43 protein-coding genes, 1 pseudogene, 1 riboswitch and 1 other annotated feature (1 of these 46 running past the window's edge) are annotated in these 57,671 nt (G+C 55.6%); of the genes and pseudogenes, 3 read left to right on the forward strand and 41 right to left on the reverse strand.

The window, feature by feature from the left end; genetic code table 11:
• The 6 genes from ACFO1S_RS18000 to ACFO1S_RS18025 form a co-directional block, all read right to left on the reverse strand.
• Window positions 1-2,543 (reverse strand): RHS repeat-associated core domain-containing protein (locus tag ACFO1S_RS18000; RefSeq protein ID WP_378127277.1); only part of this gene is annotated, 2,543 nt, incomplete at its 3' end.
• Between the two features lie 2,947 nt (window positions 2,544-5,490).
• Window positions 5,491-5,970: a hypothetical protein gene (locus ACFO1S_RS18005; protein WP_204604238.1), complete on the reverse strand. Its 480-nt coding sequence runs from the start codon at window positions 5,968-5,970 to the stop codon at window positions 5,491-5,493.
• A gap of 88 nt (window positions 5,971-6,058) precedes the next feature.
• Entirely contained in the window at window positions 6,059-9,094 is a 3,036-nt protein-coding gene (locus ACFO1S_RS18010; RefSeq protein ID WP_204604239.1) for a carbohydrate binding domain-containing protein, read from the reverse strand.
• Window positions 9,095-9,310: 216 nt separating this feature from the next.
• Window positions 9,311-10,303, reverse strand: a complete 993-nt coding sequence (locus tag ACFO1S_RS18015; protein WP_204604240.1) for an aldose 1-epimerase — start codon at window positions 10,301-10,303, stop codon at window positions 9,311-9,313.
• Window positions 10,304-10,368: 65 nt separating this feature from the next.
• Window positions 10,369-11,139, reverse strand: coding sequence for an alpha/beta hydrolase family protein (locus tag ACFO1S_RS18020; RefSeq protein ID WP_204604241.1), 771 nt, complete (start codon window positions 11,137-11,139; stop codon window positions 10,369-10,371).
• Window positions 11,105-12,379, reverse strand: coding sequence for a M48 family metallopeptidase (locus ACFO1S_RS18025; RefSeq protein WP_204604242.1), 1,275 nt, complete (start codon window positions 12,377-12,379; stop codon window positions 11,105-11,107). The genes ACFO1S_RS18020 and ACFO1S_RS18025 overlap by 35 nt, the downstream gene beginning before the upstream one ends.
• Before the next feature lie 62 nt (window positions 12,380-12,441).
• Here ACFO1S_RS18025 and ACFO1S_RS18030 point away from each other — a divergent pair, with 62 nt between their 5' ends.
• Window positions 12,442-12,780 carry a L,D-transpeptidase gene (locus tag ACFO1S_RS18030; protein ID WP_204604243.1) on the forward strand — a complete coding sequence of 113 codons (339 nt, stop codon included), beginning with the start codon at window positions 12,442-12,444 and terminating at the stop codon, window positions 12,778-12,780.
• Window positions 12,781-12,841: 61 nt separating this feature from the next.
• On the opposite strand, the gene ACFO1S_RS18035 is transcribed toward ACFO1S_RS18030, so the two are convergent.
• The 15 genes from ACFO1S_RS18035 to ACFO1S_RS18105 all read right to left on the reverse strand — a co-directional run bounded on the left by ACFO1S_RS18035 (window position 12,842) and on the right by ACFO1S_RS18105 (window position 28,289).
• Window positions 12,842-14,002 (reverse strand): glycerate kinase, encoded by a 1,161-nt coding sequence (locus ACFO1S_RS18035; protein ID WP_204604244.1) that lies wholly within the window; start codon window positions 14,000-14,002, stop codon window positions 12,842-12,844.
• Between the two features lie 104 nt (window positions 14,003-14,106).
• The gene (cobO, locus tag ACFO1S_RS18040) at window positions 14,107-14,673 is read right to left on the reverse strand and encodes a cob(I)yrinic acid a,c-diamide adenosyltransferase (RefSeq protein ID WP_204604245.1); all 567 of its coding nucleotides are present in this window, start codon (window positions 14,671-14,673) and stop codon (window positions 14,107-14,109) included.
• 32 nt (window positions 14,674-14,705) lie between these two features.
• On the reverse strand, window positions 14,706-15,266 hold the full coding sequence (locus ACFO1S_RS18045) for a nitroreductase family protein (protein WP_204604246.1): 561 nt from the start codon (window positions 15,264-15,266) through the stop codon (window positions 14,706-14,708).
• A gap of 2 nt (window positions 15,267-15,268) precedes the next feature.
• Window positions 15,269-16,669, reverse strand: a complete 1,401-nt coding sequence (locus tag ACFO1S_RS18050; RefSeq protein ID WP_204604247.1) for a cobyrinate a,c-diamide synthase — start codon at window positions 16,667-16,669, stop codon at window positions 15,269-15,271.
• A gap of 3 nt (window positions 16,670-16,672) precedes the next feature.
• Entirely contained in the window at window positions 16,673-17,824 is a 1,152-nt protein-coding gene (locus tag ACFO1S_RS18055) for a cobalt-precorrin 5A hydrolase (RefSeq protein WP_378127282.1), read from the reverse strand.
• Window positions 17,821-18,600, reverse strand: a complete 780-nt coding sequence (gene cobM, locus ACFO1S_RS18060) for a precorrin-4 C(11)-methyltransferase (protein WP_204604248.1) — start codon at window positions 18,598-18,600, stop codon at window positions 17,821-17,823. The genes ACFO1S_RS18055 and cobM overlap by 4 nt, the downstream gene beginning before the upstream one ends.
• The gene (gene cobI / locus ACFO1S_RS18065) at window positions 18,597-19,307 is read right to left on the reverse strand and encodes a precorrin-2 C(20)-methyltransferase (protein ID WP_204604249.1); all 711 of its coding nucleotides are present in this window, start codon (window positions 19,305-19,307) and stop codon (window positions 18,597-18,599) included. The genes cobM and cobI overlap by 4 nt, the downstream gene beginning before the upstream one ends.
• On the reverse strand, window positions 19,300-20,583 hold the full coding sequence (gene cbiE / locus ACFO1S_RS18070) for a precorrin-6y C5,15-methyltransferase (decarboxylating) subunit CbiE (RefSeq protein WP_204604250.1): 1,284 nt from the start codon (window positions 20,581-20,583) through the stop codon (window positions 19,300-19,302). Before cbiE ends, cobI begins: the two co-directional genes overlap by 8 nt.
• A gap of 46 nt (window positions 20,584-20,629) precedes the next feature.
• Entirely contained in the window at window positions 20,630-21,730 is a 1,101-nt protein-coding gene (locus ACFO1S_RS18075; protein ID WP_204604251.1) for a cobalt-precorrin-5B (C(1))-methyltransferase, read from the reverse strand.
• Between the two features lie 5 nt (window positions 21,731-21,735).
• Window positions 21,736-22,386, reverse strand: a complete 651-nt coding sequence (locus tag ACFO1S_RS18080) for a precorrin-8X methylmutase (RefSeq protein WP_204604252.1) — start codon at window positions 22,384-22,386, stop codon at window positions 21,736-21,738.
• A 3-nt stretch (window positions 22,387-22,389) separates the two neighbouring features.
• Window positions 22,390-23,163 carry a precorrin-6A reductase gene (gene cobK / locus ACFO1S_RS18085; RefSeq protein WP_204604253.1) on the reverse strand — a complete coding sequence of 258 codons (774 nt, stop codon included), beginning with the start codon at window positions 23,161-23,163 and terminating at the stop codon, window positions 22,390-22,392.
• A 19-nt stretch (window positions 23,164-23,182) separates the two neighbouring features.
• Window positions 23,183-24,229, reverse strand: coding sequence for a sirohydrochlorin chelatase (locus ACFO1S_RS18090; RefSeq protein WP_204604254.1), 1,047 nt, complete (start codon window positions 24,227-24,229; stop codon window positions 23,183-23,185).
• Window positions 24,230-24,303: 74 nt separating this feature from the next.
• Window positions 24,304-26,097, reverse strand: a complete 1,794-nt coding sequence (cobJ, locus tag ACFO1S_RS18095) for a precorrin-3B C(17)-methyltransferase (protein ID WP_204604255.1) — start codon at window positions 26,095-26,097, stop codon at window positions 24,304-24,306.
• A gap of 242 nt (window positions 26,098-26,339) precedes the next feature.
• Window positions 26,340-26,557, reverse strand: a riboswitch (cobalamin riboswitch).
• 99 nt (window positions 26,558-26,656) lie between these two features.
• Window positions 26,657-27,013 carry a (2Fe-2S) ferredoxin domain-containing protein gene (locus ACFO1S_RS18100; RefSeq protein ID WP_204604256.1) on the reverse strand — a complete coding sequence of 119 codons (357 nt, stop codon included), beginning with the start codon at window positions 27,011-27,013 and terminating at the stop codon, window positions 26,657-26,659.
• Window positions 27,014-27,050: 37 nt separating this feature from the next.
• Entirely contained in the window at window positions 27,051-28,289 is a 1,239-nt protein-coding gene (locus ACFO1S_RS18105; RefSeq protein ID WP_378127286.1) for an MFS transporter, read from the reverse strand.
• A 414-nt stretch (window positions 28,290-28,703) separates the two neighbouring features.
• Between ACFO1S_RS18105 and ACFO1S_RS18110 the strand changes: the two are divergent.
• A pseudogene (locus ACFO1S_RS18110) lies at window positions 28,704-28,986 on the forward strand (transposase); the annotation flags it as partial.
• 12 nt (window positions 28,987-28,998) lie between these two features.
• Here the strand turns inward: ACFO1S_RS18110 and rarD are convergent.
• From rarD to ACFO1S_RS18200, 18 genes are all read right to left on the reverse strand, one after another.
• Window positions 28,999-29,886 carry an EamA family transporter RarD gene (gene rarD / locus ACFO1S_RS18115; RefSeq protein WP_204604258.1) on the reverse strand — a complete coding sequence of 296 codons (888 nt, stop codon included), beginning with the start codon at window positions 29,884-29,886 and terminating at the stop codon, window positions 28,999-29,001.
• 97 nt (window positions 29,887-29,983) lie between these two features.
• Complete coding sequence (locus ACFO1S_RS18120) at window positions 29,984-31,966, reverse strand: CotH kinase family protein (protein ID WP_378127290.1); 1,983 nt, start codon at window positions 31,964-31,966, stop codon at window positions 29,984-29,986.
• A gap of 158 nt (window positions 31,967-32,124) precedes the next feature.
• Entirely contained in the window at window positions 32,125-32,736 is a 612-nt protein-coding gene (locus tag ACFO1S_RS18125) for a DedA family protein (protein ID WP_204604259.1), read from the reverse strand.
• A gap of 154 nt (window positions 32,737-32,890) precedes the next feature.
• Window positions 32,891-34,990, reverse strand: coding sequence for a beta-galactosidase (locus ACFO1S_RS18130; RefSeq protein WP_204604260.1), 2,100 nt, complete (start codon window positions 34,988-34,990; stop codon window positions 32,891-32,893).
• A 30-nt stretch (window positions 34,991-35,020) separates the two neighbouring features.
• Window positions 35,021-35,839: a carbohydrate ABC transporter permease gene (locus ACFO1S_RS18135; protein ID WP_204604261.1), complete on the reverse strand. Its 819-nt coding sequence runs from the start codon at window positions 35,837-35,839 to the stop codon at window positions 35,021-35,023.
• Window positions 35,836-36,765, reverse strand: coding sequence for a carbohydrate ABC transporter permease (locus tag ACFO1S_RS18140; protein WP_378127318.1), 930 nt, complete (start codon window positions 36,763-36,765; stop codon window positions 35,836-35,838). The genes ACFO1S_RS18135 and ACFO1S_RS18140 overlap by 4 nt, the downstream gene beginning before the upstream one ends.
• A 67-nt stretch (window positions 36,766-36,832) precedes the next feature.
• Window positions 36,833-38,173 carry an ABC transporter substrate-binding protein gene (locus tag ACFO1S_RS18145; RefSeq protein ID WP_204604263.1) on the reverse strand — a complete coding sequence of 447 codons (1,341 nt, stop codon included), beginning with the start codon at window positions 38,171-38,173 and terminating at the stop codon, window positions 36,833-36,835.
• Window positions 38,174-38,314: 141 nt separating this feature from the next.
• Window positions 38,315-40,087 carry a cache domain-containing sensor histidine kinase gene (locus ACFO1S_RS18150; protein ID WP_204604264.1) on the reverse strand — a complete coding sequence of 591 codons (1,773 nt, stop codon included), beginning with the start codon at window positions 40,085-40,087 and terminating at the stop codon, window positions 38,315-38,317.
• Complete coding sequence (locus ACFO1S_RS18155; protein WP_204604265.1) at window positions 40,084-41,550, reverse strand: response regulator transcription factor; 1,467 nt, start codon at window positions 41,548-41,550, stop codon at window positions 40,084-40,086. The genes ACFO1S_RS18150 and ACFO1S_RS18155 overlap by 4 nt, the downstream gene beginning before the upstream one ends.
• Before the next feature lie 146 nt (window positions 41,551-41,696).
• Entirely contained in the window at window positions 41,697-43,991 is a 2,295-nt protein-coding gene (locus ACFO1S_RS18160; protein ID WP_204604266.1) for an FAD-dependent oxidoreductase, read from the reverse strand.
• Window positions 43,992-43,999: 8 nt separating this feature from the next.
• On the reverse strand, window positions 44,000-44,788 hold the full coding sequence (locus tag ACFO1S_RS18165; protein WP_378127320.1) for a carbohydrate ABC transporter permease: 789 nt from the start codon (window positions 44,786-44,788) through the stop codon (window positions 44,000-44,002).
• A gap of 78 nt (window positions 44,789-44,866) precedes the next feature.
• The gene (locus ACFO1S_RS18170; RefSeq protein WP_204604267.1) at window positions 44,867-45,748 is read right to left on the reverse strand and encodes a carbohydrate ABC transporter permease; all 882 of its coding nucleotides are present in this window, start codon (window positions 45,746-45,748) and stop codon (window positions 44,867-44,869) included.
• 150 nt (window positions 45,749-45,898) lie between these two features.
• On the reverse strand, window positions 45,899-46,030 hold the full coding sequence (locus tag ACFO1S_RS18175; protein ID WP_378127294.1) for a hypothetical protein: 132 nt from the start codon (window positions 46,028-46,030) through the stop codon (window positions 45,899-45,901).
• A 15-nt stretch (window positions 46,031-46,045) separates the two neighbouring features.
• Window positions 46,046-47,386, reverse strand: a complete 1,341-nt coding sequence (locus ACFO1S_RS18180; protein ID WP_204604268.1) for an ABC transporter substrate-binding protein — start codon at window positions 47,384-47,386, stop codon at window positions 46,046-46,048.
• Window positions 47,387-47,538: 152 nt separating this feature from the next.
• Window positions 47,539-48,324: a response regulator gene (locus ACFO1S_RS18185; RefSeq protein WP_204604269.1), complete on the reverse strand. Its 786-nt coding sequence runs from the start codon at window positions 48,322-48,324 to the stop codon at window positions 47,539-47,541.
• A gap of 22 nt (window positions 48,325-48,346) precedes the next feature.
• The gene (locus ACFO1S_RS18190) at window positions 48,347-50,137 is read right to left on the reverse strand and encodes a sensor histidine kinase (RefSeq protein WP_204604270.1); all 1,791 of its coding nucleotides are present in this window, start codon (window positions 50,135-50,137) and stop codon (window positions 48,347-48,349) included.
• A 202-nt stretch (window positions 50,138-50,339) separates the two neighbouring features.
• Entirely contained in the window at window positions 50,340-51,869 is a 1,530-nt protein-coding gene (locus tag ACFO1S_RS18195) for a 2-isopropylmalate synthase (protein WP_204604271.1), read from the reverse strand.
• 101 nt (window positions 51,870-51,970) lie between these two features.
• Window positions 51,971-52,206 (reverse strand) — a binding site (T-box leader).
• 42 nt (window positions 52,207-52,248) lie between these two features.
• Window positions 52,249-53,283 (reverse strand): AraC family transcriptional regulator, encoded by a 1,035-nt coding sequence (locus ACFO1S_RS18200; protein ID WP_378127297.1) that lies wholly within the window; start codon window positions 53,281-53,283, stop codon window positions 52,249-52,251.
• Window positions 53,284-53,469: 186 nt separating this feature from the next.
• Here ACFO1S_RS18200 and ACFO1S_RS18205 point away from each other — a divergent pair, with 186 nt between their 5' ends.
• Entirely contained in the window at window positions 53,470-54,051 is a 582-nt protein-coding gene (locus tag ACFO1S_RS18205) for an NAD(P)H-dependent oxidoreductase (protein ID WP_204604272.1), read from the forward strand.
• Between the two features lie 420 nt (window positions 54,052-54,471).
• Here ACFO1S_RS18205 and ACFO1S_RS18210 read toward each other — a convergent pair whose 3' ends face one another.
• A complete protein-coding gene (locus tag ACFO1S_RS18210) occupies window positions 54,472-56,163 on the reverse strand; it encodes a type 2 periplasmic-binding domain-containing protein (RefSeq protein WP_204604273.1) in 1,692 nt (563 codons plus the stop codon).
• Window positions 56,164-56,263: 100 nt separating this feature from the next.
• Window positions 56,264-57,671 carry the 3' portion of a response regulator transcription factor gene (locus ACFO1S_RS18215; RefSeq protein WP_204604274.1) on the reverse strand. The gene runs 206 nt beyond the window's last position, so 1,408 of the gene's 1,614 nt are visible here — the last part of the coding sequence; its start codon lies beyond the right edge, outside the window — the gene reads right to left on this strand; it ends in the stop codon at window positions 56,264-56,266.

Consider the following 57,671-nt stretch of genomic DNA (forward strand, 5'->3'; position numbering starts at 1 on the left):
TTATGACCAGTTGGGTCGGTATAAATTAACGGATTGTTTTGAGCGTACGTATACAAATTCAACGTCAGCGGGTTATTCAGTTGGCCCTCATAGCTATCCTCATTAATAAACCTACCCACACTCGGATCGTACCATCTGGCGCGGAGATACTGCAAGCCGGTGGTGTCGTCCCAATACTCGCCACTATACCGGAACAAATTCGGGACCGTTTCGCTCTCCGTTAACGAGTTCCCCCATATATCATACGTGTAGGTGTTGAGTACATTGCCTGCCCCATCCGTTAGCCCGGTAACATCGCCGTGGCCGTTATGCGAGTAATAGGCTTTGTTTCCATTCGCATCGACTCTGGCGACTAACGCATTTCCGCGAATGTAACTCGCTTTGTGGGTTACCGTCCCATTCGAGACGGTGCCTTCCGCGATGATATTCGCTCCGTCATAGTAGTAACGGGTGGTCACCCCAGCCTCCGTTCGTTCTGTGAGCAGACCGTCTCCATTGTAGCGATAAACGACGGAGCCGTTCCCTTCCGTCATGACTTGCGTCAAGCGATCGCGATCGTCATAGCTATAGTTCATGGTCGCTAAATTCGGCAGCGCGTCACTTTCCAGCGTCTGACGGTTGCCGCGCAGGTCGTACGTGTACTTCTCGTTGAACTGCGTCGAAGTGGCAATCCGGTTTAACGGATCATAGCCGAAGGTATACACGCTGGCGTTTTCGGTTTTGCCGGTCTGGTTGCGGTTTTGGTCATACTGGTAAGCAAATGCCCCTATGGCACTTCCCGCTTTCGTTTGCGTCAGCGACGTCAGATTCCGTTCATCGTACCCATAGGTCGAGAGAATCCCATTACGTAGCTGGGTGGACGAACTGAGACCGTTTTTCTTATACGTGTAGGTCGCATCCCAATTGTTGACCGCAGGACCAACTGCATCCAATTGATTTCTCGCATCATATCGATACGCCGTCACCACGCCAAACGGGTCGGTCATCTTTGTCCGTATGCCCCGGCTATCGTATTCGTATTGCGTTTGCCGCGTATCTGGATACGTGACGGACTTCAGCCAGCCCGAACCCGGCTCATAACTGTATTGCGTTTTCCCCGTGCCGTCCTGCATCCATACTCTACGACCCGCTGAATCATAGCCTAGCACGATCGTTTCTTGGCTCGTGGCGCTAGAGGTTTGCATATCCCGGTTGTTGTACCCGTACGTGCGCACTTGCCCTTTGCGATCGATAACCTTACTCAGGTTGCTATTGGCATCGTAAAAATACGATTCCACGCCGCCGGAAGGATCGGTTTTGCGAATGACTCTGCCCATCTGGTCGTATTGCTTCGTTACCTTATTCTGGTCCGGATACTGCGTTTCTTTCAGATTGCCCGCCATCGTGTACGCATACTGCGTCGCACTGGCTTCCGGATCGGTGACGGTTACGAGCCGACCCAGCACATCGTACGCATACGACGTCTTGAATCCCTTCGCATCGGTTTGGGTTAACGGGTTTCCTACGTAGTCGTACGTATAGATCGCCTTGCTCATGAGCGCGCCCGCAGCGTTCAACGCTTCTTGTTGGATCGGACGCCCGAGAAGATCGACCGTTTCTTTGACGATGTTGCCTTCGGGATCGGTCGTCTGAACGGTGCGCTGAATATCGTCGTATTGAACGGTAGCATAGGCGTTATCCGTCCCCGGGAGCTGCGTGCGAACGACCCGATCCCACGCATCATACGTATAGGTCGAACGGTTCCCTGCCCCATCCTCGCTATAACTCAATCGTCCATCGCCGTCATAGCCGTATGCTGTCGTGGCTTTTCCGACAATTCCCTCCGCGACCTTCAAGCCCAAGGGGTTCCATTTGACTACGCTCATCACGCCGGTTTCGTCCACCGCCGTCACTTGATTCTGACTGTCGTCAAAGACGGCCGAAGCGGCGCTTTGATCGGGATGAATCACTTTCGTTACCCGGCCGAGCTTGTCGAACTCGTATTGCGTAACTTGCCCTTTCCCATCCGTGTAGGATGTCATTTCGCCTGTCGCCAGCTTGTACTGGAACTGCTGCGAAACCAGCGTATTTTGATTATCAGATCCAGTCACCTGAATGGATTGTCGGGTCGGGTAGCCGGCCTTATAGAGCGTAAAATCGTATTCATTGGACACCACAATGTCTCGCGCATCATCTTTAAGGGTCACCGTTATCGGATTTCCATAGCTGTCATAGCTATAGCTCGTCTGCCCCTTCAGCGCGCCGCTTGCGTTGTTTTCCTTCAGACGTACGGTTTTGATACTGTTGGTGGTCGGGTACCGCTCGAGCTCGGTGTACAAGCTTAATCCGGCTTTCACCGGAGCGGTGGAAGTGCTTAACAGATGCGTCGCGGCGTCGTACGTATAGAGAGTGGTATTGTTGTACGGATCGGTTTCCGTGAGCACATTGCCGTAGTCGTCAAACGTTCGGGATACGGTGCTTGCGGTCGATTGTGACGCCCCTTGTTTCGTCTTGGAGGTCACTTGAATCGGCACCGGCCAGCGCTTAGCCCGGTTGTATTCCATCGTGTCGATTTTCTGTTTTACCCCATCGCTTACGACAACTTGTGTGTTGTAGTAAACTTCAGGCGTGCTGTCGTCTATATATACGCGATCATAATTATACGTGGATTGTGTTCTACCATTGTTAACCGTTGTAGCAAAGGCGCTGCTAGACTGTTGTACAATCGCTCCGTCACCAATATAACTGTAATCTACGCGATTAGAATTAGAAGCTGTGCCATCCGTATAGGTCACCACATCTTCTCTTGTTGCTACGCGATAGACTAACTCCTTCGCACTATACCCAAGTGTGCGATCAAATGCGCTATAGCTATAATCTGTACGCGCTTTAGTCGGGTGATACACCTGCTTCAGCAAAGCTGTATAATTATCTTTCATCCGCCCACTACCAACAAGATCAAATGGTGTCGATGCAACTTCATATACATACTGCGTTTTTCTTCCCACAGCATCCGTAACCTGAGATAGCAGCTCTTTGTTACCCATCGCGTCTTTAATCTTGTCGTATTTTACCGTTCGATCACCTGATGTAACGATTACCTCTGTTACAGAATAGCTAATATTGATTTCATTTCCGATAGCATCCTTTACTTTGGTAAGAACAGTTCCATAAGGGGATATATCTTGATATTCAAATTGAATGGTGTTGTCGTACGCGTCCGTAATTTTCTTAAGATAACCTTCAGCTGTAAAATACAACTTTCTCCCATCCAATGATTTTAATATATAACCCCAACCCACGTTAACTGGGACGTCATAGTCAACCACCAACTCAAGATCTTTCCATGGATACCCTTTAAGCTTTAAACCGTCTAACTCATAAGTACTCCCCCCTGAAAGATGAATATACTGTTTAGAGTCTTTATTCTCAATATAAGGAATATCCCAACTCCAACCTTTACCAATGGGGAACCTGTTTTCCGATCGTTTCGGTTTCGTTCTGTTACCATATGCATACCCACGATTATGAGGCATAACACTTGGATCTACTAGTACCTTACCGGTTGTGTAGTATCTAGCGATCAAAGGTACACCCTGGAGAACAATATGTTTATCGAACAGCATATAACTTTGTGGATCATCCGGGTTCGAGTACTTAAATGTAGTTTTAGATAAACCCTCTCGAAGTTCATCATTGAACTCTTGAGCAATACCATAGGATGTCGGATAGTATACAATGGCTGACTGACCAAAATAATTGACATGTGATTGGTAATAAAACATGTCATAAAAATTGGTGATATTTGAGTGCGGAGGGGTTACGAAATGTTGATCTCTGAAATGTACCCTACCAACCAATTCTGGATAATATCTTGCATCGTATACTGATCCAAAAACCATTTCTTTATCATAATATTGTGCATCTGAAGTATCGTACGTACGCGTTAGAGAGAATGACAAACCATTTCTTCCGGGCAACACCATATCCGTAGCTTGCATAGAAAGTGATCCGCTCACTGTAGATATGTTTTCTTTAGCTGAACCGATGGAATATGGGGCAATATCACTTTTAATATTCATTCGTTTGAAAGCAAGTTGGTCATAACTCGTTGGGTATATGGATGAGGCCATCATCATTCTACCTTGCTGATCCAAATAGGTTGCTGATGTGACAGATGGATGTAATAAGCTTGCATCTCCGTACACGTTAGCATTGACACTAGTAACTGGATATACAGTTGATGCAACACTACCTCCATTATTTTCTGAAAATCGTTCTGATGAATAATCTAATTGGTTTAACTTGCTTAGCACGCTTGGGTGAAGTTGATGTAGCAGGGTCTCGATGGATTGATCTGAAGATCGTTTAGATTGCAGAGCCACATGTATATCTGACAAAGAATAGCCTTTATTGAGTTGTTCTAGCACGCTAACTTCTGGAAGGTTAAAGTTTTGGCTTAACCATTCTATGGTCAGCACATTTGATTTGGATGTGCTAGACAAGGCGGAATTAATTAAATTCAATTGATCTAACGGATTAGTTTTGCTACCAGCAGCACTTACATGTTGAGGCACAACTGTAGTAATGATTAGTATAAATAATAATAAATAAATTATTGTTTTCTTCACAACATCACTCTTTCCCTCTTTGTTATTTTCTTACTATCTTCTATTAAAATCTTACTTAACATTGGTAGATAACGCATTTATTGTGATTCTATCCTCACCATAACATGGAGTCATTTTTTTACACTATTATGGGTTTTTAGTTCTAAATTTCCTTTATTGTCATATTGATAATTGTCCTTATAATTTACTCTTCCTTGGGAGTAGCGTACAGTCGATACCTTATTGCTATCATACTCATATGCTTAATTCGTGTTAGCAAAGGCATTTGAATCATTAAGTACAAATAAGGGTAGCATCACAGTAAATAAAAATATTGTTAACAGCATAAATATAGAATTAAAAGCTATTTGACGTTTAAATAAAGCTTCGATTTGTACCCAATGAATACTCCTCCGTTATTCAACTTCTATTAATTTTTTAGCACAACTATTCCGTTCATAAAGTTTCTATTTTAAACATAAATTAACTTAAATGATCAGGTATAGAACATATCACCTACATAGAATAAACCGCTACCTCCATCATTTAATGAATTAATCCCAATGTGGATTCTTTATCTTTTTGCATTCGCTGGTGTAGTATCGCTAATATTAAGTTCGTGATAAGAATTCAATAAATTGGGATAGTAAACGACTTGATCATTAATAAATCTATCATTTTCATCAAAATATTGAATAAATAAGTATATTTTCGTTTGATTCAAACTTTCTACTCGAACTTGTCCGCCTGCTGTATACGATGCATTACCGTCGACGATTACATCTTGTAGGATGTAAATTTGGCGGTTATTCTCCATGTTTGAGATTTTTATTTTTTGCGATTTACTCCCTGAATATACTGGGTTTCTTACAACACCAAACGTATAGACACCAACAGTATGTCACGTTCGTGCTGGCCGCCGCTGCTTGGGAAGCTGCTCCATAACTTCTGCAATTTCTTCCGGATCTGTAATGACCGGAACGCCTAAAGCTTCGTAATCCAGCGGCGTTTGCCCTTGCAGGGTTTCTTGCAATTGCTCGGCGAGTTCGTCTTGTTTCTCCTTGATGGCAGGATTGTTCTTCTGCAAAATGTCAGTCAACGCCAGTCCGGTCGCTTCAGCCTCGCTCAGGGCGTCATGGAGCTCGGGAAGGGTATAGCCTTGATTGAGCTGTTGCGTCAGTACGTCGATCGGAACTTCAAATTGCTGGCTAAGCCATTCAATTGTGAGAGCAGGCGTTTGCGCGCTAGTATCTGACGTTTCGACTTGGGCGGCCTGAGCCGCTTGCATCGCCGGTGCCGGCCCAATCGTCGCCATAACGCCGCCAAGCATCGCACTCGCCAGCAATAGGGATGCCCACTTCTTGATCCGTGTAAAAGTCATGCTAATGATCCACCTCAGTTAGAAGATTTGAGCTTGTCTTGATAGAAGGTCAGGGGGGCACGTTACGCCCTGCCCTGACCGCTTTATTCTAGTTGCTTGGTAGGGAAATCGTATCGCTCCATAGGTCATCTCCGGAATGGAGCACAACACGTACGCGTACTTCGTATAGCACATTAGCAAACAAATCCTGAATAGACATTGAGTTTTCAGCCGCAGTATCATAAAACGCGCCGTTCACCCACACTTCATAAGCCTCGATTTCATCCGAGTCGATAGTCGTTGTCCATGTGAGCTGCGCCTCTGCCTCTGATGTACGGGATGCGGTAACCGTAATCGGCTGCAGCATCGCCTCATGAACATATACAAGTGCCTCGCTCTCATCCGATCGCTCGCCCGATTGATTAACTGAAACCACCGTGAACTGGTAGGTCAAGCCGTCCTCAACGCTCACCATCAGCTGCGGCTCATAGACAGAAGCGATAACCGATTGATGATTAAGCACTTGATAATAAGCAACGCTTTGCGGTTGTCCGTCCACGTCCCACGATAGCCCAACTTCATCATCGAATGTAGAGAAAATCTGAATATTTTGCGGGACGAGCAATTCGTTCTCTTCAAGCAGGTCATTCGCTGCATAAGTGAAGTTCAAGTTGTCCGCGTATACCGTACCTGCGCCATTAGCCTGATTCGCCACCACATGCACCGCCACTTCGGCCAGCACTGTCCCTGCGGGAATCACGCCTTGCGTCTCCAACGCGACATAACCGCTGGTCGTCTGGTTCAGCTCCACCTTAAACTCGCCCAGATTCGTCCAGTTCTCATCATAAAACCATACGACCAATTGTCCGTATGCGCCGTTCAATTGCTCGGCGTGCAGCTGCCCGCTTAACGTAAACGGCTCTCCGCCCTTCACGTTCACGCGCTGACGCACGTAGCCTTTCTGCCATGCGGCCAGACCGGCGACATCCAGCTTCATCGCCTTCGTTCCGCTCGCTGTCGGGGTATTCACCCACCCGATTGTGCCCGTGCCCGAGTTGCCGCTCTGCCAGCCTGCCGTGCCCGTTCCCGCCGCATGCTCGAAATCCGCATTCGTCAGCAGGTTCGCATCCGTCGTCTCTCTCAGATCGATATTGTCCGCATACATCAAGCCGCCGCCATTGCCCGCGCCGTTCGCTGTTAGCCATACATACATCTGCGCGCGCACCGCGCCTTCCGGCGCCGTTGTCCGTTTCTCCAGATGCACGTAACCCGGCGATGGCGCTTCATGCCGCACGTATTCCTGGCCAAGGTTGACATTGCTCGCGCTAAAGTAACGAATTTGCAGCTCTGCATAGGCATTCTGCAGCGTTACCGCGTTCAGGTCGCCCGACAGCACATAGGTCTTGCCGGCCTCCACCGCTGCCGATTGCGACACTTGGTTTCTCGTCCAGGCGGCCAGACCTGACGCTTCGATCTTAAGCGCCTTGCTCCCCTTAGTGACAGGTTCCGTTACCGTCGTCACCTCTCCCGTACCTGGACCAGCCAACGCGGGAACCCACGCCGCGATGTCCAACCCGCTGAATTTCTCGAAGCTGCCGTTGCCCAGCAGATTCCCGTCGTTTTCTCCCCCGTTGTCGTCGTCATTTCCATATGCAAAGCTTAGCGCGTCCGCATACACCGTACCTGCGCCGTTAGCCTGATTCGCCACCACATGCACCGCCACTTCGGCCAGCACTGTCCCTGCGGGAATCACGCCTTGCGTCTTCAACGCGACATAACCGCTGGTCGTCTGGTTCAGCTCCACCTTAAACTCGCCCAGATTCGTCCAGTTCTCGTCATAGAACCATACGACCAATTGTCCGTATGCGCCGTTCAACTGCTCGGCGTGCAGCTGCCCGCTTAACGTAAACGGCTCTCCGCCCTTCACGTTCACGCGCTGACGCACGTAGCCTTTCTGCCATGCGGCCAGACCGGCGACATCCAGCTTCATCGCCTTCGTTCCGCTCGCTGTCGGGGTGTTCACCCACCCGATTGTACCCGTGCCCGAGTTGCCGCTCTGCCAGCCTGCCGTGCCCGTTCCCGCCGCATGCTCGAAATCCGCATTCGTCAGCAGGTTCGCATCCGTCGTCTCTCTCAGATCGATATTGTCCGCATACATCAAGCCGCCGCCGTTGCCCGCGCCGTTCGCTGTCAGCCATACGTACACCTGCGCGCGCACCGCGCCTTCCGGCGCCGTTGTCCGTTTCTCCAGATGCACGTAACCCGGCGATGGCGCTTCATGCCGCACGTATTCCTGGCCAAGGTTGACATTGCTCGCGCTAAAGTAACGAATTTGCAGCTCTGCATAGGCATTCTGCAGCGTTACCGCGTTCAGGTCGCCCGACAGCACATAGGTCTTGCCGGCCTCCACTGCTGCCGATTGCGTCACTTGATTTCTCGTCCATGCGGCCAGACCTGACGCTTCGATCTTAAGCGCCTTACCTCCCTTGGTGACAGGCGTATTTACTGTCGTAATTTGACCTGTTCCCGAAGCATCGACCGCATTCGACCAAGTGTAATTTTCGTCCGTTACAGCCTTCTCAAAGCTTCCGTTCTTGATCAGATTGTTCTGATCTTCCGGCTCGCTTAAGATGAACCATCTGTAATCAGACCAGGACGACCAGATCTGCGCAGCGGATACTCGTACGCGCAACTTATACTTCGTATCGAGAGGCAGTCCCGATGACCAGTCGAACGCTCCGTCAGATAACGCTGTATTTTGAACCTGCGTGCCGGAATCCCACACCAGCATGTCGCTCTCGTCCCGCACTTCAATCTGATAGCGGTCAAAGACCCCATTGACCGAATCGGAAGTCTGCTGCCATGCAATAGGAATATTCGTACTTTCCATTGCACTTGGATTCGCTTGATCTCCATCTGGATAGGCAAGATTGACAAGCGGTTTTCCTTCTATTGAAGTCGATAATAGATTTCCATTCGAATCATAGTTGAACTTTTGAACATACGCTCCATTCTTCTTGATTCCAGTGAGTCTATTATTCTTGTCGTACTCATACTGATATTGGCCGCTGGCCATCACCAGCATCCCCGTACAAACCTGTAGTAGGACAAGAGCCATAAATGCGCTTACAAGCCTGAAAAACATCCCAATACCCCCTGTATTTCCCTGTAAAAGGTCATTCCCAGTATTTTACCTTCATTCAACTCAAATGTCATCACTATTTTAAATAGAATAGAATCACAAAAAACCCCCTCCAGTTCCAAAGAACCGGAAGGGGCTTCCCTCTCTCTACCTATAGCAAAATAACCTCATCCTTGCTCACGTCTCGTTCCGCCTTCAACCCTCAATCTTGCGTCAAGCTTACTCGGCGTACATCCGGCTAACGGCCGTCCAGCGCTGGCCCGGCTCCAGACGGATCAATCCCGTCTGCGACGCGGGGAGATCGACGTTCGGTGCGTTGACCATTCCGGTCTGAGGCTCCGGGCAGAAGAACTCGCCGTTCGCGGCAGCGTTGTACACCATCCAATGCTTGTACGCTTCTCCCGCTTCATAGACGAACTTCGCATCCGCCTTACGGTCGTAGATCGTCATGGCGTTCACGCCCGCAACCGGCTCGGCCTGATAGTGGTTGTCCAGAGACTCGAAATAAGGATTGCCTTCGCCGCTTTTCAGCAGGCCTTCTCCTTCGCTTAACGGAAGAAGCTTGCCGGTAGGCAGCATCCGCTCGTTCAGCTCCCATCTTTGGCCGATGGAAAGGCCGCACTGCAGATCGGACACAGAACTGGCCGGAGCGAACGGAGCGTTCACGCTGGTATGGAAGCCAAGCATGAGCGGAATCGCCTCCGAGCTTTCGTTCACCGCATCGAACTGGTAAGCCAGCCCGTCGTTCGTGAGCGTAACCGTCTGCGAGAGCAGCACCCGATGAGGGAAATAGGCGAAGTCGGGATGCTTCTCGTCAAAAAGCAGCTTAACCGTGACATAGCTTTTTTCCTCGGTGCTTCCATACTCGGCTACTTCCCACTCCGAATTGTATACGAAGCCGTGGATATGGTTACCGGTATGCTCTTCATTTACCGGGAACCGATAAGTCCGGCCGTCGAATTCGAACGTCCCCGCATCGTAACGGTTGGGCGGGAACAGCACGGGAACGCCGTGCAGCATTGGCTTCTCCAGGAAAGATTCCCATTCGGCGCCCGCCGGCTCCCTCAGAAAGGCATATCCCCTGTCGTCATCCCGGAACGAGATCAGATTGCCTCCGACTCTCGGAAGAACAATCGCGGAATACCTTCCATACTTTAAGAAAATTGCCGGTTCGTTCTCGTATGTACCTTGTTTCGCTTCGTGCAGAGCCATAAAGTGTGACCTCACATTCTTCCTTTTTTTCGAGTATATAAGTCCCCTGGCGATAACGTCAACTATCATCCTTCAAGCCAGGAAAATATCGCTTCCATAATATGATCGAGATTGGATTTCCCCTCCGAATTCCGGTAAGGCTCCCGTTCGCGAAAATAATCCGCATGCTTGCCGATGATCGGCACGTGAAGCCGATACTCGGGCGCATGCTTGTCCCTCTGCCAGGACGGAAGCCGTCCCCTCTTCCTCCAGCCGCCGTGGGAGCCCATGCGCGACACCGCATCCGGCGACTTCCCCGGAAGCACGCCCTTTCCCTTTCTTTTTCCTGGCCCCTGGGCTGCAATGGACAGAACGAAGGGCTTGAGCCGATCCGGAACCCGGCAGCGCGGAGAGCCGATCATGACCACCCGGCATTCGCCCGATCTGCGCGCCGTCAGCAGCTCTGCGGCATGAAGAGCGGCGACGCCTCCCCCGCTGTGGCCGATCAGCAGCGTCATTCCGGCCGACGAGCCGTGCCGCGACTCGTCCTCCTCGACCTCCGCGGCCGTCCGCCGTCCCCCGGTCGATCGCTCGATCCGGCGGAGTCCAAGCCGGACATCCGCCCCAATCTCCCAGAGCTGCTTCATTACGTTTCTGCTCCAATCCCCGTAAGGAAACAGCAGCCGCGAATGCACGGACGCTCCGGGTGGCAACGTCCAGCCTCCCAACCCTTGCTCCCTGATTCGGGCTTCTATTGCGATTCGCAGATTTTCCATAAAATGCGGTGCCGTCGCCAGTCCTCCAAGGCAATAGACGGCCACGCTATTTTCCTCCGGCCCGTTCGAATGCTTGCGCATAGAGAATCCTTTCCATATCCGATGGATGCGTGTCCCTGAACCACTTCACCAATAGCGGCGGATGTATGTCGCTCAGCGACGCGACGGCCATCTTCTGGTTCATCGTGACCGAGCCCTCCGCACTGCCGATCAGCTCCAGCGCGTAACGGTCGGCGGCTGTCTCCGCTTGGCGCGACACGTAATTGGATGCGGGCAGCGAAATGAATGAAAGCACCGACAGGATAAGCAGAATGAGCGGCAGCGCGGTCATGTCCGACAGCGACCGAATCCCCCATCGATACCCGCGATTTCGCACGGCGACCTTGAATATCCACCCGCCGACCGCCAGCAGAAGGAGGGAGGAGCCGACAGCCCCGACGGCGCTCCATTCCAGATGATGCATCACGTAATGACCCATCTCATGCGCCATGATCAGCAGAATCTCCGGCTCGTCCAAGCGTTGCAGCGTCGTGTCCCAGAGCACAATGCGCAGCGATGACCCGATTCCGTTCACATAGGCGTTAAGCGAATTCGTCTTCCCCGACATCTCCACCTCGTACACGCGGTGCGCCGGAATATCCGCCTTGTCGGCCAGCTCCAGGATGCGCTGCTCCAGCTTGGCGTCCTTCAAGGGCGAGAACTTGTTGTAGAGCGGATCGATCACGACCGGCTGCACATACATCATGAACAGCGTGAACGGAATGGACAGCAGCCACAGCTTCAGCCACCAGCGTCCGCCTTTGGATATGACCCACAGCGCTACGGCCGATACCGCAAGCATCGTCGCGTACCCGATCCCGAAGGCGATCAGCTTGTCTCTGAGCCACCCGGCGATCGATTGCGTCGAGATGCCGTAAGCCTTGGACAGATTGTAGCCCATAACCCGCAGCGGAAAATAAAACAGATAGGCCGTACCGTTCACCAGGAAGACGTAGACGGGAAAACGAACGTAGAGAGGATAACCCCCACGCTCCAGCCGTTCTCTCCATCTTTTGGCCAATCCGCTTGACAGCATCACGAGGTAAATCAGCCATTCCCAGGGACCGCTCATGAAGAAAATCCAGTTGCGCGAAGCGTTCAACGCCTCGCTGCTCTGAAGCTGCTGCAGGGTATAGAAGGTCGCCGGATCGGCAGCCGTGCCGCGATAGATCTCCGGCACCTGATTCGGCGACGTATACGACACATAGACGGCTATCCCAATAGCATAGCAAGTGAAGATGACGAAATAACGAAGGAAAGCGGCGTGTCTGCTTGGCGGCATGGCGCATTTCTCCTTTCGCTCGGATAAGATAGTCGTATCATCGGGAAATGAGGGATGAAGGTATGCCGCAGTACCGAATTATCGTGGACCTGTCGGACCGGGCGCTGTATTTGCTGGATATGGATCGCGTCGTCCGGCAGTATCCCGTCGGCATCGGCAGAATGCTGACCCAAACGCCGGCAGGTGAATATACGATCGTCAATAAGCAGCCCAATCCGGGGGGACCCTTCGGAGCCTTCTGGATGGGCTTGTCCAGGCCCCATTACGGCATCCACGGCACGAATGATCCCGCTTCCATCGGCCATGAGGTCAGCCATGGCTGCATCCGCATGTACAACGAGGATGTGCTGCAACTGGCCGCGCTCGTACCGCTGGGAACAAGAGTCACCATAAGGCTTTGAAGGGCGAGGCACTTGTGCCCCTTAACGAGCTTTAACGAGCCTTAACGAGTCTTGACAAGCTTTAACGCGCTTGGGCAGACAGCAGCCTCGCCACATTGCGGGCGCAGGAGCGCAAGTGGTCTTCCGCTTGCTCCAGGCATTCCGCCAGCGCCATCGGCCTCGGCACGCAAGGGAAGCAAGCCGCGAATTCCGACTCCAGCTCTCGCGCATTGTCGCCAAGACTCCCGGACAGCAGAATCGTGCGAACGCCCGCAGACTTGGCTAGCCGAGCGACATAGACCGGCAGCTTGCCGAACAGCGTCTGGGCATCGCTCTTCCCTTCCCCTGTAACGACCCAGTCCGCATCGGCCAGCTTCTCCCGAAGCCGCGCCTCGGACGCTACGACCTCCGCCCCCGGCGCCATGCGGGCGCCGAGCAGCAGCAAGGCATATCCCGCGCCCCCCGCAGCTCCCGCGCCGGGAATCTCCATCGCTGCCCGTCCGGCCTCCTCCGCCCATAGCGAAGCGTACCGCCGAAGCGCCTCGTCCAGTGCAGCGATCTGCTCCGGCGTCGCTCCCTTCTGCGGTCCGTATACCGCCGAAGCGCCCTGCTCGCCGCACAGCTGATTCCGCACATCGGAGGCGACCAGAATGTCGCAATCCGCAAGACGCGAATCCAGCCCGGAGCCGTCGATGCGCCTGACCTCCGGCAGATCCCGTCCGAAGCCCGGCAACAGCCGTTCGTCCGCGTCATAGAACCGCGCGCCCAGCGCGGCCAGCAGCCCCATCCCGCCGTCATTGGTTGCGCTGCCGCCCAGACCGATCACGAAGGATCGGATGCCCTCGTCCAGCAATTGAAGCAGCAGTTCTCCCATGCCTCTGGTCGTCGTCACATACGGATCTCTCCGACTTGCCGGAGTTTGCTGCAGGCCGAACAGCGAGGCCGCTTCGATCACGGCTGTCCTCGTCGCCGTCTCCGAGTCTCCGACGTCGCTGCGGCGAGCGATTAAGCCGTAGGTCGTCTCTATCGGAAGACCAAGGGGTCCGCATACTATCGCATGGTGCAGCGTTCCTTTCGCCGCCGCAGTCAACGCTTCGACCGTTCCTTCCCCACCGTCGGCCATCGGCGCGATTTCGACCTGTGCGGACGGAATCGACTCGCGTATTCCTTGCGCGATCGCCGTCGCCGCCTGCAGCGAGGTCAGACTCTCCTTGAACGAATCGGGCGCTACGACGATTTTCATCGGCTCACCTCATTGTCGCCATTTTTGTACCCATTTCTTCCATTGTATCAGAAAAAAGAAAAAGACCGGAACCCGGCCTTCTCCTGCGCCTTGGCGCTTGCCCTCTACATCTCGATTCCCAGGACAGCCGATACGCCTTCCTCGTAGTAATGCTTAACCGGCTGCATCTCCGTTACGAGGTCTGCGGCGGCAATGATTTCGGGATGCGCACTGCGTCCGGTAATGACCACATTCATTCCCTTCGGCCGCTTGCGAATCGTCTCCAGCACATCCTCTAACGGGAGTACGTCGGAGACTGGGAAGGTTTTGATCGCCAGCGCATTATTCAGCTCATCCAGCACGATCAAGAACTCTTCGCCGTCTGCAACTCTCGACTTCGCGAACGCCCACGCCTCGCGCAGCGCCTCGCGATGCTCCTCCGGCGTTTTCGTCCAGGTGAAGCCTATGCCCTTCTGATGGATCTCCACGCCCAGCTTCTGCAAGGCGAGCTGCTCGCCGTAGGTCCTCTGCGGAGACTTAATGAACTGGATGATAAGCACGCGCTTGCCCCGTCCGGTCGCCCGGACCGCAAGCCCCATCGCCGCCGTCGTTTTTCCCTTGCCGTCCCCGGTGTAGACGAGCACAAGCCCTCGCTCCTTGCTCGGCTGCTCCTTGCCCGCTTGCTCTGTCATAGCCGCTCTCCCCTTCTTCCCGCGTTATCCCGTCAAGTCAGGAAAGTCGTTTTATCCGATGCGGGAGTCCGCTTCGTCGCCGGGGCCTCGTCGGCCGGATAGCCGATGAACAGCGTTCCGACAACGCGCCTGTCGGTCGGCGATCCGACAAAACGATGCATCCGCTCGTCATGCACAAGGCCGACGCCCCGCGTACGCCAGACGAGACCGAGACCAAGCTCGCCGGCCGCCAGCCACATCGAATGAATGGCGCAAGCTGTCGCGTATTCGTTATCCTTGCTCGATGCCTCGTCATTCTCCACGATGTCCGAGGTGACGACGATGACGAGCGGAGTCGCGGTTACGACCTTCAGAGATTCCTCGACGAGGTGGGGCTTGGTGGGAAACCGCTCCGCCAGGTATTCCCGCGCCATCGTCTCGTACCTTCCTTTGGCCTCCCCCTGAATCACGTAGAAGTGCCACGGCTCGCGCAGCCGATCGTTCGGCGCCAGAACGGCCGCCTCCAGCAGTGCCTTAATTTTCTCTTCCTCCACGCGATCCGGCTTCAGATTGCGAATCGCTCTTCGTTGCTGCAACAGCGTCATTGCGGACATGCCTATTCATCTCCCTTCTGCGGGTACGCTCTGCAGCGCTCAACCCATCTCCAAGCCATATCCGGCGCGGACCCAAAATGAAAATGCGTATAGCCCGCGCACAAATTTCCTTGCTCGTTCAGATAACCCTCCTGCTTTCGCCCCATCCTTCCGCTCGTTTCGTAGGCTGGGGAGATCGCCGCCCCCTCATTGGGCGCGAATGTCGAATAATGAAATTCGTGGCCCTTGGCCGTATCCTCCGGACCCAACAGGGGATTGCCTTCCGCGCCGCGAATGTCCCGATAGCCGAGAGCCGCCAGCTTCTTCTGCATCCGCACGCGGCCCGGAATCAAGCCGAGCATCGGGTAGCTCCGCCCGGAGGTATCCTCGATCGCTTCCGTCAAGTACATGTATCCGCCGCACTCGGCCAGCGTTGGCAAGCCTGAACGGATCGCTTCCCGAATCGACGCCTTGACGGCTTCGTCCGCCGCCAGCGTCTCCGCGAACTCCTCCGGGAAGCCTCCTCCGATGTACAAGCCTTGCGCGCGCTCCGGCAGCTTGTCCCCCGCCAGCGGCGAGAAATAAACAAGCTCGGCCCCGCATGCTTTAAGCAGCTCCAGGTTTTCCTCATAATAGAAGTTAAAGGCGGCATCTCTTGCCACCGCGATTGTGACAGGAAGACCCACCGCTGCGGCGCGCGGCGCGAACAAGGACTGTGCGGGCGGTTCGACCTTCGGCGATTCCGCCAGCTCCCAGATGCGCTCCACGTCAACCGTCGCCGAGATCAAATCCGCCAGCTTCCCGAAGAAGGGCTGGAGCTGGCCTCGCTCGATAGAGGGCACGAGGCCGAGATGCCTCTCGGGAATCGCGATCTCGTCCTCCCGCTTCAGGTAACCCACGACGGGTACGCCGCACTCCAGCTCGATCGCTTCCCGCACGATGCGGTAGTGCCCTTCGCTGCCCACCTTGTTCGCGATTACGCCCGCGATCCGCACGCGAGGATCGAGGCATTGAAAGCCCTTCACGATGGCCGCCGCGCTGCGCGCCATGCTCTGGCAGTTAACGATGAGCAGCACCGGAGCCTGAAGCAGCAGGCTGATCTCGGCGGTGCTGCCTTCGTTGGTTGCGGGATTTTTCCCGTCATAGAAGCCCATTACGCCCTCGATGACGGAGATATCCGCATCGGCGCTGGCCCGCGCATAGACCTCCCGCACCGTATCATGCGACAGCATGTAGCTGTCGAGATTGCGGGAGACGCGCCCGGTTACCGCAGAGTGATAGGCCGGATCGATATAATCCGGTCCGCACTTGAAGCCCTGCACCTGGCGGCCCGCTTGCCGCAGCGCGGCCATCAGGCCGATGGTCAGCGTCGTCTTGCCGACGCCGCTGCCGGTGCCCGCGATTACGATTTTCCGTTCGGTCATCGGTTACGCCTTCCTTTCGCTGTCCGCGCGCCAGCCTTGGCGCTTGACGCCGACCGAAATCGTCACGTTACCGGACTTTTTCTTCGTCAGCGCCAGCTTGTCCACGTCCGCGTACAGCTTGGCGGCAGGCTCGCTCACCCCGTAAGCGCCCGTAAATTTGTAGACGGTATCCGACGGCGCTTCAATCTCCGCGCGGTTCAGCTGCTCCGGCGTGTAGATCGCGAATTCCCACCCATGCTTGGCGACCACGGCCAGCAGGCCCTCCTCGTCCTTCTTCAGATCGATCGTGCAGATCGCCTGCACGCTGCGAATCGAGAGGCCGAGCTCTCCCAGCGTCTCCCGGATGACCGCTTCGATCTCCTCCGCGGTCGTGCCCCGATTGCAGCCGATCCCCAGCGCGATCACCTTAGGCCGATACAGCACTCCGTTCGCCAGAATGGCTTCTTCATCCGGGGTCAGCATGCGAGGCGTGACGACAAGCGCAGCCTGCGGCTTCGCCTCCAGCGCTTCCGCAACCGATTCGTAGGCTTGAATGTTCGGCGGCAGCGGCGTATCGTACAGCCACCAGCCCGGCTCGCCCGCCTCCTGTACGACGGCCACCCGCTCCTCGTTCACGACCGATGCGCTCACCGGAGTGAGCTTCTCGTCGGACTCCCATTCCCAGCCGAAGCGCCGTCCGAACAGGTCGACCGCAATCGTGCCCTGCACGTCCGAGGCCGTCGTAATGACGGGCTTGGCCCCCAGAGCGGCAGCCACCTCGCGCGTCAGCTCGTTCGCTCCGCCCAGATGACCGGACAGCACGCTGATGACGTGCTCCCCTTTGTCGTCGATGACGACGATGCCCGGGTCCTTCTTCTTATCCTGCAGCAGCGGAGCGATCATGCGAATGACAGCTCCGAGCGATATGATGATAATCAAGCCTTTGTAAGCGGGAAATAAAGCCGGGAACAGAAGCCGTACGCTGCCCTCGAAGAGCTGAATGCGGCGCTCCGACTCGTCGCCGCGCCGGAACTTGGACATATAATACAGATCGGAATGCCCGAACGAGCCGTGCAGCTTGCGCGCCAGCTCGACGCCGTGCTTCGTTATCGCGACGATCGCGTAGTCCCCGTGACGCTGAATGTCGGGAAGCTCATTTTCGACCAGCGTGATCACGTCGGCTTCACCCCTCTGCGATAGCGATGAGTGAATTCCTTGTCATACAGCTTCGAACGGTACTGCTCCTGATCGTGAATGTCGGGATCGAGCGCCCAGCCCGCCAGAATCATCGCATGCGAGCGAATCCCGTTCTGCTGCATGTCGCGATCCAGGTTCGCCAGCGTCGTTCTCACGATCAGCTGATCCGGCCAGGTCGCCCGCTGCACGACCGCGACCGGCGTCTCTTCGCTCCAGCCGGCCTCGACCAGCTCCTTCACGACCTTTTTCGTCAGCGTTGCGCTTAGGAAAAGAGCAATCGTGCAATGGTGCGACGCCAGATCCCGCAGCTTCTCGAACTCGGGCACCGGCGTGCGGCCCTCCGCTCTTGTCAGAATCAGCGTCTGGGTCAGCTCCGGAATCGTTAATTCCGCGCCAATGGCCGCCGCCGAAGCGAACACGCTGCTCACCCCCGGCACGACCTCGTAGCCGATACCTGCTTTTTTGAGCAAGGCAATCTGCTCCATGATCGCTCCGAATACGGCCGGGTCGCCGGTGTGCACGCGAACGACACGCTTGCCCTGCTTGACCCGATCGACCATCACGGCCACCATCTGATCCAGATCCATGCCCGCGCTCTTCAGAATTTCCGCCTCCGGCTTCGCCTTGGCGATCAGCTCCTCGTTGACGAGAGAATCGGTATATAGAACGACATCCGCTTCCTGCAGCAAGCGAAGTCCCTTGACCGTAATCAAATCGGGATCGCCCGGCCCGGCTCCGATAATATGGATTTTCATTTTCTCACCACCATTAGCGTTAAGTATTCCAGCTCGCGCCCTTCCAGGGTCCGAATGTCCCGCCAGATCATTTCCTCGGAGGACGTGACCTTCGTCAGCACGGACGCCTTGTCCAGCAATCCAAGGTCGCCCAGCACGCGCAGCATCAGATCGATGACCTTCGCCACTTTAATCAGCACGATGCAATCGTGGGAGACGATCGCCTCGCGCATCTTGTCATAGTCGTCTCTCGCCGGCACGATCGCGATCATCTCATCCCCGTCCGCCAGCGGGATGCCCAGCCGGGAAGCCGAGGCATTCACGGAGGAAATTCCCGGAATGGAGCGAATCTCCGCCTGCGGATGTCTTTCCTGCATCAGCCTCATCAGATGAATAAACGTGCTGTAGATCATCGGATCGCCCTCAGTGACGAACGCTACGTCCCGTCCTTCGCTCAGATGGCCCCAGACGGTCTCCACCGTTTTGCTCCACTGCAGCTCCAGCGCTTCCCGATCCTTCGTCATCGGGAACGTCAGTCCGACCATTTCCTTCTCTTCCGTATTCACATACAGCTCGACGATGGCGAGCGCGTAGCTCTTGGCGCCCTTCTTCTTGCGCGGATATGCGATAACGGGGCACTCCCGCAGCAGCCGGAACGCTTTAACCGTAATCAGCTCCGGATCGCCGGGACCGACGCCCAGGCCGTACAATACGCCTAACTTAGTCACTTGCGCTCGACTCCTTTTCGCTTGCCTCTCCCGGCTGCTTCCGCACGGCAGTGATGATGTATACCGGGTTCAGACCTTCGAATCTCGTCATATCGAGAATCGGCTTGCTGCGCGACGGCTGCACCATGGCAATGCTGACGTCCAGCCCTTCCTCCGCGAGAATCCGGTTCGCCTCGTAGAGATTCTCGATGGTCACCGCGTTCAGCACGATGCGCCCGCCCGGCCTTAATCTGGCTGAGCATAGGCGCAGCAGCTCCTGCATCTCCCCGCCCGTACCCCCAAGGAATACCGCATCCGGATCGGGGAACGCGTCCAGTCCCGCAGGCGCGCGTCCTTCGACCGCCGTGATGTCCGCCCGGAAACGCTTCATGTTGGTACGGCAATTGTCCAGATCCGCCGCATTCTTCTCAATCGCATACACCGCGCCCCGCCTTGCGATTCTCGCGGCTTCGATGGCGACCGAGCCCGTACACGTTCCGATATCCCAGACGATGCTATCCGGCTTCAGTCCCAGCTGCGCCAAGCTTAGCACGCGTATTTCCTTCTTCGTAATCAGACCCTTGTCCGGCTTCCGCTGCGCGAATGCCTCATCGTCTATGCCCATCGGCCAGGAGGGGACGCTTGCCGCCGCTTCCGGCCGATGCCTCAGAATCACGACGTTTAACGGAGAGTACGACTCCCCGAGCGCCTCCTCCAGCTCGTACCAGCCGCAGCGCTCCCGATCCCCGTCCAGGTTTTCGGCCACGAACATGCGATACTCCGTCATGCCGAACTCCAGCAAGTACGCGGCGATGGCGCGCGGATCGTTCTGCTCGTCCGTCAGCAGCGCGACCTTCGGCTTGCCGTCGATGCGCTGGGCCAGCCCCTTCATGCTCCGGCCGTGCACGCTGATCAGCTCGGCGTCCTGCCAGCTTTCGCCGATCCGCGAGAACGCCGCCTGAACCGAGCTTGTTGCCGGATAGACATCTACGTCGAGCTTTGTCGCAAGATAGCCTCCGATTCCATAGAAGAGCGGATCGCCGGATGCAAGAACCACGCATTTTTTCCCCTGCGCGGCCTCTTCCTTCAAGCGCCTCGCCGCTTCGGACAGCGGCCCTTTAAGGACAATCCTCTCTCCCGCAAATTCCGGAAAAAAGCCCAGCTGCCGTTCTCCTCCGACCAGTACGTCGCATTGCCCGATCCACTCCAGATAACGGGGCGGCAGGCTTGCGCGGCCATTGTCGCCGATGCCGATCACCTTCGGCTTGCCGTCCTTTCCGTTCCAGGCGTTCTCCATTCTCGTCCTCTCCTATCCATAAGCCCTATAAGGCTCCAATAAGCCTCTATCTGCTCGCTTGTCCCAGCAGAACGCCCTTCATCGAAATGATGACCGTTTCCAGCTTGTAGCCTCCGCCGACCTCGCGAAGCCCCTCCTCGGAGCAATAAGCGCTCAGAAGCTCGAAAAAGCCGGCATAGCCCCACTCCTGCATCAGATCTCCGACCTGTGCAGCCGTGTTCGCTTCGCCCACGATCGTTGTCTGCTCCGACGTAGCGCCTGCACGCTCCGCGACCGCAGCCAGAAACCCGAAGTCTACCGGCGCGCTTTTGTTGTGAACCATCATGACGCCCTGCGCCACCTTGGAGAACTTGCCCATCATTCCGACGAGCGTCACCTGCCGAACGCCCTGCTTCTTGCATTGCAGCAGCGCGAACCCGACGAAATCCCCCATCTCGATGAACGCTTCCTCCGGCAATTCGGGATACCTGTCTATTCCGAACTTCTCGCTGCGCCCTCCCGTCGACAGAACCAGATGGCTGCAGCCGCACTGCACCGCTACCCGGATCGCCTGGGCCACGCTGGCCTTATAAGCCGAGGTGGAGAACGGAACGACGGTGCCCCGCGTGCCCAAAATCGAAATGCCGCCAATAATGCCCAGGCGGCCGTTTAACGTCTTCTTGGCAATCTCCTCGCCGTCCGGCACGGAGACGACTACCTTCACGCCCCGCTCCAGCTTGAACAAGCCGAGCACGAAGGTCATCGCCTCCCGGATCATTTTGCGCGGAACGGGATTGATCGCGGCCTCGCCGACGGACACGGGCAAGCCGGGCTTCGTCACCCGGCCGACTCCGATACCTCCGTCGATGACGATCCCCGGCTCGGGAAGCCAGGAGACGCGCGAAATAATGCGCGCCCCGTGCGTCGCGTCCGGGTCGTCCCCGCCGTCCTTGATCACTTCCGCTTCCGCCTCCGTCGCCGTAAACTCGTTGCGGACAATCGCAAAAGCAACCTCCATGCCGATAGGCAGCCGAATCGTAGCCTCGGCCTGAGCCTCCTGCGTAATCAGCGCGACAAGCGCCGCCTGGGCCGCGGCGGTCGCGCAAGAGCCCGTCGTATAACCGTGCCGAAGCGGCTTGTCCTCCTGGGTTGCGCCTCCCGCCGCCATTTGGGTCAGCCCAACCGTTCCGCCATCAGCGAGATGGCGTTCAACGCCGCTACGGCGACGGGACTTCCGCCCTTGCGTCCTATATTCGTGATGAACGGGATATCCAGCTTCGCGAGCTCCTCCTTCGATTCCGCCGCCGAGACGAAGCCGACCGGCACCCCAATGATGAGGCCAGGCTTCGCCGCCCCTTCCTTCACGAGCCGAATGAGCTCGAGCAGCGCCGTCGGAGCGTTACCGATCGCATATACGCCGCCTTCCGCTTCCAGAATCGCCTTGCGAATCGAGATAATCGCGCGAGTCGTGTTCAGCCGCTTCGCTTCCTCCATGACGTCCTTATCCGAGATGTACACATGCACCGAGCCGCCGAATTTCTCGATGCGCGGCTTGCTGATGCCCACCTGCACCATCTGCACGTCGGCCACGATTTTGCATCCGGCGCGAATCGCTTCGATTCCCGCCTCGATCGCCTTCGGATGAAACACCAGGCTCCGGCCCAGCTCGAAATCCGCCGAAGCGTGAATGACCCGCTGCACGACCGGATACTGCTCCGGCGTGAAGGGATGCTCCCCAAGCTCCTCCGTAATCATCTCGAAGCTGCGTTCCTCAATCTCCTGCGGCTGTACCGTAATCGGCTTAAAATCGGTGTGGAATTCCATTCGTTACGCCCTCCCCAGCATGTCGTCGATTTTCGCGACCAAACCTTCGAATTCATTGTAATAGATGCCGTAGGCCACCGACGGCCTGCCGATAATAATCGTCTCGATACCCAGCGCAAGCGCGGACTCCAGCTTCTCGTCGACCGCGCCGACCTTGCCGCTTTCCTTCGTAATCATCAAGGTAACCTTATAGTGGCGATAGAGCGCCTCGTTCAGCTCCCGGGAAAAAGGCCCCTGCATCGCGACGATGTTTTTCTGCTCCAGGCCCAGCTCCTCGCATTTCTCCATGTTGTCCTTGCGCGGAAGCATTCGGGCGACAAGCGTCGTATCCGGCTCGTTCAGCAGCCGCTTCGCGAAAACGGAAAGCGTCTTGCTCCCCGTCGTCAGCATGACGACTCCTTTGCGCTGCGCAGCCAGCTCCGCCGCTTGCTCGTAATCGTCCACATAGGTAATCAACGGGGTGTCCGCGAAGGACAAGCGATCCCGTTCGTAGCGTATGTACGGCGTTGCCGCCTCTTCCGCAGCCGCGATGGCGTTCCGCGAAGCTTCCTCCGCGAACGGATGCGTAGCGTCCACGAGCAGCTTGACTCCATGCTGCCGCATCAGCTCGACAAGCGCCTCCTTCGGCAGCCTGCCCGTGCGCACCGGCAGCCCCGCTTCCTCCATCGACCTAGCCGCGCTCTCCGTGACGACGGTCGTCAGCAGCGGATGGCCCGCTCCCTGAATCCGCAGCGCCAGCTCGCGCGCATCGCTTGTCCCCGCCATTACGAGTATCATGAATGACTCCGCCTCCTTCTTACGTTGACGCCTTCTCACGTTCGCGTTCATGCGCGTGATCGTGCCCGTGGGGATGGTCATGATCGTGGTCGTGGTCGTGATGCGCGTGATCGTGCCCATGGTCATGATCGTGGTCATGATGCGCGTGATCATGTCCATGATGATGATGATCGTGATCATGGTCGTGCCCGTGATGGTGATCGTGTCCGTGATGATGATCATGGTCGTGATCGTGGTGATGGTGGTGATCGATATGCTCCATGGCCGCTAACCGATATTGACACATGTCGCAGTTCATTTTCACTTGGCCCTGAAGAGCCTCCAGAGCCCGTTCCCGTAAGATCTCTTGCAGCATAGGATGAAAGCCGAAATAGTCCGCAAGCGCGAATTCGCAGTCCGGATAGGCCGCCCCGAAGTCTTCTATCATTTGCTCCATTCTTTTAATCAGGACGCCTGTAAAAAGAAAATAAGGAAGCAGAATGACCTTGCGCGCGCCCAGCTTCAGACAGCGCTCCACTCCGGCATCGACCAGCGGCGCAGTCACGCCGATGAACGCCGTCTCCACCCATTTGAACTTCGTCTTCTCCCAAAATAATCGCGAGATTTTGAATAGATCGCTGTTCGCGTCGGCATCGCTGCTGCCTCTCCCAACGATCAGTATCGCCGTATCCTCGTTATGCTGTTCGCCGTCTATCGGCTCAAGAGAGTCTACGCTTTGCAGCCGGGAGCTCAATATTTTCAACACTTGCTCGTGAACTCCGATCGGACGGCTGTAAATAAACTCGACATTCGGATGACGGAGCCTCGCCTCGTCGATTGCGGCAGGGATATGTATTTTGGCATGACCGGCCGAGAATAGCGTAATCGGCACGACCGCAACGCGCGTCGCTCCTTTCGCTACGCAGGTCGCCATCCCTTGCGCCATCGTCGGCGATACGAATTCGAGAAAACAAGTCTCGACGATCTCTGTCGGCAGCGCCCCCGCCAGCATTCTGACCATTTCCCGCACTTCGTTGTTGCCTGCCTCGTCCTTGCTGCCATGGCCTACGAATAATAGGGCATCCACGTGATTCTGCCTCCTCTATCAAACTCATTTTCTCTATCTTGTAGTCTCTGGATACGAAGTCTTCTTCCCCTATGCTAGTCGCCGCAAATAGCGTTCTCGATCTGGAACACCGGCACCTCCTGATGCCGATAGCCCTCGATCTCCTTCACCCGCTTGAAAAACTTATGAAAGCGTTCATTCGGGTGACCGCCGTCTCTGTACCTCGCGATAATCCGCTCGATCAGCTCCACCAGCTCGCCCGGCTCGATGCCTTCCGCGACAGGCTGCGCCGGATGGACGTTGCGCCCGATTGTCTTGCCTCCCAGGAACAAATCGAATTTGCCCCTGCGGTAGACGATGCCGATATCTTCTTGCACCGCACCGTAGCAAGCCATTCCGCAGCCGTTAAAGCCGATCTTCAATTCTTTGGGCAGCTTCATGCCCCCTATCTTGTCTTGCAGCTCCTCTGCGTAAGGGATCGATTCTCCCTTCTCTCCCTCGCAGAAATCGCAAGCCTTCACCTGCAGTACATCTCCGATAGGAGAGAGCATGAAGCCCTCGCCGCGGAGCCGGGATGTAATCGCGTCGGGCTCCGAGGTCGGGACGCGCACGATCAATTGGTGATGCGGCGTATAGTCCATCGTCCCCTTCTCCCCGATGATGTCGGCTAGTGCGAGCAGCTGCCTGGCGCTGAACTTCTTGTCCGCGACGCCGGTGCTCACCGCGAATTCGAAAATCTCTTGCTGTCGGTATACGATCCCCGCTCTGGGCGCGCTCTGCTCCGCCGGGTCCGGCGTAATCCGGGATATTCCCCGCGAGCGATCGACCAGCTCCAGCGCTTCCATCGCCAGCGCAAGCGATCCGACGACAGGCGCGCCTCCGTAGGACGGCTGCCCGGACGATTTCCCGGCAGCGCCGCCCGATTCTGCGGGTGCGGCGGCCCGTTCTGCCTCTGCGCCCGGCTTTTCCATGAGAGTCAATCTCGGCGCCAGCGCAGCTGTCTTCTCCAGTGTCGGCTCCTCGTACTCATCCTCCTCGTCCCAAGCCTCGGGCTCGGAGGGCTGGCGCAGCGCCCACGGCTCCGCTTCTTCGCGCAAGCGCTGATGCGGCTTGAGCGGCTGCACGTCCGCGCCAAGCGTATATTTGCGCTGGTAGCCCCGCGGCGTAATCATAAGTCCATCGTAGACTACCGTAGAGGAGTTTCCGATGATGACCGTTGTCAGCATGCCGATATCGTGATCCAGCATATCGCGCAGATTCGTCAGCACGACATGCTCCCTTTCCCGATAGGCGCTTTTAACAATGCCTACAGGGGTCTCCGGCGAACGATATTTCAGCAATATCCGCTGCGTCTCCACGATCTGGCGCGTTCTTCGGCCGCTGCGGGGATTATAGAGCGCAATAACGAAGTCCGCTTGCCCCGCCGCTTCTACCCGTCGTTCGATCAGCGCCCACGGAGTGAGATGATCGCTCAGGCTGATGGTGCACGCATCGTGCATGATCGGAGCGCCCAGCAGCGAAGCCGAGGAGTTGATCGCCGATATGCCCGGAATAATCTCGACCTCCACGCCGTCCGAGCGCCGCCAGCCCTTCTCCATCAGCACCTCGTAGACCAGTCCGGCCATTCCGTATACGCCGGCGTCGCCGCTGGAAATTACGGCGACCTTCTTGCCGGCCTCCGCCTGGCGAACCGCCTCCTGCGCGCGGCTGACCTCCTCGGTCATGCCCGTGCGAACGATTTCCTGATGGGTCAGCAAACCTCGAATCAAATCTACATAGGTGTTGTAGCCAATGACGACATCGCTTTCCTGCAGCGCCTCCCTGGCCCGCTTCGTAATATGCTCGAAGCTTCCGGGACCGAATCCGATAATCAGCAGCTTCCCCGCCATCGTCCGCACATCCTTTCCATTTGTCGCCTCTTGTTTTCGTGAATTGCCGGATCGCTTTCCGCCCCGCCGCCTAACCCCGAAAAAAACATCAAAAAAAACGTCCCCCACACGATAGCCGTGTTAGAAACGCTTGTCAGCGCGCAAACCTGGAGCGAGTCGAAGAGCCATCGAAAACCGGGTTTTCGATAACGCCGCCTCGTCAGGCAAGTCCGTCCTAACACTTCCCTAAATCCTCGTAGGTCAAAAGTGTATGGAACCAGGCTGGTTTCCTGACTTGGAACGTCATTCTCGTCTGCCTTCCCGGAGCGCTTCACGCGTATCCAGTGGCTTGCCTGACGGGAATGCGCCTTCCCTGGGGACGGCGTTCCTTACAGTGGCGGGTCCGTGCCGGCTTCTCACCGGCTTCCCATTTAAGCCGCTTGAGCCTTGGCCAAGCAGCACCTCATTCATCTCCGTATTCGATTGTCACGGTCATCTTAACATTGTCCGGCTGCGATTGTCTAGCAGAGCGGAGGTTTGCGGAACCCGCCGAGCATGCTGCCCATCCAATCCGGCCCGCTTAAGGCTTGTCCCTGCCCTCCACCGAATTGCCGGTTGCGGCGGCCGTCGGCTCGAAGGCGTACACCAGCTTCTCCTCCAGCCTCTCTCCGGTCAGCATTTTTCTCACCAGCTGCCTGCCCGTTTCAGGCGTAATGCCCTTATACCACGAGCCCTCGGGATATGCGATCACGACGCATGCATCCTCGCAGCGGCCGTTGCAGCGGGTTCTCGTCGTATGGATCAGCCGATCGGCTCCTAGCTTGGCGATTTCCTCGCGGATCGCCAGCGTCACCTCGTCCCCCTCCCGTTTCAGGCAGCTTCCCCCGTTACAGATCAGCAGATGAGACCTCATCCCTTGCAAGTTCCAGGTCACCAATTGAATCGCCTCCTTCTACAGCTTATGAACGATAGGCTCACACTAACTCGTTTCTCTTGCGCAGATAGCAAAATAAGATCAAGCAGCTTGCAGAACAGAGCAGCGCCAGCAGCGCGATAAACCCGTATCCGGCCTGCAAGCCGATTCTCAGGCTTTCCTCGGCCCCCTTATCGCTTCCGAACAGCTTCTGGACTTCATCGATAGTGACGCCGATCAGCAAATTCCCGATCACGCTGGCAACGCCCATCAGAGTAACAGTAAACGTAATTGCCGTATCGGTGCCGCGCGAATAGCGCTTCGCCAGGATCGCCATCACCGTCGGATAGATCGGAGCGATGCCGATGCCTGCGATAGCGAACAGAATCGCTCCTTGCTCGCCGACCGCAATAGCTGCGAAGCTGCATATTCCGGAGAAAGCCGATAGCAGCATGACCGATAACGTGTAGCCGATCTTATCCGTCAGGGGACCAAGCAGCAGGCGCGCCGCCATGAAAAAAACGAAAAACACGGACAGCATCCCGGAAGCCGCATCTGTCGACCAGCCGTAGGCCTTCTCCAAATAGTTGACGAGCCACCCTCCGACCGCCAATTCCGACACGACGCCGAACGAGAGCACCGCGACGATGAGCCATGCGGCTGGATCGCGGGAGAAGCTTTTTAAGGTCATCCGTTCCGCGCTCGTCTCGCCGTCTCCCGGAAAACGGGCCTTTAGCGACGGAATGATCGGCAGCAGGGACAAGGACAGCATGATGAGATACATCCCCCGCCAGCCCAACTCGCCTCCGAACAGGCTCCAGCCCATCATGGAAGAAGCGACGATCGGGGCGATCGCCGAGCTTAGCCCGTAGAAAAAATGGGACAGGTTCATCATCGCGCCGGTGTTTTTCGTGAAAATGCGAGCCGCCATGATGGCCAACCCGATCTCCAGCATGCCGTTGCCGATGTACATCAGAAAATAAGAAGCCGACAAATAAGCATAGCTCGAAGACAAGTACATCAACAGGCCGGACACGACCATGGAGCCGAACGCGACAATCCCCGTCCATTTGATGCCGATTCTGTTCGTCAGCGCTCCCGTGAAGGAGCAGGCGATGAGATAGCCGAGCGAGTTAAAAGCGAGCAGGAGCCCCAGCTGCGTCTCGTTCAGATGAAAATCGGCCTGCATTCTCGGGATAGCCGGGCCTTTGATGTTCTCGGAAAAGCCGAATATAAGGAAGCCTCCGAATACGACGGTCAGAAGCAGCCATTGGTTCGATATCCTGGTTAACTCCTTCACGATGCTCTTCCTCCGTCTGCTGCGAATCGATGACGAGAGCCGCTCCTCATCCCGCTTCATAGTTGTTCATTGTAACTCATAACTCGTATTCGGGGCTATAGCTTTTCGGCGATTTCATCGCAAAATGAGGCTGACTCAAAGTGCTAAACTTTTGAACAGCTTCTTTCTTTTATATCGATTATGGTTTTGCGGGCATGTATCCCCTTCCTATGGCTGTTGCATTCGTGAAATTTTGAATTTGTAAACTCGTAACGAGGAAATTTCACGACTGCAAAGGCCAACGCTCCGCTCCTCCAGGAGATACATGCCCTCTTTTTTCATCGATTGAGGGAAGAAAAAGCCCACAGAAATGCAAAGAAATCGCTATTTGGTAAATGGAGGTACCACCCAACCATCCCCAAAGGAGCGATTTCTTTGTACATTCAATCTACCATGGACCAACTTTACCTACTCAATGGATCTTGAGGAAGACATCCCTGAAAATCATCTTGTTCGCATCGTTAATGAAGCCGTAAATCGACTCAATGACGGGATATTTGCCTCAGCCTATCCTGGTGGTGGCAGAGATAGCTACCACCCTAAAATGCTTACTAAGGTCATCCTTTATGCTTACACCCAGCGCATTTACTCCTCGCGCCAAATCGCCAAAGCCATCCGTGAGAACGTCGGCTTCGCCGGGGCTGCCGCGCTTTTGCGCCATACGGCTCACTCAACCCGCATTGCCTAGCCGCAAGGCTTTCGCCTCGCGCAATGAAGCCAGCGCGTAGACCACCAGCGCGACCCAGATCAGAATAAAGCTGACCAGCATCAGCGGGCTGACCGTCTCCTTAAAGACGGCTACGCTGAGAATCAGCGTAAGCGTCGGGCCGATATACTGGATGAAGCCGAGCATGGACAGCGGAAGCTGCCGCGCGGCTCTCGCGAACAGAAGCAGCGGAAGGGCCGTCGCCGCGCCCGACAACAGCAGCAGCAGCGTAGAACCGAAGGGCAGCGTCCATGCCGTAGCCGTGTGCGAGGCGCCCAGATAGCTCCAGAAGAGGAGGGCCGCCGGGACGACGATCGCCGTCTCGGTCATCAGGCCGAGCGACGCGTCGATCTTCAGCTTTTTTTTCACGAGTCCGTACAGGCCGAAGCTTAACGCGAGCGAGATCGACACCCACGGAAAACTCCCATATTCGACGGTTACGAGAATCACTCCCGCGCCGGCCAGCGCGATCGCCAGCCATTGCCCTCCGCTCGGCTTCTCGCGCAGGAACACGATCGCCAGCGCGACGTTGATGAGCGGAGTCAGATAGTAGCCCAGGCTCGTCTCGACCACGTGTCCGTTATTTACGGCCCAGATGAACACAAGCCAGTTAAACGTAATGAGCAGGCTGCTCGCGACGAGCGAGGCAAGCGTTCGGCGCTCCTGCAGCGTCCGCTTGAGCTCTCGCCACCGCTTCTGAGCCGTAATGAGTCCCGCCACGAAGACGAAGGACCAGACAATCCGGTGAGAAAGAATCTCTCCTGCCGGCATCGTCTCGAACCATTTCCAGTAGAGCGGGAGCAGCCCCCAGATCATATAAGCAAACACAGCGTTAACCAGTCCGTATCTCATGATGCAGCTTCTCCATTTCTGTGCTTAAGCATGAAAGGAATTATAGCACTGCGGACATGGACTTGAAATCGAAAATAATAGGAAAATCGTAAGTCCCTTAAGGGTTCGTGATTGTAACCGTGGATAGATTCGGCTTCCACTCCACGTTCAACTGCAGCGATTCCGCCAGAAAACGGACCGGCACCATCGTACGGTTCCCGGAGGCGGTCACCGGTGCGCTCAGCGTTACGGCTTTGCCGTTGACGGTCGCGTTCTTGCTGCCGATCGTCAGCTTCACGGTCATGCCCGCTTTGGTCGCAGTGACGGAACGGTCGGCCTTGTTCCAGCTCACCTCCGCTCCGAGCGCCTCCAGAATAACCGAAGCGGGAACGAATACAGATCCGTTGCGCGATACCGGCTGCTGGTCTGCGAATGAGAGCGTTCTGCCGTCCAGCGTCACCTGAATGCCTTTGCCGGAGCTGCCGATAGCGGCGCCCCCGGTGGAGGGCTGCTCGTTCCCGGACGCCGAGCCGCTCGGAAGCGCGGTAACGGGCAAGCCCAGCTGCGCCTGCAGATTCGCCAATCGGTTCAGGGCGAAGGTCTTTAACGAGCCCGCGGCCATCGTGCCCATGCCCATGCCCATGCCTTGTCCTCTTCCCGGAGCCTGATCTTGCCCGGCGTTCGCGTTGCCCTCCGGCCTTGTCATGCCTTCCGGCGGCTGCATTCCCTCCGGTCGCGCGCCCTCAGGCGTCATCGTACCTTCCGGCGGCTCCATACCTGCCGGAGGCTCTCCTCCCGGCGCGCCCGCGTTCCCGGACGGTCCGCCCGTTCCCTCGGCGTTCGCCTGCTCCGAGGAGGAGTACGCGACATTGGCCTCAAATTGCTCCATCGTGTAAAACTTGGTCGGATCGGCATTCACATAAGGCCGTATTAAATCGGCCAATCCGCCGATGCGATCGCCGATGCCTTCCATATAATCGACGAGCTGCCCTACATATTCCCGGTATCTCGTCTTGTATTCCGGTACCTTCAGCAGGTTATTGATCATCGGAACGCTTTCCATCGCAATTCCGAGCACCGGAACGTCGACGGAAGCGGTCAAAGCGTTCGTATTAACCGTGCCGTTCGCGCCCGACGAGACGTTTCTTCCTCCGCCGGAATATCCGTTGAACGACATGTTCATATCCCAAGGGACGACCGTAAACTTCCCGTTCGCGTCGCCGTACAGCATGTAATTGTGGCCTTTGTCGCCATTGTAGCTGTCGTAGTTGCCGAGAACCGCGTTGGCTGCGATATACTTGAGCGCCGAATCTACGTCCAGCACGCTTTCGATGCTTCCTTTCTCTCCGTCCGGCATATCGTTTAGCACACGAATGAATTTTTGCAGCGCCGCCTTGTTCTCGTCGGTGCCCATGTCATTCGTAATCGTCTTGTATTCGCCGCTCTCCTCGTATTGCAAATAGCTTTTCTCGTCCGTGTCGTATAGGACGCCGTCCTTGTAATCCTCCCCGTAATTGCGGGCAAGGTAGCTGTCGTCCACCGCTTCCACTCCGGTGTAGAAGCCGTAAAGCTTGCCGTTCACGTACAGGTTGACAAATACGGTCAGCGGCGCGTCTTCGCCGATTGCCCGCAGCGCCTCGTAGTGCAGATATTCCCTTAAATACGAAGGGTCCGAGTAATTATTGTTGAGCACCATCTTGTCCAGCCCGAGCAGCGTTTGCTTTTTGTCATACTTATCGAACTTCAGGCGGAAGCTGTACCGGTCCGAATCGGTCATGCTCGCCACCGCTTTAAGCGTCAGGTTGCCCTTGGTCGAAAAGCCTACGTTGTCGAGCTTGTTGCCGTCCACCTCGACCGACACGCTCTTGTAGTCCTTGTCGAGCGGGCTTTCGAGAATGCTGTCCCAATCCTCCTCGGCGATCGTCACCTTCACGTCGATGATTCGATCTCCTTCAAACAAAGCCTCGTAAGGCTGCGTTGTTCCCTTCTCCGCTGCTGCGACATCCGTCGCCGATCCGGCCGCGCCGATCAAGCCTGCCGCGAGCGTTAACGACAACGCCGCGATTCTCGCTCTCCTGAACGAGAGCTTCCACTTCATCATTCGAGTCCCTCCCGTGTCGAAATTGCGGGCGCCGTATTCCCCGGACGGTTGTCCGAATCGCGCCTCGCCTATTTCAAGTTACACGAGAAACCTTACTCTATAATGAAAGAGAACTGAGAGTCTCCTGAATACGCCCTCAAGCCTTGAACCCGATGCCTCTAGCTCCGCGCCTTGCGGCGCGACGACACGATCAGCCGTCTGACGAGCCAGATGACGGCGATCAGCAGCACTATAGCCACCGCAAGCTTCCACGAATGATGCTCAATCGCGTGCAGCACCTTTTCCCACTGCGGGCCGAAGGCGTGTCCCAGGCCGATGAAGCATACGCACCAGAATAGCGCCCCGCCGTAAGCGTAAGCGGCGAACGTACGGAACGGCGAGCCGATGATGCCCGCGAAATAACCGGTGACATGCCGCACGCCGGGAATAAAATATCCGATAAAGACGAGCACGTTGCCGTAGCGATCAAACCATTTTTTCGTTTTCTCCAGCTTGGACGGCGTGATCAGCACCCACTTGCCGAAGCGCTCGATGAACGGCATTCCCGCCTTCAGCCCGATAAAATAAGTGACGGTCATTCCGATCGTCGTGCCCGTGAAGGCCCAGATCAGCGCAGTCCATCCATGCAGTACGCCCGTATAAGACAAATATCCCGCGTACAGCATCGTGGTCTCCCCGGGAAAAGGAAGGGCGATAAACTCCAGCAGCAAGCCGAGGAACAGCACCTCATAGCCGTACTGATCGAACAAACTTTCAATATTAAAGCCCATCGTTCTCTCGTCCTCTTTGAGTTTCTCATCGCGCGGATGGTAAGGCCATTCGGTATAATCTGCCTTTTATTATACCTAATTTGAAAGAAAAAGACCCCCGACCTTCGAAACAAAAAAGAGGCATGCCTCCGGGTAACCTCGGGCAGCCTCTCTATTACACCTGCAATTCGATCATCCATACGTCGTATGGATTCATGGTCAGCTCGCCTTCAAGCGTGCGCCGATGAATTCGTTCCTCGTATTTTCCTTTGAACGAGACGAGGGCGGGAGTTCCTGAGTAATTCAACAGAATCGCCCAGGTTGCCTTTCCATCCGTACGATAGACGGTCTCCACCCAAGGAGGCAGCTTCGCCCATCCTTCAGCAGCATCGCCGACCCCGAGTTGTTCGAGCAAAGCTTCGGAATTGACTAAAGAGAAGAATGTCCCGAAATAGACAATGCGCCCTCTTCCTGTCTCCCGAACCGTTACCCCCGGCATTCCCGCGTAGTAGTCGGCCGCATACGTTGCCGCGACATGAACGCCTTCCTCTTCGGGAGACAATATTTCGTGAAATATGGGCGCGTCTACAACACTTTCACCGTTATCCCCTGCATTCGAGAACAGCAAACCCTGATGCTCGACGTAGGGATCGACCATCGTGAAATCCTTAACCTTCACTCCGGCAAGCTTGCGAACAACACCAGGAAACGGCTCCATATAAGCATGATTATCGCGATTTTTGTACCCGCTGCGAGGACCAAGCACCACCGTTCCGCCTTGCTCTGCGTAGATGCGAAGCATCTCTGCCTGCTTCGAATCGAAGATCTGGGCGTTAGGCACGAAAATGATCGAATACCCCTTCAAATCCTGCGGTCCGCCAAGCGTATTCCAATTCAGGACGTCCGTCCCGATATGCCGATTCGTCAATGCCAGATAAATACTTTCCTCGCTCCTCCAATAATCCGTTCCGGTGTGCCGATCGATCTTGCAGTTGCTGTCATTGTCATAGTCACCCAAAATAGCGGCGGTCGCAGCCACCCTCGTAGCCAGAAGCGTGCCCGCCAGACGCGTAACCTCTTCCGCAATGACACCCGCTTCCTCCAGCCTGCGATTAGGTTGGTTTCCGTAATCGTTCAGCCCGTGCCACAGCGTCTCTGCGCCGAACGGGCAAGTTCGCCAACGAAAATAGAGCACGCCGTCCGCACCATGGGCAATCGATTGCCAGGTCCACAAGCGCATCTGTCCCGGTTTGGGGGATGTCTGCAAATAATCATCGCGATCGTTATTTAGAACATTCCCCGTCTGCCCGCCTGGACCGGCCTGCTGCTCCAAAATAAGAAATTTCGCAGAATATCCTCGCATCCGGCTTAAGTGCTTTCCGCTTAAACGGTCTTTTTCCTTCAACGGTACATCCTTGCGCATTAGCTGGAACGACGGATAGGAATCGTAAGAGAGAAAGTCCACCGTCCGCTCCGTAAAAGTCGAATAGTCGATATTGCCGAATATGCCGTTATGCGTCACGAATTGCTGCGAAGCAATCCCTGCCTTCAATATTTGGTATTGGGGCTCCGCGAAGCGAATCGCGGAATCAGAGGTGAAACGGTAAGAATCGAGCAGATGACTCGGATTGTGGTACGTCACCGTTGGCTTCGGCAAGAATACCTGACTCCATTCGCTGTAGGTCTGCGCCCAGAAGGAGGTGCCCCAGGCGGCATTCAGCGCTTTCAACGTCCCGTACTTCTCCTTGCACCACTCTCGAAACGCGAGATGGTCGCTCTCGGCGAAGCTCATGTCCGAGTGGCAGTTCAACTCGTTGTCGATCTGCCAGCCTATGACGGACGGATGATTCCCATAATGAGCGGTCATCGCGGCAACGATATCGCGGCATAACCGCAAGTAGACCTGCGATGTATAGTTGTAATGTCTTCTTGATCCATGAGCCATAGCTAGGCCGCGAAAATCGACCCGCAGCACCTCGGGATACTTCTGCGTCAGCCAGGCCGGCGGCGCGTAAGTCGGCGTACCCAAGATGATCTTCAGTCCGTAGCGTTCGCTAATTGCAATCGCCCGGTCGAATAACGTAAAGTCGTATTTCCCTTCCTCCGGCTCTAACAGATTCCAAGCCGTCTCGCCCATGCGGACGACATTGAAGCCCATTCCCGATATGCGGCGGAAATCGTCCTCCCACATATCTTCCGGCCAGTGTTCCGGGTAGTAACAGACGCCGAGCAAGAAGTCTTTCCCCTTATAAGCTTTCTTTTCATTAAAACGCATGAGTCTCTTCCTCCCCAAGTCCCTGAGATGTCAGCCTTTTACCGCTCCGCCGGTTAATCCTCGGACGAGCGTCTTCGAACCGAACAGGAACAGGATAATTAGCGGAAGCGTGCCCAGTGTAAGCCCTAGAATGCTGGCCGAGTAATCCGTGCGGAACACCGTGGACAGGTTGGCTATGCCGAGCGGCAACGTGTACAGCTCCGGCTTATTAATGGTGACGAGCGGCAGCAAATAATTGTTCCATGAACCGAGGAAGCAGATCAACCCAAGCGTGCTAATGGCAGGCATCAGGAACGGGACGACAATTCGCAGAAAAATTTGCGGCTCCTTGCAGCCATCGATCCGGGCGCTCTCGACAACCTCCGTGGGAACGGTGGATTGGACGAATTGAGTCATGAAGAAAACGCCGAAGGCGTTATTAAGCCCCGCGATGATGAGCGGCATATGAGTGTTATTCAAATGGAACCATTTCATTTCCATTACATAAGCGATAAGTCCAAGCTGTCCGGGAATCATCATTGTGATCAGAATGAAGCCGAACAGCACCTTTCTGCCGCGAAATTCGTATTTTCCGAAAGCAAAGCCGGTTAAGGCGCTAATTCCCACTGACACGACCGTGAACAGCACCGCCACATAGAAGCTGTTCCAGTAATTACGAAGAAAATCGGCGGACAAGATCGTCTTCAGGTTCTCCAGGATATAACCGCTGGGCAGAATCGGAAGCTGCTTGAACAAATCCTCCGAGTAGTACGTCCCCATCACGACCATCATGTAGAAAGGAAACAGGAAGACAAGAGACATCAGCGTTAAGCCTATGACGAGCGACCCTCTCATTGCCATTGCCTTCATTTCGAATCACCATCCCTATTAAACCATTTGATTCCCATGACCGAAAACAACGCGATGAAAAGGAACGTCGAGTACGCGATGGCGGCGCCTTTGCCGTATTTGAATGCCGTGCCGTTGAACGACGCATCGAACATATACCAGATTGGCGTGAAGACGGATCCGTCCGGCCCTCCTACCATGGAAGCTCCTGAAGCCCAGCCGCTGTAGAGCAGCATCGGCTCTTCGACCAACTGCAGGCCGCTGATGATGGACGTAATGATAAGGAATAAGTTGATCGGCTTTAAGAGCGGTATCGTAATGCGCAGGAACACGTCTTTAGGCGACGCGCCATCGATCTGGGCCGCTTCATAGATCGACGTATCTACGCCCGCCATGCCTGCCGTGTAGAACATCACGAAGTACCCGAGATTTTTCCAGAATACCATCATGATGATAATCCAGCGCGCCGAATCGGACGACCCCAGCCAGTTGATCTTATCTCTGATCCAGCCCAGCTCGATAAACAGGTTGTTCAGAAAACCTCCCTGCCAATCGAACAAAAGCGCGAAAATAATGCCCACCGCAACGGGAGTCGTCATGTAGGCGCTGAACACGCTTAGGCGAAAAAAGGTTTTGCGGCGAATCAGCTTGCTCTCGATCAGACTGGCGATCAGCATGCCGAACAGCACGAGCGCAGGCAAAAACCCAACAATGAACAGAAATACGTTCAGCATAGATTTCCAGAAAAACTTGTCATGCAGGAACAGCTGCCGATAGTTATCCAGGCCTACGAAATCGCGAGCGCCGAACAAATCCCAATTCGTAAAGCTGAGATAAAGGGTGAACATAATCGGAAACAAGCTGAATACGGCATAAGACACGAAGTACGGGGCAATGAACAAATACGGCCATTTATTTTTACGGTTTACGCCGGTTGCTTTCGTCATCACGGGAATCACTTCCTATCCGAAAACGGCGACCACGCCCTTCCGAGCCGGCCGCCGCTTCTATTCTTTATTCGAATGTTAATTCGGGATGGTTCTTGGCAAGCTCTTCTGCCCATTTCTCGAAGGCTTTGTTCGCATCGAACTTGGCATCTTGCGCCATGACTTGCAATACAAGCTCGGAAGCGGAGTAAATATCCTGATCATACTTGGTCACCGGTTTTGTTTTGATGCTAGGGAACACTTTGTCAACCCAGAATTTGGTCAAATCCTGACCTCCGAAAAACGCATCCTCGCCGGATGACAATTTTGAGGTATCCTCGAACACGGATTTTAGCGGCATGATCGCGTTCAGTAGCTCCAGGTTCGCCTTCGCGCCTTCGTCCGAGCCGTACAGCCATTGCAAGTATGTCCACGCGGCGTCTTTGTTTTTGCTGCCCTTCCAGATGCCGATCGTCGTTCCGCCATAAGAATATCCGCCGGTCGGAGGAACCATTAGTCCCCATCTCCCCGTGCTGTCCTTATCGTTAGGCTTAATAACGAATTCAGGAGACCAACTCGCAGCCGGATAGAAGATCACATTGTCTTGCGAATATGAAGCGTTCCATGAAGGAGACCACATGCCCAGCTTTGCTTCCGTTTTCGAGTCGCGCATCGCCTGCAGATCGGTGAACAGCTTCAGCACCTCGGCTTTGTTCACTTTCGTTCCGTCGACGATTGCCGTCGTGCCCTGGTTGGACAGCACCGTGTATGCGTCCATTAGACTTCCCAGCATCGACACCTTGCCGCCGCTCTTCTCGCTGACTTCCTTCCCCTTTTCCACGAATGCGCTCCAGTCCGGGAACATGGCGGCCAATTGATCCGGGTCATCCGTTCCGAAGTATTCCTTCGCCAATCCACGCTTGTAAGCGAGCGCTCCCGGAGAACCGGATTGCTCCAGACCCAAGAGTTCTCCCTTGCTGTTCGTTAAAAGCGGAAGCTCGAAATCAAGCAGATTTCCTTTATCGAAATTGTAAGGCGCAGCAGAGATGTCCTCCAGTACGTTCAGCTCGTACATTGCGCCTCTGAAGGCCGCTTCAGCCCAAACGATATCCGGCAGGTCGGAGCCCGAGGCGATAGAAGTCTGGATTTTTTTCAAGTAGTCCTTCGCCGAAACCTCGATGTAATTGACTTTGATGTTTGGATACACTTTATTGAACTCGGACAAAAGTTTATCGCTGCCGCCTTTGTCCCAGCCCCATACCGTTACATTGCCGGACGCGGACGGAGCGGAAGAACCGGAGGCCGCCGGGCTGGAGCCGTTACTCGGCTCATTGTTCTTACTGGATCCGCAGCCGGACAGGATCAGAACCAGGCTCAACGTCAAGGCAAGAGCCAGAACAGATGCTTTCGAGCGTTTGTTCGCTTTCATGTGTGTAAATCCCCCTCAGTCGTATAGTCATGCAGACGCGTATGTTCCTCATATTCTTGATGTTCGCCTGCTCTACACGTACTATACCGCCCGAATATTCTCGCAACAACGAGACGATCCGATGGTTTTGTTCAAAATCCGCTATCCGTTTTTGAACACGATTCTCTCCTTCTCGTGTCCGTCCACAATGTCCGGCTGGCGAGGCAGCACAATCCGAACCGTCGTCCCAACCCCTTCCGAGGATTCCACCTCAAGCTTACCCGCTGCCCCATACAGGTAAGCGATTCGTTCGCGAATGTTAGCCAGCCCGATATTCTTCATACCTCCCTTACGCTCTGTCGCTGCAAGCGTTCCGTCACGAATCGCCTCCAGCGTCCCCGGCTCTATGCCAATTCCGTTATCCTGCACGGTCATCACCAGCTTGTCCTCCGCTTCGGCAATGGTCATGACAATCTGTCCTTTGGCTTCATGCTCGGAAAATCCGTGATAAATCGCGTTTTCCACGAGAGGCTGCAAGATGCTGCGGGGAATCTGGAGCGCCTCCGAGTTGACGTCCACGTCCCACACAAGATCGAACTTGTCGGCGTAACGATATTTTTGGATGCGCACGTAATGATCGATAATTTCCTTCTCCTGGTCGACGGTCACGTATAGTCCCCTGTCGCCAATCCGTACCGCATCGTGCAGAATGCCGATGAACGACTCAACGATGTCCTCCACCGCGTGATTGTTGCCTTTGCGCGCTAAATATACAACCGTATTCAATGTATTGTAGATAAAATGCGGGTGGATCTGCGCGAACAAAAGATCGGCTGACATTCGCCGCTTCCACTTTTCCTGCTCGACTCTCTCCATTAACTGCTGCTCGATATCGCGAGTCATCGTCTCAAAACCGGTCCTCAGAACGTCGAGCTCATCGTTGCTCCGGAACGTAAGCCGAATATCGTAATTCCCCATGGACACTTGTTTCATCGCCTTGGACATTTGCGAGATCGGCCTCATAATGCTGGAGATGATCGGCAGGAACAACAGCATGCACAAACCGATGCAAAGCGCGATAAAAATAGCCCAGTATTTCACGACGTAACCAACAAGCTGATAAAAACGTTCCCGCGACGTGAAGGTGACGATCGACCAGCCCGTCTTGTCGAAGGACCGGGTCAAATAATAACCCTCTCCCCTTTTGTTCACTGAAATCCCTTCCTCGGAGGAGACGAATGTCACTCTTTCCAAATCCTCCGGCATCCCCTCGTTCCACAGAAAGGGGCTCCCTTGGTCCTTAAGCCAGGCATAGCGGTCGAACGACTGTCCCAAGCCTTGCAGCAATCCGCCGAACGCTTCGTACTTAATATTCAGGAGCAAGACTCCACCAATATCCTCGTTAAAGCGAATAAAGAAGCTGATAACCTTCTGGGCGCTTCGGTCCTGAATGACATGGGGCACCGTAAAGCCGCTTTTGGCGCCGCTCGCCAGGGCATCCCGATACCATTCTTTCTGCAATTCCAACTCGAAATAAGGGTCCGAGAAGAGAGACGACCAGAATACTTTGCCGTCCGCGCGAATAACGGCCGAGCTGGCCAAATAATCCCGAAGCACGTTGAATTTGGTTAAGTGGTCGACGACCTCCTTGTAAGCGTGTAGTTCATCGTAGACGGATACATATTCCGTTCGTCTGGCGAACTGCTGCAGCAACTCGTCGTTAACCATATTGGCTGAATATTTCTGCACGTCGTCGATAAGCTGGTCCATCTGCTCGGAAGTTTGCTCCAGGTGGATAACATCCTCGCTAAGCGCTTGGTTTTCCAAAATGGACGAGAAGCGCTCGAAAGCCAGAATACTGATCGCCGTCAATGACACAATCACGATCAGAATTACGCTGCCTAGTATTTTATTTCTAATGCGCCGAACCTTCATCCTTCTCCCTCCCGCCCGATGAAGTCTTTCGGATGACTGCCCGTCACTTTTTTGAACACTTGACTAAAGTATTGACTTGTTTTGTAGCCGACTTTCTCCGAAACCTCGTAGATTTTCAGCTCCCCCGACTTCAGGAGCCGCTTGGCGATCTCCATACGGAATTCCGTCGTGTAATCCAGCAAAGACTGGCCCGTCTCTTTCTTAAAGGTGGTGCGAAGATGGATTGCGCTGATCTGCAGACTCTCTGCAACCGACTCAAGCGATAAGTCGGAATCTCCATAGTGCTCGCCAACGTAATCCATTGCCTTCAAGACCCATCGGGAAAATGAGGAACGAAGACGCTTCTCCTCCGCCCGTTCCTCTTGCATCCGCCGCAGGGCTGCCGCAATGTCGCGAGCGTTGCCGCCTAGCGGCTTGTTCCCCTCCACTCCGTATTCTTTTGCCAGCTCGGCCCCCGTCGTTTTTAAGAAACCGAGAAGCGAACGGAAGTCTGAGGCTTCCATCAGATCAGGGAGGAATGCTCTCGAATCCGATTTCCCTGTCGGCACCTGAGTAAGCATGAAGAGCGACGAGGCAGGCAAAAACAACGAATAATCGTATGCCTCCGTCATGGCCCCGAACAATTCTGGCAATTGCTCCTTGGAGGAGCAAGGCTCCATCAAGATCGACGGGGCAAACCCAGTCGCTTCGGCGATCCCCTTCTGAAAAATCCTGGCGATCTGCTGAAGCCTATATTGCATGAGCAGCATACTATTGGGCGCGTTCACGGACAGCAGCACCGCATAGCCTCCCCCGTCCGTGGGGAGGACTTCGATTGTCCGCACCGTGTTCAGATTGTCGCGGACTTCGCGGGATAATCGTTCCCACAGTCGTTCGTCTGCTGTCTGCACCGTGCTCTTGCCACCGTCAAGATGAACGACGGGATTGATCTCGAACAGCAGCAAGGCGAGTGAAACCCGCAACCTTTCTGTCAGCTCCCGGGTTAGCGGAGAATCCGCTTCTTCGATGCGAAGAACGCTTTTGCCGCGCAAATAATCGCCTATAAGCGTCCGAACGGCGCTCTCGCGAAGATGAGCTTGGCCTTGGATTGTGCGGCGAAGTTCCAGCAGATGCTCAAGCAGGCGGTTCCGACTAATCTCATGCTTCAGCAGATAGCTGGCCGCCTTCAGTTCAAGCGCCTGTCTCGCATAATCGAAATCCCGATAAGCAGTCAGGTAGACAAGCTGCGTCTCAGGGCTTTGCCGGTGTATGGCGCGCCCAAGCTCAAGTCCATCCATCTGCGGCATTGAGATATCCGTGATGACGATTTGCGGTCTATGCTTGTCGAACAGCCGCAAGGCCATCCGTCCATTGCCGGCCTTGGCCACAATTTCAAATCCGTTGGCCTCCCAAGCTACCATCTCATAGACGTTTTCCAGCGCAAGCGGCTCGTCATCTACCAGCATGACAGTTATTGGAATCATGTCGTTTCCCCATCTCTTGAGCGATCTAGTTGAATAGTATGAGTTTTATGTTAGAAAAGGAAAATAGTCAAGTCCTGCAGAACAAATAAAACCGCCCCTCCGTCAAGAATAACCGGGAAGCGGTAATTGGATTCATCGCTGTTTTTTTAAAAGCGTGCTACAGAGTGGGGAGAGGCAGCATTCCAAGTACAACTGTCGTACACCCTGACCTCGACCAGCTCGGCGCAGGGAGCGCCGTTCGTTTCCTCGACGACTACCCGAAGCGCATCTGCGGTCAACGCTTGGTCCAGCTTGTGAATCGCCGAGCGCCGCCGGTTGTCCCGGACGACGACCGCCGTTGTCCACTTCCCCGCCGCCCTCGCTTCGATGCGGTAAGCCTTCGCCAGCTCCGGGATAATCTCGAACGAGGTGCGATGACGATGGAGGTTAATGAGGTCCTCGTTCACATCGTCGTTCCATGTCAGGCGGATCTCGCCTATGGCGACCGCGCTGTCCCAGCTTAGCTCCAGCCACTGCTCCCGCCCGGCCTGAAGCGGCTCGGAAACCCACAAATTCGGACCTCCATAAGGCCGCCCATAGCCGCCTTGCGCCTGCTCAGGCCCATAGGCCTCCGTCGCAGCCCGCGCGCGGAAGCAGAAGGGCCGGCGATTCAGCGCCTTCATGCTCCATTCAACGATTGGTTGGGTCGGGTCCTGGTCCTCCAGAGTCGCCGCCGCGCGCGGCGCGGCCCCTCTCTCGAAAGCCAGCACACCCGTCAACGGTTCGGCAGCCTGGTGCAGGCGGACGAGGACGTTGCCGCGAACGATCAGGAAAGCGTTTTGCGCCCGCTCCGGCTTCCATTGCAGCTCGAACGGCACCCATTGCCCCGCTCCTTTGCGCACCTTCGCGGATCGGCTGGCGATGAACGAGCCGGGAACGTAATTTTCCGGTCTTCCCGTATCCCACAGCTCCACGGTCAGCTCCGTATCCGCCTCCGCATCAAGCAGCAATTCCACGCCGTCCACATCCGGCTGAACCGGAAAAACAAGGGCAACGTCCCGCTCCAGCGGGTAGGTCTCCGTCCCGTTCTCCACGGCGATTCGCGTTCTGGCGGACGAGGCCCGGGCCTTCGCCCGCCTCGCCAGATCCAGCGGGTCCTCATTCGCGATTCCGATGATGGAGGCATCCTGCCGCAGCATCGTCTGCTGAAGCTCCTCCAGCCCCGATTCGTAGAGCTCTCGCGGCGTAACGGCCTTCTTCGCGCACAGCGCCGCCGCCGTTCCCGCCGCTTCCCCCATCACCGCGCAGGTCGCCATAACGCGCGTCGTGCCGAACGCGACGTGGGATGCGCTGACATTGCGCCCGGCGAACAACAGATTGTCCACATTCACGGAGTACAAGCAACGATACGGAATATGGTAGACGCCGTCCGGATGCATATGCTTCGATCCGCTCTCGGTGGCGTACATCCCCTGCGGCGGATGCAGATCGATCGACCAGCCCCCGAAAGCAATTCGGTCATGGAAAGGCTCCTGTCCGATGACATCGTTCTGATTCAGCACGTAGTCTCCCAGGAATCGTCTGTACTCTCTCTTGCCGGGCAGGGAACCGACCCATTCCAGCGTCATCGTCTCGGCCTCGAACCGCCCGGAGTTTTTGATATAATCCCAGATTCCGTAGATAACCGACCACAATTCGTCCCGAATGCGCTCGTTGTCGTGAACCGTATCCAACTCGCCGCCCCATTCGATCCACCAATAGTGACAGCCCGAATCGCCGCTGCGAATAACCCGTTTGAGCGGAATGGGCGTCTGCGCTATATCCTTGGCGAAGCTCGGAGGTACGAACTTCACCGGTCGTCCGGCATCCTTCGTGTAGAACAACAGCGTGCTGCCCAGCGTAATGTCGTCCGGCACCTCCGGCGCCCAGGCCTCGCCGTATTCGCTCGCCGCCTCGCGTCCCAGCCGATGCCTGGCCCCCGCCAGGAAGCCGATCAGTCCGTCTCCCGTGCAATCCAGGAAAATCGGGCTCTCGTACCGAATCCGCCGCTCCGATCCCATCATCCAGCCGGTGACCGAGCGGATCAGGCGCCGATCCTCGCCGCCGTCGGCCTCGACCTCGTGCACGTCCGTATTCAGAAACAGTTGCAGGTTAGGCTCCGCCAGAACCGTCTCCAGAACAACCAGGTCCCAGAGGTACGGATTTCCTTCCGGATTGCGGTATTGGTTCTCGACGAGCATTTCTCCCATGATCCCGGTCTCCCGGGCGTATCGGTTCGTCCAGTGCGCCGTCGCTCCGCACACCCAGACTCTGACCTCGCTGCTGGAATTGCCCCCCAGCACGGGACGATTATGAACAAGCGCGACCCGCTTCCCCAGCCTGGCCGCCGCCACTGCGGCGCACACTCCCGCCAAGCCTCCTCCGACGACCGTAATATCCGATTGAATCGTTTCCGTTCTCATGTTGCCCGTCACCCTTTCACGGCAGAATTGGTCAAGCCTTGTATGATGTAACGCTGGCCCAGCGCGAACACGACGATCATCGGCAGTATGCCTGCGGAAGCGGCCGCCATCATCCCGTTGTAATCGATCGTATTCTCAAGAATGAAATTTTGCAGCCCCAGAGGCACCGTATACAAGCTCTCGTCAATCAGGAACACAAGCGCGTTCTCATAGTCGTTCCATTGCCACGAGAAGTCGATGATCGCCAGCGTCGCAAGCGCAGGCTTGGCCAGGGGCAGAACAAGGCGGAAAAAGATGCGGAAATGTCCCGCCCCGTCGATAAAGGCCGACTCGGAAATCTCATGCGGGATCGTCAGGAAGAACTGGCGTAGCATGAACACTCCGAATATCGTGAACAACCCGGGCAAGATGAGCGCTAGGTGGGTATTGTAAATGCCGGCCCACTCGAACATGATGAACTTGGGAACGAACAGCACTTGCGGAGGAATCATCATCATCGACAAGTACAGCATGAACAACGCGTTCCGTCCCCTGAATTCGATGCGGGAAAAGCCGTAAGCCGCGAAGGCCGACAGGAAGGTCGCGCCAATCATGCCGATGATCGAAATCTTAAGCGAATTCCAGTAATAGGTGCCGAAGCTTTTTGGACCCGACCATACCTTGATATGATGCTCCCAGGTCAAGTGAGGCGGAATCCACTCGATCGGGTACTTAAACACCTCCGCAGGCGTTTTCAGAGAGGTGCTGATCATCCATAGAAAGGGAACGATCATTACGATTGCAAGCGCGAGCATCATAACGGTCAGCGCGATTCTTCCCGGTACGTCGGAGGACAGGCGTCGTTTCATTTCCATCGTCGTTGTCTTCCTTTCCTCTTAGTAATGAACCCATTTTTTCTGACCGATCCACTGGAGCAGGGTGATGATCAGAATGATGCCGAATAACGCCCAGGAGATCGTTGCCGCGTATCCCATATCGTAGTACCGGAAAGCGTTCTGGTAGACGTATAGCGACAGGATGGTCGTGCTGTTGCCGGGACCGCCCTGCGTAATCGCCTGAATGATGCCGAACGTCTTGATGGTCATGATCAGCCCCGTAATCAGCAGCAGGAAGGTCGTCGGGCTCACCAGCGGCCACAGAATCTTCCGCAGAATCTGCCCTCGGCGGGCGCCGTCGATCTTGGCGGCTTCGAGCAGCTCCGGCGACACCTCTTGCAGCGCGGCCATATAGATGATCATGTTGTAGCCGAGCATGAACCACACCCAGATGATATCGATGGCAAACATCGAGCTGGTCGTCGTGGACAGCCAGCCCGGAGGATTCTCCAAGCCAATGCTTCTGAGCAAGCCGTTGATCGGGCCTTGCTTCGGATGAAATAGAAGCATCCAGACGAATGCGACGGCCACCCCGCTTGTAATGTAGGGCATGAAGTACAGACCGCGCAGCAGCTTCTTGAGATAGAGCCGCTGATTCAGAATAACGGCCGTGACAAAGCCGAGCCCAATCGATACCGGCACCGCAAGCAGGAACAGCAGCGTATTGCGCAGAGAGAGGTAGAACAGCGGGTCGTCCAGCAAACGGGCGATGTTATCGAAACCGACAAAGCCGATGTTCGGATTCATGAACTTGTAGTTCGTAAACATCAGGACAAACGAATATACGGCCGGAATCAGGAAAAACAGCAGCACGCCGAGCATGTTCGGTCCGATGAACACGTATCCCAGCAAGCGCTGCCTACTCATCCAATTGTTGTTCATGCGCTTCAGCCTCGCTTCTTCAAGAGATACGTCCAGTCTATCAACCGAAAGACCATTCAATAAGGAACAAAACCACCGACTTCATCCTACAAAACCATGCAAAAAAAGCCGCCTGCCGGGCGGCTTGGGCCATATTCGCATCAAAACGTTCTATTCGGTGTCCATCGGCAGCAGAGACAACAGAAGCAGCATGGAGCGGGCAAGCGCCCCCTGAGCCGGATACCCTTGCGATGGCCCGGTGGGCGATCCCAAGGAAAAGGGGAACGCCGATACGCTCGGCATTCCCCTGTCGCTTGCTTATTTGTTCTTCATGAAATCGTTATGGCGGCTGGTCATCGCAGCAAGCGTCTGATCCAGAGACTGCGAGCCGAGGAAATACTTCTCGTACTCCTGCGCGCGCATATCCACCACCTCTTGCGGTACGCTGCGGACGTAGGTCGGCGTTGTGTTCTCGAACATGACGTACATCAGGGATTCGCGGTCATACGTATCTCCCTTGTCGCCGATCATGCTTTCGAAAGCCGCTTCCTGATCGGCGTCCTTCGACGCGGGCAGTCTTCCGCCCGCAGCCATAGGCGCCATGCCGCCATCAGCGTACCATTTCAGGAACTCCCAGGCCGCCTGTTGATTTTTGGATTTCGAGTTAATGGAGATAAAATCCCCCAGCCCGCCGCGCGTCACGTAGTCCGCCGCATTCTCGGCCAATCGCGGCACCGGAGCGAAGGCGATCTTGAAGTCGCGCGGAAAGTCGGTGAAGTTGTTCGAGCTTCTCAGCAGCCATGCTCCGATATTCAGCATCGGCGCTTCGCCGCTCAGGAAGATTTGCTCGACCGGCATCTTCGAGGTTAATTGCTCTCCGAGCGGCGGGGTCGTCTTGTCCTCCGCCATCATCGCGTTCAGCGTTTCGAGCCACTTCCTGACGAGCGGATGATCCATATTCGAGGCTCCGTCCGCCTTCGTATAGCCTTCCTTCGACAGAACCGAATCCAGCGGATCGACGTAGGGCTCCGTATGCTGGATAAAGCCGTACCGGTCGCCCGATTTCAGCTTCTTGGCATACTCGCGCAGCTCGTCCCAGGTCCATTCCTTAGGAACGGGCAGGTTGGCCGCATCGAGCGCATCCTTGTTCAGGGCCACGAAGAAGGAGCTTTTCGTCGTCGGAATGCCGTAATATTTGCCGTTGATTTTCCAGCCCGCCGCGTCCGGCCCCATCTTTTCGTCGATGTTGTAATCCTGGAACTGACTCAGCTCGGCCGTAAAGCCCGCTTCCACCCGTTTCGCGATGTGGGACATCGTGTAGTTGACGAACAGATCCACGTCCTGGCCGGTCATCATCGCCGTATCCAGCTTGAGATTGCCTTCGTCGTCGTTGACGTAACGGACGTATTCCACCTGGATATCGGGGTGGTCCTTGTTCCACGCGTCCACTACCGCTTGCGGTCCCGCTTCGGGCGGCACGCCTCCCCACATCTTCAGCTTGACCGTATCGCCTGACTTCGTCGGCGTGCTGGCCGATGACGAGGCCCCTGCGCCGCTCCCCGCAGGCGCATTGTTATTTCCGTTGCCCGAACAGCCTGCGAGGACGCCTGCCGCAAGCACAAGCGTCGTCAGGCCTGCGAACCAACTTTTTTTCTTCACAGAAGATGACCTCCCTCATTGATTCTAGGAATGATGTTGCCACTCTAGGATAGCAAGACGGGCAGGAAGGCCATAAGTAACAGAATCATGAACCGCATGGAACAGATATACGCAATTTCTCCGCGCTCGCCGATGCGGCTGAACAAATCGTTCTATCTCGTAAGGCGATACTGGCTGGGCGTAGTGCCCGTCATTCTCTTGAAAATCTTGATGAAGTAATTATCGTTCATGAAGCCTACGCTCTGGCCGATCCGATTAACGGGAAGATCGGTGCTCTTCAAATAATCGATCGCTTTCTCTACCCTCGTTCGATGGAGATAGTGGATCAGCGTCACTCCCGTCTTCTTCTTGAAGAGAGCGCTGACGTAATTCTCGCCCATCATCACATATTTGGACAACGACTTCAGCGTAATGTCCTGATCGTAATGCTGTTCGATGTACCGGATGATCTTGTTGACCTCCGGGTGAGTGATTCTCGGGAGAGCGCGATCGCCGCCACGGCTCGGAAGCTCGGCGTCCGGGATCGGCGACGCGGCGGAGCCGCCCTGCGCCCCTCGCGCGGAAGTCAGCTCCGCCCCGATCTTCGCCAACGTCTCGCGGAGGTCCTTCACGCTCATGGAGAGCTTCAGAATATAATTGGAGGCTCCGAACTCCATCGCCTGGCGCATCGACTCGAAATCGCCGATGCAAGTAAGCATGACAAACTTGGAGGCGATACCGGCCTTGCGCGTTTCCTTCAACAGCTCAAGACCGTCCATCTGAGGCATGACAATATCGCTTAGCACAAGGTCGGGCGGGTCCTGACGAATCAGCTCCAGCGCTTCCGCTCCATTGCTCGCTTCTCCGACAAGCCTGAAGCCCATGTCCTCCCAACGAATGATCTCCTTGACCGATTCGCGGACGAAGGTCTCGTCCTCCACGAGCAATACTTTCCACATGCGCTTCTCCTCCTCGCCCTTCTCAGATTAAAGGTTGCCGATCGCTTGCGTAAGGCTCGGACAGCAGAAGCGGCAGATGCATCCGGAAGAGCGTACCCTGCGGAAGAGGCACGATCTCCAGCTCCCCCTTGTCCTTGAACAGCAGCCGGAGCCGCTCCCTTACATTCGCCAGACCGATGCCCGGACGCTTGCGGCCCTGCTCCTGCGCCGCTTGCGAGCGCTCCATGCCGATTCCGTTGTCCTCAACCTCCACGATCAGCCGCTCCGTCTTCTCGCCTTCGGCGCTGGTGCGAATCCAAATGCGTCCTCCCTCTGCTCTGTTCCCGATGCCGTGTCGGATCGCGTTATCGACCAGCGGCTGCAGGCTGAGCTTGGGCACAAGCGCGTATTTCAGCGCCTCGCCGCAGTCGAATTCAACCTCGAAGCGATTGCCGTACCTCACCTGCTGGATATACACGAATGCTTTGGTCAGTTCGATCTCGTCCCTAAGATGAATCAAGTCCACATCGGAATTGAGGCTCGTCTCCAGCAGCTTGCCCAGCGACAGACAGATTTCCACAATCTCCTCCTGCTGGTTGCGAAGGCCGATCCACTTGATCGTGTTCAGCGTATTGAGCAAGAAGTGCGGATTCATCTGAGCCAGCAGCATTTGAAAATGCACCGCGTCCTTCTCGCGCTCCTCCGACTTCAAGCGCTGAAGCAGTCCGTTCATATCGACCATCATCGTGTTGAACGTTCTGGTCAGCTCTAGAATCTCTCCCTTGTACTTTTTCTCGGGCAGCCGGATGCGCAGGTCCCTGCGCACCGCCTCCTTCATCTTGTTCTGCATATGCGAGAGCGGCCTTGTGAACGTGTAAGCGATCATGAAGGCGATGGCGACGAAAGCGGCCGTAATGATATAGAAGGTCAAGAAATACTGCTTCTTCAGGCTCTCGATTTCGTTAAACAAAATGTGCAGGGGAATCCGGTTGACCATGTACCAGTCCAGGGAGGACAGATAGCTGTAATTCACAAGCGCCTCGTCCGACTTGTCGGTCCAGAAGCCGTTGTCCGGCGCTTCGGACACCCGCCTGATCGCTTCCCCGGAAAGCTCGGAATCGGGAACCGACCTCGCGATCAGCTCGCCCTTCCTAGTCAGGATGAAATAGGCCTGATCGCTTGCGGACTTCTGCAGCACGGATTGGAACCAGAACGAGAAATCGATGCTGATTCTCGCCAGCCCGTAGCTTCGGTTGTTGCGATCCCGCAGCTCCGCGTAGAGCGACAGCAGCGTCGGGCTTCTCGTAATGTCGCGGAAGACGTAATTATCGTCATCCGGCACCCATAAATAGGAGGACTTGCTCTCCTTCAAGGCGGCAAACGACGCGTTGGACGAGATGCGGTCGTAATCCAGGGAAACATTCGGCTGAAAGGATGTATACACATGCCCGTGCTCGTCCAGCAGCGTGAAATAAACGGACGGATTATAGAGAAAGAAGCTGTTGTTCAGCCCTTTGAACTTGTCCTCCATCAGCTCCTTGTTCTCCAGCACCGACCGCTTGTCGGGATGCTGCAGAATTTGGCGAACGTCCGTATCCTGCTCCAGGAAAATAAGCGTCTTGAACGCAATGCTCAGCTGATCCTCCAGGGACCGATGCAGATTATCCAGCTGCTCATGGCTCTGCTCGCTGATCTTCTGCTGAACGAGCGATTCGATCTTCTTGTAATTGTAGATATTGAGAATGCTGAAGGGCAGCAGGATGACCAGGACGAACACGGCAAACAGACGATATTTCAGCTTATGGGGAATCAAATCGCTCAGCCAGCTCCGCATGGTGGGGTCCCCTTCCGTCCTTGATGCCCCCTATTATATCATCAGGATGCCCTTGTATAAGGAAGGGAGACGAAATGCATAGATTTGTAGGACTGCGCGACGGGAAAACATCAAATCGTTCTATCGATAAAAAACACGACGCCTGCACGGGAGCAACCGGCTCAGGCGTCGTGTTTTCCATACTTCCCCGAGACGAGTCGCCTCAAGCCTTGGCTATGTCCAGCAATATCGCGTTGATGCCGTTCAGGAATGCATTGGCGCTCGCCTTGATGATATCCGTGTCCATCGCGCGCCCGGAATAGATTTTGTCTCCGTATGCGATGCGAAGGTTCACGCGCCCGATAGCCTCCTTGCCGCTCGACATGCTGCTGATCTTATAATCCTTCAGCTCGACGTCCAGACCGATCAGCGACTTGATGACGCTGTACAACGCATCGATCGGTCCGTCCCCGACCGCGCTTCCCTTCACGATCTCCGCGCCTTTCTTTAGTTGGACGGAAGCGGTCGGGAACATGTCGTTGGTCACGACCTGGAAGTTGACGAGCTCGTAAAGCTGCTTGCCTCCCTCCGCTCTGCTGTTGCTCGTCACAAGGTAGAATACGTCATGATCGTATACTTCCTTCTTCGCGTCGGCCAGCGTCAGGAACTTCTGGAACAGGGACTCGAACTGCTCGGCATCGCCGGGCTCGAAGCCCATCTTCTCGACCGCGTTTTTGAAGGCGTGCCGTCCGGAGCGGGCGGTGAGGATCATCTCCATGCTTTCCGCGCCTACATCCTGCGGCGACATGATCTCGTACACGTTCTTATCCTTCAGCAGTCCGTCCTGATGGATGCCGGAGGAATGGGCGAACGCGTTCTCTCCCGTTATCGCTTTGTTGACCTGAACGTCGAGTCCGGTCAGATGGCTGACGAGACGGGAGGTTTTCAGCAGCTCCTTCGTGCGGATGTCCGTATGGCAGCCGTAGTGAAGCTCCCTGACCTTCAGTCCCATAACGACCTCCTCCAGGGAAGCGTTGCCCGCCCGCTCACCGAGGCCGTTGATCGTGCATTCGATCTTATCGGCTCCGTTCTTGATCGCGCTAAGCGTATTCGCCGTCGCCAGCCCCAGATCGTTGTGGCAATGAACGCTCAGCACGACGCTGTCGTCCAGATTTTTGAGCCGGTCGTTAAGCTTGCGGATCAGCTCGCCGAATTCCTCGGGAACCGCGAAGCCGACCGTATCCGGCACGTTGATCATCGTTGCCCCGGCCCTGACGACGGCTTCAATCGTCGACCACAAATATTCGAAGTCCGACCGCGACGCATCCTCCGTCGAATATTGCACGTTCGGCAGCAGCGTCTTGGCATATTTCACCGCATCGACGCCCATCTGCATAATCGCGTCCTTCGACCGGTTGAATTTTTTCTCCACGTGAATGTTCGAGGTGCCCAGCACGATGTGGATCAGCGGATTACTCGCCAGCTTGATGCTCTCATAGACGGAATCGATATCGTTCTTCACCGCGCGCGCAAGCGCCGTGATCGTTACGCTGTCCCCGACGCTGCGGACGATTTCCTGAACCGCGTGGAAGTCTCCGGCGGAAGACGCGGGAAATCCCGCCTCGATGATGTCGACGTTCAGTCTTTTGAGCTGCTTGGCGATTTCCACTTTCTGATATACGTTCAATTTGGCTCCCGGCACTTGTTCTCCGTCGCGCAAAGTCGTGTCCAATACGATAATTTTTCTGCTCATGGTCAATTCCTCCCGATTGGCGAATCGTTTGTAGGTGAATCTATGTGAAGCGAGGTTGGTTAAACCCGGAATTTAACCAACAAAAAAACCCCGTCTCTACGCATAGAGACGAGGTTGAACTCGCGGTACCACTCTAATTCATTTCCCATGGATCGGAAATGATCTTCTTCGATGGCCATCACCATCTATCCCTGTAACGGTGGAATTCCGTCTTACCCTACATTGTCGGGCAGCTGTTCATAGACGAGTTCGGAATGGACGACGCTGCCGTTTCGCACCCACCAACGGCTCTCTGAAAGGTCATGACATTCTTACTATTTCTAATCGTAACATTTGTGTATGAGGTTATTGGCTATTATATGGCGAGCGAACGGCTTTGTCAACTCGCTCCTGCGCTTTTTTTGGCGGAGCGGGACTGTGCCCTGAATTGGGAAGGCGTAACCCCGGTCCATTTCTTAAAGGCGCTCTGAAAGGCGCTGGGCTCCGAATAATGCAGCAAATAAGCAATCTCGCCAACGGAATGCTCCGGTCGGTCCAAGTAACCCTTGGCCAGCTCCATCCGCGCGTTGGCGGACAATCCGTTGAAGGAGGCTTGCTCCTCCTTCAGCTTCGCCTGCAGCGATCGAGTGCTCATCCGGAAGAAATGGGCCGTCTGCCGCAGATCGGGAAGACCGATCGGCATCCGCGTCATCATCCACTGAAAGACTTGATCGGACAAGGGCTTGCCGCTGACGAGCCTGTCACAGGTCTCCTGCGCGATTCGCTCGAACATCTCGCGCAGCCTGCGATCGGAATACAGAATCGGATAGTTCAGCACTTCCTTGTCCATTCGGAAATAGGTTTCCCCGGCCTCGAACCGGGGCTCGACGCCGAACGCGAGCCGATAAGGAGACATATCCGGCGGCGCAGCATGCGCGAACCGCAGCTCCCGCAGCGGAAGACGCTTGTTGCTCATTCGGCCCATCAGATGATACAGCGAGCTCGCCATATCCTCCATGCAGTGTCTGGACATATGGGCAGCCGGATTTTGCGGGAACAGGCGAAGAAGCATCTCCTCCCCGCTCACCTCCCAGCTTAGATTGAATCCGCTGCACAGAATGACGTTATATCTTCGATAGGCCTCTAACGCGTCGACAATCGTCTCGGAATGCATCATGACGTAGCCGAGAATGCCCAAATCCGCCATATCCATTATTTTTCCCTGATATAACCCGAAGTAATCGTCGTTCGTGAACGAGGCGGCCGCTTGCATCAGACGCAGGTACTCTTCCTCGGGAATCCGCGCCTCCACATCCCGCAGCAGCGTGTCCTTAAACGAGGCATACTCGCAGAACGCCCCCGTATCGAAGCCTTTATGAGCGATCGTCTTCATGATCGGATACATCATGGAGATCGCCATGCCAGAATTGTTCAACGGATTATCCTCCTTGCGCGATTCCGCACGTTTATTGCGCCTTCGATCATAGTTGCCGCGCCCGCAACGCTGTATTCTGAATACAGGTTCTTCACCGATATCCTATCATAAAAAGGGGAAAAGGGAATCCCTTGCGGCTGCGCAAAAGGAATTTCCCGATCCCCTCCATTCTGGAGGAATATGTATATGAAATCCAAAATTCTTGTCATCTCCGGCCATCCCGATTCGCAAAGCTTCTGCTCCGCCCTCGCTCGCGCCTATGCCGAAGGGGCTTCGGAAAGCCGCGCCGAGGTTCGGCTTCTCGATCTTAGCGAAGCCTCATTCGAGCCGAACCTGAAGCACGGCTACCGCCAGAGAACCGTGCTGGAGCCGGATTTGGTCCAGGCACAGCAATCGATAAGCTGGGCGGATCATCTCGTCTTCGTCTATCCGAACTGGTGGGGGGCTATGCCCGCTCTCCTGAAGGGCTTCTTCGACCGCGTCTTGTTGCCCGGCTTCGCCTTCAAATACCGCGAGAACTCCCCCTTGTGGGATAAGCTGCTTAAAGGGAAGTCCGCGCGTCTGATTGTGACGATGGATACCCCATCCTGGTACAATCGTCTCGTCTACGGGCGAGCCGGCCTAAAAATAATGAAACGAAACATTTTGCAATTTTGCGGCATTGCGCCGATCAAGATCACGGAGATCTCTCCGGTAAGAGGCTCCTCCGACCGTCAAAGGGCCAGATGGCTGGACATGGCGAAAAGCCTGGGCAAGGACCGGGCTTAATACGGTCCCTTTCCCCTGCGCCGAGGGAACATGGCGTTGCCGGTTTGATCGGAATCGTCCTCGCGGGGAGGCGCCGAGAATTGGACAGCGGCATTCGACTGCGATGACGGCGGAGGCTGATTCATGCTGTGCGAGCGGGCTCTGGTTCCTTTATTTTCACCAGTATTGCACAGTTTAACGTTTGAGCGGACTGAGGCTCCCTTATTTGCTTGAATGCCCGCCCTTTTACCTAGTGTTCCTGCAAATAGCGGAACCTCAGTCCGCTCGCAAATAATAATGGGCTTTTGGAGGCAAATAGCGGCTTCTGTGTCCGAATATATTGGCCTGTCCCCTTTCCCAATCATCCGCCAAGCGCACAAGGGGCTGTCCCCGGTAGCCAAAACTACCTTAGGGACAGCCCCTTGTGTACGTGTCAAGCTCTTATTGCGATACGGATTTGAACCATTCGTTGACTTCTTGCGTCACTTGATCCCCGCCGTTCGCTTTCCAGTTGGCGACGAATTCGTCGAACGCGTCAACAGGCAGCTTGCCGTAGATGATCTTGTTAAACGTCTCCAGCTCGGATTGACGAAGCAGGTTCCACTTGGAGATCATCGTAGGCGTCGCAGCGCCCGTGAAGTAGTTCTGTTTGCGAATGTCGATCTGCGACATGACCACCTTCGCCGCATACCAGTTTTCCGGCTTGCGGAACGTAGCAAGCTGATTCTCGTAAGGCGTCTCGGGAGCAGCGCCGTCCGCCAGCTTCACGAGAGTTTTCATGTACAGGTCCGGGATACGGGCAGGGCCGGTAATGTAAGGGAACTTGTCGAAGAAATCCTTGATTTTCTCCTTGTCGTTCGTCGGCTTACCGTCGATGATATCCCAGTCGTAGCCTTGGGCGAAGCCGTATTCATAAGGGCTGCCCACCGCCGGATCGGCCAGATTGTTCAGCAAGTAGTTGTAATACAGGATGAGCGCTTCCGGGTGCTTGGCGTCCTTGTTGATCATGAAGCTGCTGTTCACGCCGGAGTTCTGCCATTTCGTGCCGATCTGGCCATCGGGACCTGCAGGCACGGGGTAAGCTTTATATTTCGAGCCGTTTACGTTCTTCAGCAGATCCGGTGCCGGCCAATCCGGCACCCAGTTCGCGCCCGGCAGTATGCCTGCGTTGCCCTTCGTCCAGATTTCCGCCGATTTGCCTTCATCCCACAGCGCCGAATCCGGATGGATGTAGCCCTTTTCCATCCATTCCTGCAGCTTGGCCAGCGCCTGCTTCGCTCCTGGATTGACGGAGCCGTACTCCAGGTTGCCGTTCGCGTCCTTGTTCCATTGCTCCTGAACGCTGCCATATGCGCCGAACAGCCAGTCAAGTCCGCCCATCCACGTATTCGTGTTGTTTTTCAGGGAAATCGCGAGCGGATATACGTCCTTCGGAGCCAATCCGTCCGGATTCTGGTTCTTGAACTTGTCCATGATGTTCTCAAGATCGGCGATCGTCTTCGGCTCGGTCAGATTCAGCTTCTCCATCCAATCCTCGCGAAGCCAGAGAAGCGTATCGTCATTGTCCGTATATTCCATGATCGGCAGGTTCCACTTCTTGCCGTCCCTCGTGAACGGATACCACAATTCGGGATGCGCTTTCGCGTGCTCCTTCCACACCGGCGCCGCATACTTCTCGAACAGCTCGTCTACCGGCATGAATTGCCCGGACTCGATCAGCTGGTTCGTCAGCACCGCGTCGGTCGGCACGAATACGAAGTCGGGGAGCTTCTCGCCGGACGTCAGCGCCAGCTGAAGCTGCTGCTTATATTGGTCGTTGCCTGCCGGGTACCACGTATTTTTATGCTTGAGACCCAGCGTCTCCAGCATCCAGCGATCGTGAACGTTATTGTCTTTCGTTTCGCCCTTGGTATACTCCTTAGGCATGATGACCGTGCTGATATCAATCGGCGGATCGTATTTGCCCTTCTCGAACGCCAGGTCCGCTTCGGACTTGGACGAGGACGCCGAAGCGCTTGGGGCGGCGGAGCCGGTCGCTGCCGCGTTGCCGTTGCTGTCGGATTTGCTGCTGCAAGCCGACACGATAAGCGTTACGGCCACGAGAGGCAGCCACAGCTTACGAAATTTACTCATGTTTGCATATCCCCCTATGTGTAAGATGTTCACAAGAGTAACTTTACCAACGGGACCGCGAGACCATCTATAGGATTTTGTTAGTTTCGATAGGACTCTGTCATGTTGTTGTTTTGCCTTCCCGATACTCTTGCGGAGTCACTCCGTATTGCCGTTTGAAAACCTTGATGAAGTAAGCCGGATCCAAATAGCCGATCTCCGAGCTGATCTCGTACACCTTCTTGTCGGTCGATTTCAGCTTGTGGCAGGCGGTTTCCATCCTCAGCCGGGACACGTACTCGCTGACGCCTTCGCCGGTCTCGATCTTGTAGAGCTTCGACAAATGCGTCGGGTGCAGGTTCACGTGATCCGCGAGCGCGCGCAGCGTCACGTCCATGTGGAGATTCAGCTCCACGAACTCCTGAATCTTCTTGACGTACACCGAGCGGATGTCCTTAACCTCCTTGGAGGTGCCGTCTCTCAGCTTGACGAGCGCGCCCAGCGACCAGCTTCGCAGCTTGCCGATGGAGGCGAACGCCTCTCCGGACTGGAGCGGCTCCATATCCTCCCCGATTAACGAAACGAGCGATTGGCCGTTGCGGTGGGCAAAATGGGCGAAGGAGGACGCGATGACGTATCCCGCTTCCAGACAATGCTCCCACGATTCCGCGCCCTTATCTTCAAGCTCCGAGCAGATGTCGAACAGCTTCCGCTCCGCCGCTTCCCAGCGTCCGGCCTCGATCAGATTGCCTAGCCCCGGCGGCGCGTGCAGCGCTTCAAGCGGTTCCTGCGCAACGTTCCGCAGCTGGTCGACCGCGCGCATGACGAAATCCCGCTCCTCCCCGACAATCTGACGAAAGCAAGCTACAGCGTGACGATACCGCTCCGCCAGCTCGGCAGGAAAGGAGAACGGATCCGTCGTTACGATCGATACCGAGCCCTTGAGGAATTGCTTTACCTTCGCCTGAAGCTGCATGGACAGCTTCTCCAGCACAAACTCGATCCCGACCTCCGTGCTTTCCTTCAACTGGAGCAGGAACGTCAAATACCCATGATCTTCTTTTACGCTCCATACGCTCGCGTGTTCGCCGAATATTTCCTCGGCAATGTTGACGATGGCGTATTCGAGCAATTGCTGGCCGTTATTGCGATATTGCCCGAACTCCTCCTCCAGCCGGACAAGCAGCAGGGCGCACTCTCCGAAACGAATAGGCAAGCCGTAGCTCTCCAGCTTCCGGCTCCATTCCTCCTCCGGCAGACGTTCGCCATGGAGCGCATTCAACAGCAATTGACCTCGCAGCAAGGGGAGGTTCTCCCGCAGCGTGAATTCGGTGCGTTCGCGCGAGCTGACGCTTTCCCACTCCGCGTTCAGCTGCTCCAAAGCGGCGCTCACCGCGCCCAGCAGCTCCGCGTCGGTCGGCGGCTTCAGCAAGTAATCGACGGCTTGATTGCGAAGCGCCTCCTTCGCGTATTCAAAATCGGAGTGACCGGACAAAATAATGCACTTAATTCTCGCGTCGCGCTTGCGG

This window comes from Cohnella boryungensis (assembly GCF_042651945.1).
In the GTDB taxonomy this organism is placed as follows: Bacteria; Bacillota; Bacilli; order Paenibacillales; family Paenibacillaceae; genus Cohnella; species Cohnella boryungensis.

Excerpts from the sequence above, each read along its gene's own strand:
- ACFO1S_RS18005 (WP_204604238.1), bottom strand. The coding sequence starts at position 5,970 with ATGACTTTTACACGGATCAAGAAGTGGGCATCCCTATTGCTGGCGAGT.
- ACFO1S_RS18010 (WP_204604239.1), bottom strand. The coding sequence starts at position 9,094 with ATGTTTTTCAGGCTTGTAAGCGCATTTATGGCTCTTGTCCTACTACAG.
- ACFO1S_RS18015 (WP_204604240.1), bottom strand. The coding sequence starts at position 10,303 with ATGGCTCTGCACGAAGCGAAACAAGGTACATACGAGAACGAACCGGCA.
- ACFO1S_RS18020 (WP_204604241.1), bottom strand. The coding sequence starts at position 11,139 with ATGCGCAAGCATTCGAACGGGCCGGAGGAAAATAGCGTGGCCGTCTAT.
- ACFO1S_RS18025 (WP_204604242.1), bottom strand. The coding sequence starts at position 12,379 with ATGCCGCCAAGCAGACACGCCGCTTTCCTTCGTTATTTCGTCATCTTC.
- ACFO1S_RS18030 (WP_204604243.1), top strand. The coding sequence starts at position 12,442 with ATGCCGCAGTACCGAATTATCGTGGACCTGTCGGACCGGGCGCTGTAT.
- ACFO1S_RS18035 (WP_204604244.1), bottom strand. The coding sequence starts at position 14,002 with ATGAAAATCGTCGTAGCGCCCGATTCGTTCAAGGAGAGTCTGACCTCG.
- cobO (WP_204604245.1), bottom strand. The coding sequence starts at position 14,673 with ATGACAGAGCAAGCGGGCAAGGAGCAGCCGAGCAAGGAGCGAGGGCTT.
- ACFO1S_RS18045 (WP_204604246.1), bottom strand. The coding sequence starts at position 15,266 with ATGTCCGCAATGACGCTGTTGCAGCAACGAAGAGCGATTCGCAATCTG.
- ACFO1S_RS18050 (WP_204604247.1), bottom strand. The coding sequence starts at position 16,669 with ATGACCGAACGGAAAATCGTAATCGCGGGCACCGGCAGCGGCGTCGGC.
- cobM (WP_204604248.1), bottom strand. The coding sequence starts at position 18,600 with ATGAAAATCCATATTATCGGAGCCGGGCCGGGCGATCCCGATTTGATT.
- cbiE (WP_204604250.1), bottom strand. The coding sequence starts at position 20,583 with ATGGAGAACGCCTGGAACGGAAAGGACGGCAAGCCGAAGGTGATCGGC.
- ACFO1S_RS18075 (WP_204604251.1), bottom strand. The coding sequence starts at position 21,730 with ATGGCGGCGGGAGGCGCAACCCAGGAGGACAAGCCGCTTCGGCACGGT.
- ACFO1S_RS18080 (WP_204604252.1), bottom strand. The coding sequence starts at position 22,386 with ATGGAATTCCACACCGATTTTAAGCCGATTACGGTACAGCCGCAGGAG.
- cobK (WP_204604253.1), bottom strand. The coding sequence starts at position 23,163 with ATGATACTCGTAATGGCGGGGACAAGCGATGCGCGCGAGCTGGCGCTG.
- cobJ (WP_204604255.1), bottom strand. The coding sequence starts at position 26,097 with ATGGCGGGGAAGCTGCTGATTATCGGATTCGGTCCCGGAAGCTTCGAG.
- rarD (WP_204604258.1), bottom strand. The coding sequence starts at position 29,886 with ATGAGATACGGACTGGTTAACGCTGTGTTTGCTTATATGATCTGGGGG.
- ACFO1S_RS18120 (WP_378127290.1), bottom strand. The coding sequence starts at position 31,966 with ATGATGAAGTGGAAGCTCTCGTTCAGGAGAGCGAGAATCGCGGCGTTG.
- ACFO1S_RS18125 (WP_204604259.1), bottom strand. The coding sequence starts at position 32,736 with ATGGGCTTTAATATTGAAAGTTTGTTCGATCAGTACGGCTATGAGGTG.
- ACFO1S_RS18130 (WP_204604260.1), bottom strand. The coding sequence starts at position 34,990 with ATGCGTTTTAATGAAAAGAAAGCTTATAAGGGGAAAGACTTCTTGCTC.
- ACFO1S_RS18135 (WP_204604261.1), bottom strand. The coding sequence starts at position 35,839 with ATGAAGGCAATGGCAATGAGAGGGTCGCTCGTCATAGGCTTAACGCTG.
- ACFO1S_RS18140 (WP_378127318.1), bottom strand. The coding sequence starts at position 36,765 with ATGACGAAAGCAACCGGCGTAAACCGTAAAAATAAATGGCCGTATTTG.
- ACFO1S_RS18145 (WP_204604263.1), bottom strand. The coding sequence starts at position 38,173 with ATGAAAGCGAACAAACGCTCGAAAGCATCTGTTCTGGCTCTTGCCTTG.
- ACFO1S_RS18150 (WP_204604264.1), bottom strand. The coding sequence starts at position 40,087 with ATGAAGGTTCGGCGCATTAGAAATAAAATACTAGGCAGCGTAATTCTG.
- ACFO1S_RS18155 (WP_204604265.1), bottom strand. The coding sequence starts at position 41,550 with ATGATTCCAATAACTGTCATGCTGGTAGATGACGAGCCGCTTGCGCTG.
- ACFO1S_RS18160 (WP_204604266.1), bottom strand. The coding sequence starts at position 43,991 with ATGAGAACGGAAACGATTCAATCGGATATTACGGTCGTCGGAGGAGGC.
- ACFO1S_RS18165 (WP_378127320.1), bottom strand. The coding sequence starts at position 44,788 with ATGATGCTCGCGCTTGCAATCGTAATGATCGTTCCCTTTCTATGGATG.
- ACFO1S_RS18170 (WP_204604267.1), bottom strand. The coding sequence starts at position 45,748 with ATGAACAACAATTGGATGAGTAGGCAGCGCTTGCTGGGATACGTGTTC.
- ACFO1S_RS18175 (WP_378127294.1), bottom strand. The coding sequence starts at position 46,030 with ATGCCGAGCGTATCGGCGTTCCCCTTTTCCTTGGGATCGCCCACCGGG.
- ACFO1S_RS18185 (WP_204604269.1), bottom strand. The coding sequence starts at position 48,324 with ATGTGGAAAGTATTGCTCGTGGAGGACGAGACCTTCGTCCGCGAATCG.
- ACFO1S_RS18190 (WP_204604270.1), bottom strand. The coding sequence starts at position 50,137 with ATGCGGAGCTGGCTGAGCGATTTGATTCCCCATAAGCTGAAATATCGT.
- ACFO1S_RS18195 (WP_204604271.1), bottom strand. The coding sequence starts at position 51,869 with ATGAGCAGAAAAATTATCGTATTGGACACGACTTTGCGCGACGGAGAA.
- ACFO1S_RS18205 (WP_204604272.1), top strand. The coding sequence starts at position 53,470 with ATGAAATCCAAAATTCTTGTCATCTCCGGCCATCCCGATTCGCAAAGC.
- ACFO1S_RS18210 (WP_204604273.1), bottom strand. The coding sequence starts at position 56,163 with ATGAGTAAATTTCGTAAGCTGTGGCTGCCTCTCGTGGCCGTAACGCTT.